This is a genomic window from Acidobacteriota bacterium, assembly GCA_003225175.1.
GTDB lineage: Bacteria > Acidobacteriota > Terriglobia > Terriglobales > Acidobacteriaceae > Gp1-AA112.
This window is the reverse complement of the sequence record QIBA01000039.1, coordinates 57,672-115,342: the sequence shown is the minus strand read 5'-3', so window position 1 is coordinate 115,342 and position 57,671 is coordinate 57,672. Positions and strand designations below refer to the sequence as shown.

Annotated in this window: 51 protein-coding genes, 1 other RNA gene and 1 pseudogene (2 of these 53 cut by a window edge); 34 read left to right on the top strand and 19 right to left on the bottom strand. The window is 55.8% G+C overall.

The window, feature by feature from the left end:
- Positions 1 to 278: the 5' end (the start) of an alpha-glucosidase gene (locus DMG62_09305; protein ID PYY23277.1), read on the bottom strand. It extends 2,611 nt beyond the left edge of the window; only the first 278 of its 2,889 coding nucleotides appear in the window; it begins with the start codon at positions 276 to 278; the stop codon falls past the left edge of the window.
- 137 nt (positions 279 to 415) lie between these two features.
- On the opposite strand from DMG62_09305, the gene DMG62_09300 reads away from it, so the two are divergent.
- Positions 416 to 2,881: a hypothetical protein gene (locus DMG62_09300; GenBank protein PYY23276.1), complete on the top strand. Its 2,466-nt coding sequence runs from the start codon at positions 416 to 418 to the stop codon at positions 2,879 to 2,881.
- 343 nt (positions 2,882 to 3,224) lie between these two features.
- On the top strand, positions 3,225 to 3,908 hold the full coding sequence (locus DMG62_09295; protein ID PYY23275.1) for a hypothetical protein: 684 nt from the start codon (positions 3,225 to 3,227) through the stop codon (positions 3,906 to 3,908).
- Positions 3,909 to 4,217: 309 nt separating this feature from the next.
- On the opposite strand, the gene rnpB is transcribed toward DMG62_09295, so the two are convergent.
- An RNA gene (gene rnpB / locus DMG62_09290) (RNase P RNA component class A) lies at positions 4,218 to 4,607 on the bottom strand.
- 244 nt (positions 4,608 to 4,851) lie between these two features.
- On the opposite strand from rnpB, the gene DMG62_09285 reads away from it, so the two are divergent.
- From DMG62_09285 to DMG62_09255, 7 genes and pseudogenes are all read left to right on the top strand, one after another.
- Positions 4,852 to 5,175: a hypothetical protein gene (locus DMG62_09285; protein ID PYY23274.1), complete on the top strand. Its 324-nt coding sequence runs from the start codon at positions 4,852 to 4,854 to the stop codon at positions 5,173 to 5,175.
- Positions 5,176 to 5,526: 351 nt separating this feature from the next.
- Positions 5,527 to 6,759, top strand: a complete 1,233-nt coding sequence (locus DMG62_09280) for an ABC transporter permease (GenBank protein ID PYY23273.1) — start codon at positions 5,527 to 5,529, stop codon at positions 6,757 to 6,759.
- Positions 6,760 to 6,761: 2 nt separating this feature from the next.
- On the top strand, positions 6,762 to 8,021 hold the full coding sequence (locus tag DMG62_09275; GenBank protein PYY23272.1) for an ABC transporter permease: 1,260 nt from the start codon (positions 6,762 to 6,764) through the stop codon (positions 8,019 to 8,021).
- A 104-nt stretch (positions 8,022 to 8,125) separates the two neighbouring features.
- Positions 8,126 to 10,585, top strand: coding sequence for a glycoside hydrolase (locus DMG62_09270; GenBank protein ID PYY23339.1), 2,460 nt, complete (start codon positions 8,126 to 8,128; stop codon positions 10,583 to 10,585).
- 23 nt (positions 10,586 to 10,608) lie between these two features.
- Complete coding sequence (locus DMG62_09265; protein PYY23271.1) at positions 10,609 to 11,694, top strand: ketoacyl reductase; 1,086 nt, start codon at positions 10,609 to 10,611, stop codon at positions 11,692 to 11,694.
- Between the two features lie 63 nt (positions 11,695 to 11,757).
- Complete coding sequence (locus tag DMG62_09260) at positions 11,758 to 12,711, top strand: short-chain dehydrogenase (GenBank protein PYY23270.1); 954 nt, start codon at positions 11,758 to 11,760, stop codon at positions 12,709 to 12,711.
- Between the two features lie 82 nt (positions 12,712 to 12,793).
- A pseudogene (locus DMG62_09255) lies at positions 12,794 to 13,072 on the top strand (hypothetical protein).
- A 513-nt stretch (positions 13,073 to 13,585) separates the two neighbouring features.
- Here DMG62_09255 and DMG62_09250 read toward each other — a convergent pair.
- Entirely contained in the window at positions 13,586 to 13,828 is a 243-nt protein-coding gene (locus tag DMG62_09250; GenBank protein PYY23269.1) for a hypothetical protein, read from the bottom strand.
- A 14-nt stretch (positions 13,829 to 13,842) separates the two neighbouring features.
- Here DMG62_09250 and DMG62_09245 point away from each other — a divergent pair, with 14 nt between their 5' ends.
- Entirely contained in the window at positions 13,843 to 14,391 is a 549-nt protein-coding gene (locus DMG62_09245) for a hypothetical protein (GenBank protein PYY23268.1), read from the top strand.
- A 65-nt stretch (positions 14,392 to 14,456) separates the two neighbouring features.
- Positions 14,457 to 16,337: a hypothetical protein gene (locus DMG62_09240; GenBank protein ID PYY23267.1), complete on the top strand. Its 1,881-nt coding sequence runs from the start codon at positions 14,457 to 14,459 to the stop codon at positions 16,335 to 16,337.
- 41 nt (positions 16,338 to 16,378) lie between these two features.
- On the opposite strand, the gene DMG62_09235 is transcribed toward DMG62_09240, so the two are convergent.
- From DMG62_09235 to DMG62_09210, 6 genes are all read right to left on the bottom strand, one after another.
- Positions 16,379 to 17,590, bottom strand: coding sequence for a hypothetical protein (locus DMG62_09235; GenBank protein PYY23266.1), 1,212 nt, complete (start codon positions 17,588 to 17,590; stop codon positions 16,379 to 16,381).
- Positions 17,591 to 17,752: 162 nt separating this feature from the next.
- The gene (locus DMG62_09230; protein PYY23265.1) at positions 17,753 to 18,817 is read right to left on the bottom strand and encodes a radical SAM protein; all 1,065 of its coding nucleotides are present in this window, start codon (positions 18,815 to 18,817) and stop codon (positions 17,753 to 17,755) included.
- 134 nt (positions 18,818 to 18,951) lie between these two features.
- Entirely contained in the window at positions 18,952 to 19,719 is a 768-nt protein-coding gene (locus DMG62_09225; GenBank protein PYY23264.1) for a hypothetical protein, read from the bottom strand.
- Between the two features lie 121 nt (positions 19,720 to 19,840).
- Complete coding sequence (locus tag DMG62_09220) at positions 19,841 to 20,680, bottom strand: hypothetical protein (GenBank protein PYY23263.1); 840 nt, start codon at positions 20,678 to 20,680, stop codon at positions 19,841 to 19,843.
- Positions 20,681 to 20,746: 66 nt separating this feature from the next.
- Positions 20,747 to 21,511, bottom strand: a complete 765-nt coding sequence (locus tag DMG62_09215; GenBank protein ID PYY23338.1) for an MBL fold metallo-hydrolase — start codon at positions 21,509 to 21,511, stop codon at positions 20,747 to 20,749.
- A gap of 86 nt (positions 21,512 to 21,597) precedes the next feature.
- The gene (locus DMG62_09210) at positions 21,598 to 23,925 is read right to left on the bottom strand and encodes a dipeptidyl-peptidase IV (protein PYY23262.1); all 2,328 of its coding nucleotides are present in this window, start codon (positions 23,923 to 23,925) and stop codon (positions 21,598 to 21,600) included.
- 135 nt (positions 23,926 to 24,060) lie between these two features.
- Between DMG62_09210 and DMG62_09205 the strand changes: the two genes are divergently transcribed.
- From DMG62_09205 to DMG62_09195, 3 genes are all read left to right on the top strand, one after another.
- Positions 24,061 to 24,405: a hypothetical protein gene (locus tag DMG62_09205; GenBank protein PYY23261.1), complete on the top strand. Its 345-nt coding sequence runs from the start codon at positions 24,061 to 24,063 to the stop codon at positions 24,403 to 24,405.
- A 393-nt stretch (positions 24,406 to 24,798) separates the two neighbouring features.
- Positions 24,799 to 26,697, top strand: a complete 1,899-nt coding sequence (locus DMG62_09200) for a lytic transglycosylase (protein PYY23260.1) — start codon at positions 24,799 to 24,801, stop codon at positions 26,695 to 26,697.
- 142 nt (positions 26,698 to 26,839) lie between these two features.
- Positions 26,840 to 27,277 (top strand): hypothetical protein, encoded by a 438-nt coding sequence (locus DMG62_09195; protein ID PYY23259.1) that lies wholly within the window; start codon positions 26,840 to 26,842, stop codon positions 27,275 to 27,277.
- Positions 27,278 to 27,441: 164 nt separating this feature from the next.
- Here the strand turns inward: DMG62_09195 and DMG62_09190 are convergent, their stop codons facing one another.
- The gene (locus DMG62_09190) at positions 27,442 to 27,648 is read right to left on the bottom strand and encodes a hypothetical protein (GenBank protein ID PYY23258.1); all 207 of its coding nucleotides are present in this window, start codon (positions 27,646 to 27,648) and stop codon (positions 27,442 to 27,444) included.
- A 92-nt stretch (positions 27,649 to 27,740) separates the two neighbouring features.
- Here DMG62_09190 and DMG62_09185 point away from each other — a divergent pair, with 92 nt between their 5' ends.
- Entirely contained in the window at positions 27,741 to 28,685 is a 945-nt protein-coding gene (locus DMG62_09185; protein PYY23257.1) for a hypothetical protein, read from the top strand.
- A 210-nt stretch (positions 28,686 to 28,895) separates the two neighbouring features.
- Here the strand turns inward: DMG62_09185 and DMG62_09180 are convergent, their stop codons facing one another.
- Positions 28,896 to 29,435: a hypothetical protein gene (locus DMG62_09180; GenBank protein ID PYY23256.1), complete on the bottom strand. Its 540-nt coding sequence runs from the start codon at positions 29,433 to 29,435 to the stop codon at positions 28,896 to 28,898.
- A 656-nt stretch (positions 29,436 to 30,091) separates the two neighbouring features.
- Here DMG62_09180 and DMG62_09175 point away from each other — a divergent pair.
- From DMG62_09175 to DMG62_09165, 3 genes are all read left to right on the top strand, one after another.
- The gene (locus DMG62_09175) at positions 30,092 to 30,385 is read left to right on the top strand and encodes a hypothetical protein (protein ID PYY23255.1); all 294 of its coding nucleotides are present in this window, start codon (positions 30,092 to 30,094) and stop codon (positions 30,383 to 30,385) included.
- Between the two features lie 39 nt (positions 30,386 to 30,424).
- Entirely contained in the window at positions 30,425 to 31,207 is a 783-nt protein-coding gene (locus tag DMG62_09170) for a flagellar motor protein MotB (GenBank protein PYY23254.1), read from the top strand.
- A 192-nt stretch (positions 31,208 to 31,399) separates the two neighbouring features.
- Positions 31,400 to 32,125 (top strand): hypothetical protein, encoded by a 726-nt coding sequence (locus DMG62_09165; GenBank protein ID PYY23253.1) that lies wholly within the window; start codon positions 31,400 to 31,402, stop codon positions 32,123 to 32,125.
- Between the two features lie 69 nt (positions 32,126 to 32,194).
- Here the strand turns inward: DMG62_09165 and DMG62_09160 are convergent, their stop codons facing one another.
- Positions 32,195 to 32,806, bottom strand: coding sequence for a DNA protection protein DPS (locus tag DMG62_09160; GenBank protein PYY23252.1), 612 nt, complete (start codon positions 32,804 to 32,806; stop codon positions 32,195 to 32,197).
- A gap of 140 nt (positions 32,807 to 32,946) precedes the next feature.
- Here DMG62_09160 and DMG62_09155 point away from each other — a divergent pair, with 140 nt between their 5' ends.
- Positions 32,947 to 33,834 (top strand): LysR family transcriptional regulator, encoded by an 888-nt coding sequence (locus DMG62_09155; GenBank protein PYY23251.1) that lies wholly within the window; start codon positions 32,947 to 32,949, stop codon positions 33,832 to 33,834.
- On the opposite strand, the gene DMG62_09150 is transcribed toward DMG62_09155, so the two are convergent.
- From DMG62_09150 to DMG62_09130, 5 genes are all read right to left on the bottom strand, one after another.
- Positions 33,658 to 34,059 (bottom strand): hypothetical protein, encoded by a 402-nt coding sequence (locus DMG62_09150; protein ID PYY23250.1) that lies wholly within the window; start codon positions 34,057 to 34,059, stop codon positions 33,658 to 33,660. The genes DMG62_09155 and DMG62_09150 overlap by 177 nt on opposite strands.
- A 145-nt stretch (positions 34,060 to 34,204) precedes the next feature.
- Positions 34,205 to 35,296, bottom strand: a complete 1,092-nt coding sequence (locus DMG62_09145) for a hypothetical protein (protein ID PYY23249.1) — start codon at positions 35,294 to 35,296, stop codon at positions 34,205 to 34,207.
- Positions 35,297 to 35,307: 11 nt separating this feature from the next.
- Positions 35,308 to 36,816 (bottom strand): hypothetical protein, encoded by a 1,509-nt coding sequence (locus DMG62_09140; protein ID PYY23248.1) that lies wholly within the window; start codon positions 36,814 to 36,816, stop codon positions 35,308 to 35,310.
- A gap of 202 nt (positions 36,817 to 37,018) precedes the next feature.
- Positions 37,019 to 37,798, bottom strand: coding sequence for a hypothetical protein (locus DMG62_09135; protein PYY23247.1), 780 nt, complete (start codon positions 37,796 to 37,798; stop codon positions 37,019 to 37,021).
- Positions 37,795 to 38,400 carry an RNA polymerase subunit sigma-24 gene (locus DMG62_09130; protein ID PYY23246.1) on the bottom strand — a complete coding sequence of 202 codons (606 nt, stop codon included), beginning with the start codon at positions 38,398 to 38,400 and terminating at the stop codon, positions 37,795 to 37,797. Before DMG62_09130 ends, DMG62_09135 begins: the two co-directional genes overlap by 4 nt.
- 90 nt (positions 38,401 to 38,490) lie before the next feature.
- Here DMG62_09130 and DMG62_09125 point away from each other — a divergent pair, with 90 nt between their 5' ends.
- On the top strand, positions 38,491 to 38,721 hold the full coding sequence (locus DMG62_09125) for a hypothetical protein (GenBank protein PYY23245.1): 231 nt from the start codon (positions 38,491 to 38,493) through the stop codon (positions 38,719 to 38,721).
- Positions 38,687 to 39,136, top strand: coding sequence for a VapC toxin family PIN domain ribonuclease (locus DMG62_09120; GenBank protein PYY23244.1), 450 nt, complete (start codon positions 38,687 to 38,689; stop codon positions 39,134 to 39,136). Before DMG62_09125 ends, DMG62_09120 begins: the two co-directional genes overlap by 35 nt.
- 4 nt (positions 39,137 to 39,140) lie before the next feature.
- On the opposite strand, the gene DMG62_09115 is transcribed toward DMG62_09120, so the two are convergent.
- A complete protein-coding gene (locus DMG62_09115) occupies positions 39,141 to 41,570 on the bottom strand; it encodes a hypothetical protein (GenBank protein ID PYY23243.1) in 2,430 nt (809 codons plus the stop codon).
- Positions 41,571 to 41,659: 89 nt separating this feature from the next.
- On the opposite strand from DMG62_09115, the gene DMG62_09110 reads away from it, so the two are divergent.
- Entirely contained in the window at positions 41,660 to 41,875 is a 216-nt protein-coding gene (locus DMG62_09110) for an iduronate sulfatase (protein PYY23242.1), read from the top strand.
- On the opposite strand, the gene DMG62_09105 is transcribed toward DMG62_09110, so the two are convergent.
- On the bottom strand, positions 41,866 to 43,071 hold the full coding sequence (locus DMG62_09105) for a glycosyl transferase (protein ID PYY23241.1): 1,206 nt from the start codon (positions 43,069 to 43,071) through the stop codon (positions 41,866 to 41,868). The genes DMG62_09110 and DMG62_09105 overlap by 10 nt on opposite strands.
- Before the next feature lie 51 nt (positions 43,072 to 43,122).
- On the opposite strand from DMG62_09105, the gene DMG62_09100 reads away from it, so the two are divergent.
- The 12 genes from DMG62_09100 to DMG62_09045 all read left to right on the top strand — a co-directional run.
- Positions 43,123 to 44,568, top strand: a complete 1,446-nt coding sequence (locus tag DMG62_09100) for an aldehyde dehydrogenase (protein PYY23240.1) — start codon at positions 43,123 to 43,125, stop codon at positions 44,566 to 44,568.
- A gap of 258 nt (positions 44,569 to 44,826) precedes the next feature.
- On the top strand, positions 44,827 to 45,594 hold the full coding sequence (locus DMG62_09095; GenBank protein ID PYY23239.1) for a hypothetical protein: 768 nt from the start codon (positions 44,827 to 44,829) through the stop codon (positions 45,592 to 45,594).
- Positions 45,595 to 45,631: 37 nt separating this feature from the next.
- Positions 45,632 to 48,793 carry a hydrogenase gene (locus tag DMG62_09090; GenBank protein PYY23238.1) on the top strand — a complete coding sequence of 1,054 codons (3,162 nt, stop codon included), beginning with the start codon at positions 45,632 to 45,634 and terminating at the stop codon, positions 48,791 to 48,793.
- A 2-nt stretch (positions 48,794 to 48,795) separates the two neighbouring features.
- Positions 48,796 to 50,211 carry a hydrogenase gene (locus DMG62_09085; protein PYY23237.1) on the top strand — a complete coding sequence of 472 codons (1,416 nt, stop codon included), beginning with the start codon at positions 48,796 to 48,798 and terminating at the stop codon, positions 50,209 to 50,211.
- A 23-nt stretch (positions 50,212 to 50,234) separates the two neighbouring features.
- On the top strand, positions 50,235 to 50,744 hold the full coding sequence (locus DMG62_09080) for a DUF3341 domain-containing protein (protein ID PYY23337.1): 510 nt from the start codon (positions 50,235 to 50,237) through the stop codon (positions 50,742 to 50,744).
- An 86-nt stretch (positions 50,745 to 50,830) separates the two neighbouring features.
- The gene (locus DMG62_09075; GenBank protein ID PYY23236.1) at positions 50,831 to 51,484 is read left to right on the top strand and encodes a quinol:cytochrome C oxidoreductase; all 654 of its coding nucleotides are present in this window, start codon (positions 50,831 to 50,833) and stop codon (positions 51,482 to 51,484) included.
- Between the two features lie 2 nt (positions 51,485 to 51,486).
- Positions 51,487 to 52,731: a hypothetical protein gene (locus tag DMG62_09070; protein PYY23235.1), complete on the top strand. Its 1,245-nt coding sequence runs from the start codon at positions 51,487 to 51,489 to the stop codon at positions 52,729 to 52,731.
- Entirely contained in the window at positions 52,718 to 53,344 is a 627-nt protein-coding gene (locus DMG62_09065) for a hypothetical protein (GenBank protein PYY23234.1), read from the top strand. Before DMG62_09070 ends, DMG62_09065 begins: the two co-directional genes overlap by 14 nt.
- Positions 53,345 to 53,438: 94 nt before the next feature.
- Positions 53,439 to 54,272, top strand: coding sequence for an SCO family protein (locus DMG62_09060; protein PYY23336.1), 834 nt, complete (start codon positions 53,439 to 53,441; stop codon positions 54,270 to 54,272).
- 3 nt (positions 54,273 to 54,275) lie between these two features.
- Positions 54,276 to 55,448: a cytochrome c oxidase subunit II gene (gene coxB / locus DMG62_09055; GenBank protein PYY23233.1), complete on the top strand. Its 1,173-nt coding sequence runs from the start codon at positions 54,276 to 54,278 to the stop codon at positions 55,446 to 55,448.
- On the top strand, positions 55,448 to 57,091 hold the full coding sequence (gene ctaD / locus DMG62_09050) for a cytochrome c oxidase subunit I (protein PYY23232.1): 1,644 nt from the start codon (positions 55,448 to 55,450) through the stop codon (positions 57,089 to 57,091). The genes coxB and ctaD overlap by 1 nt, the downstream gene beginning before the upstream one ends.
- Positions 57,092 to 57,191: 100 nt before the next feature.
- Positions 57,192 to 57,671, top strand: the 5' portion of a protein-coding gene (locus tag DMG62_09045; GenBank protein ID PYY23335.1) for a cytochrome oxidase subunit III. The gene runs 135 nt beyond the window's last position; the window shows 480 of its 615 coding nt (coding positions 1–480); it begins with the start codon at positions 57,192 to 57,194; its stop codon lies off the right edge, out of view.

Here is a 57,671-nt window from a genome sequence, read left to right as displayed (position 1 = left end):
CACTCCATGCGAATTAACTGCGGTGTTAGGACAGTGAACCGCACACTTCCAATGCGAACGACAGCTTTCGGATCAGCAACCGGATCATAACGGCCAGGATTCGCGGAGCGTGCAGCAATGCTGCGCGGTAGAGACGCAGCATGTTGCTTCCCTGCTGCGGACGGCGCAGCTGTTTGCGCAGGCGCGATAACAAAAGAGCCGAAGATAAGACAGGCGACTGCGCATGCCTTGAAAGTAAGTCGAAGGCTGAGAGCGGGGAAAAACGAAAATTGAGTCATGACTCTTGTAAAGAGCGAATTCTAACCTATCGCGCGAGTGATTTCGCCTGTTCGCTTTGGGCAGAGCCACAGGCTAGGGCAACTGTGCCACAAGTAGGTGGTAGGTTCGACTCACCGGCCTGCTCACGCCACATAGAATGCTTACGTCCAACTGGTGCATGGAAACTCTTTGGCAAGATATTCGCTTCGGAATTCGCGTTCTGCGAAAGAATGCAGGATTCACCGTCGTTGCGGTCCTGACCCTCGCCCTCGGAATCGGCGCTAACACTGCGTTGTTCTCAGTAATCGACGCTGTACTTCTGCGCCCGCTCCCCTATCCGGATTCCGACCGGCTTGTCGCCATCGCATTGCAGGATGTATCCACGAAATCCCGCAACTTCGTCATCTCCTACACCAAGCTGCAAAGAATCCAGTCCCAGTCGCAGCTGCTCGAAGGCACCGCCGGATACTATCCACTGCCTCTCAGCCTCGCGATGCATGGCACGCCGGAGCAGGTTAACGCCGCACACACCACGCGCAATCTCTTCGAAGTGCTAGGAGTTGAACCTGCGATCGGCCGCGGGTTTCTGCCGCAGGAGGACGAAGAAGGCGGAGGCGATGTGGCCGTCGTGACCGACGCCTTCTGGCACCGGCACCTCGGCGCGAGTCGCGATGCTATCGGGCAGCCGATTCCTCTCGATGGACGCAATGTGATCGTGGTCGGAGTCCTCCCGCCAAATTTCCGTTTTCCTTTTTTGCAAACTGAGGAGCCCGGCGTGTGGCTTCCGCGTGTCTTCAAGCATTCTCTGATGGGTCCGGTACGCGTGCGAACCGGAGCCTCATTCGTCTCCACGGTTGCGCGGATGAAGCGTGGTGTTTCGATCAATCAGGTAGAGTCTGAGTTAGCCTCGATTAATGCAGCATATAAACGCGATTTTCCTGGCTTTGCCGACGCTCTGAAATTCGAGCTTGCGGTTGAATCCGCCAAGGAAGCGATCGTTGGAGACGTGCGGAAACCTTTGCTTGTTCTGCTTGCGGCAGTCGGAGTCGTGCTGCTCATCGGCTGCGCAAATGTTGCCAGTCTGCTTCTCGCCCGCGCCACCGCACGCCGGCGAGAAGTTGCGATTCGCACCGCGATCGGAGCTTCCCGCATTCGGCTGATCCGGCAGCTCCTTACTGAAAGTGTCGTGCTCTCGCTGATGGGTGGCGCGCTTGGCATTTTGCTGGCATACGTCGGAGTGCGCTTACTCGATGTACTCCCCGACTCAGTGTTGCCTCACACAAACGCTATCGGCCTGAACCTTCCGGTGCTCGCGTTCACAGCCGTTCTTTGCCTCGTCACCGGCATTGGATTTGGGCTGTTACCGTCGGTCACGAGCTCACGGCAGAACGTGAATGAAACGCTCAATGAAGCACGAGGCAGTTCAACGCAAAGTCGACGCGGTGGTCGTTCGCAGGCGCTGCTCGTGATGGCGGAGGTTGCGGTTGCAGCATTGCTCGTAATCGGCGCCGGAGTGCTGATCAAGAGTTTCGCGAAGTTAACCGGCGTGAATCCCGGCTTCGATGCGGACAACATCACTACGTTCTCTCTGAAGCTTTCTGAGACGCGCTATCCGCAACCGGCGCAGAGGTCGGAATTCTTTCGACGCCTGATCGAAGAAATGAAGACGATTCCCGGCGTTCAGTCGATCGCTGCGGTGCAACATCTTCCGGTCTCGCCCGGCGGACTCTTCATCTACTTCTGTCCAGAAGGCGCCGTATGCCAGGGACTTGGCAAAGATCCATTTATCTCGACGCAAATCATCACTCCCGACTATTTCAAGACCATGCACATTCCGCTGCTTCGCGGCCGCTTCTTCGATGACCATGATGTCGCCGGCAGCAATCCAGTAGTGATCATCAACGAAACCACAGCAAGTCGTCACTTCTCCGGACGCGACCCAATCGGACTGCACATCACCGGCACTCGCGAGAAGATACCGATGGAAATCGTCGGCCTCGTAGCAGACGTAAAGTCATTCGGAGTTGGAGCTTCCGCACCAGTGGAGATGTATCAGCCGCTCGAGCAGAGTCCAAGCTCCACGATGAGAGTCATAGTCCGCGGTCAGGGTGATCCGGCGATGATGCTCAGCGCCGCACGAAAGAAGATCGTCCAACTCGATCCCGATCAGCCGCTCGCCGCTGTAGCCAGCATGAAAGAAGTCATCGCCTCCTCCGGACGCTTGAGCCAGTCGCGCCTCACAGCTCAGTTCACTGGAACTTTCGCCCTGCTCGCTCTATTGCTGACAGCCATCGGAATCTACGGCGTGGTCACCTGTTCGGCCGCGCAACGTACACAGGAGATGGGACTCCGCATGGCATTAGGCGCGAATCGAGGAGATGTGCTGCGACTGGTGATCAGCCAGGGAATGAGAGCAGTGCTGCTCGGCGTCGGTGTGGGATTTGTCGCTGCTCTGGCTCTTACACGTTTGATAAAGACAATGCTCTTCGGTACCAGCGCCACCGATCCCCTAACGTTTGCGGCAGTACTCCTTCTGTTGATCGCAGTCGCGCTTCTGGCCTGCTACGTCCCAGCTCGACGCGCCTCGACTCTCGATCCGCTGATTGCGCTGCGATGCGAGTAACTTTCTTATCCCGCTACAATCATTCACCGTATTAGAGCCTGATTAGAGCCTGATTAGAGCCTGATTCTTCGACCCGATGCCGCACTCAGCTGCTCAGGGAGTGGCATCACTCTCTCGTCTTTCCCATCCAGCAACTGTGTCCTTTGTGGGAGCTGCACGCATCAGAGGCTCTGGATCGCGCGAAGCTGCTCTGATGCATGCTGCAGGTTGAGCAACTCTGAGATTAGTGGAGCAACCTCCCGCATCTTTACCGGCCTCCTTATCTTCAGCAACCAACCGCGGACAATCTGTTGTTCTCAGACGTTCCACGATTCAACTTGCGAATTCAAAAGGAGGAAGTTCTATGAAGAAGCTGCTTTCGCTTCTGTTAACCGTAAGTTTGTCCGGCTTTGCTGCGGCCGCAGAAGACAAATCTGACGTGCAGAAGCGGCTGGACAATGCTGCTACCGTTCTGCAGGAAATTACTGCGGCTCCCGATAAAGGAATTCCCGAAAATGTACTCAACAGCGCGCAGTGCGTTGCGATCGTTCCGCACATGGTGAAAGCTGGATTTGGCATCGGCGGCCAGCATGGCAAGGGCGTGGCCACCTGCAAGAACACGCAAGGCTGGAGTGCGCCCTCGTTCTTCACCATCTCGGGTGGAAGTTTTGGATTACAGCTAGGCGCCGAAGGTGTGGACCTGGTCATGCTGGTCATGAATGAAAAGGGTATGCAGGCGCTGCTTTCCGACAAGTTCCAGGTCGGCGGAGAAGCATCTGCAGCTGCCGGTCCAGTAGGCCGGGACGCTGCAGCCGGAACTGATTGGAAGCTGAAAGCTCCAATCCTGACCTACTCGCGCAGCAAGGGCGCGTTCGCCGGAATCTCGCTCAACGGATCAGCGATCCGTCAAGACAAGGATGCGACGAAGGCTCTTTACGGCCAGGACATGACCAGCCAGCAGCTGCTGGCAGGCCAGGTGCCGCCACCGCCCGAAGCAAGAGGCTTTCTCAACACAGTCGCTCGCGCTCAAACCATAGCCACCAGATAAACGTCAACTTAAAGAGAGGCGATGGGCAAAAGGATGTCCATCGCCTCGTCGCGTTACCTGAGCGAAGGCGCCTCCGGAAGACGAGAGCAGCAGTACTGAAATGGCCCACATTACATAGACGCGCTTGATCGTGCTGAGCATACGAGTGCCCCCGAAGTGTGCAGGAAATCGGATTCCTGCTTGTCCCAGAGTCGTCTTTTGAGATTGGGGCGCGAGTGTGCTATTCGAATGGTTGGTTGTCAAATTTCATGGTTGGGAGCGTGATGCGGCCCGTGCTGCGCAGTCAGCAAATTGAACAGTAGCAGAGTGAAAGTAAGTGGACCTGTAAGCCGAATTCTGTACTCCGCTTGCACGGAGTGACGGTCATTCCTCTGGGCCTGACATTGCTGCCAGGCTCGTGCGACCTACCCGGAGGTTGTAACGCGCCGAGCCGGTGCGTGTCCCCGGCAAGCCGGGGGCTCCCTCCCTATTTGGTCTTGCTCCGTGTGGGGTTTACCATGCCCTGCACATTGCTGCGCAGGCGGTGCGCTCTTACCGCACCTTTTCACCCTTACCCCGGCAGGCCGGGGCGGTATGTTTTCTGTGGCACTGGCCGTCTTCCAGCCTTGACGCTGGAATCCCGGACGTTATCCGGCACACTGCTCTGCGGAGTTCGGACTTTCCTCCCCGGCAAGCCGGGGCGACCATCCGGTCCACTTGCCTCTTTAACCATTATAATCGGAACTGGCGGCGATAGCCGCTGGGTGCAGGAGACTAACAATCCGGCAACTCAGGACATCCACTATTTACCCGGCAGCTATTGGCCGTCAGTCTGCATCGTTTTCGGTCGTTGACCCGTGCCTCCGAGTGGGCGTAGCTTGGGTGGCACTTAGAAGCTTCGTTTCGGAGTGCGTTCTGCACTCGTAAGTCCCTTTCAACCCCCAACCACGAAAGGAGCGCTAGGATGTTCACCAGAGTCGTTCAAGTAACAACCAAAAGCGGCAAAGCCCGGGAAGTTTGCAATACCATTCGGGACAAAGCCCTCCCCATCCTGAAAAACCAGAATGGATTTGTGGATGAGTTCACCCTCGTCTCGACCAACGATCCCAACCGGGTGTTGGCGATCAGCTTCTGGAAGACGCGGGAGGATGCGCAGCAGTATCACAGCCAGCAGTTCCAGAACATTACCAGCCTGATCCGCAACCAGCTGGACACCGAACCCCAAGTGGAAACCTACGACGTGGATACCTCAACTTCCCACAGAATCGTGGCCGGCAAGGCAGCTTAAGATCAGCAAAGAAATAAGGAAAGAGGGCGGCTGCAGGCCGCCCTTTTCGTCATAGGATCAGCATCAGGCAGCCGAGTAAGATCAGCATCAGGTAGCCGACATCCAGGGACGCTGCAACGGGCGTTAGCAAATTCACTGCTAATTCGCTGTTCTTCACTGTTCCCTTTACGAATTTTGCAGGTTTTCGGCGGAATTCGATGAAACTCAAAAAAATTCACTGTTAAATTCCCTGTTAGCAGTGAATTTGACTCTCGTGCCCCGCCTGAATTCACCGCCGTAGAACACTGCGTTCTCTGAAACAATTACCTACTCATTCCCGTACACTTAGACGAGCTACCCGGCCTCGATCCGATGAACATTACTGAAGCCATGCGCATTGCCCTGCAATCTCTTTGGGCAAACAAGCTCCGCTCTGTCCTTACGCTGCTTGGAGTCGTGATTGGCGTGTCTTCGGTAATTGCCGTTATGACTTTCGTGAACGGCATCAACGGCTACGTTGCTGAGAAAGTATTCAATCTTGGCGCTGACGTGTTCATCGTTAATAAGCAGAAGAACGTCATCACCAACATCGAGGACTGGATGGCCGGGCAGAGGCGTAAGAACTTCCAGCTCGATGATTATGAGGCCGTTCGCGACCAATGTACGAACTGCAAAGTTGTCGGGGCCTCGCTCGCCAAACTCACTGGAGTGGTGAAGTTCGCTCAAACGTCAAGCGCCGATACTCAGGTGCGCGGCTGGACTCCGAGCATGGGTCGGATCTATGACCTCGATGTGGTGAATGGTCGCAGCATTACAGACGCCGACGAACGCTCTGCCACGCAGGTGGTCATTATCGGAAACGACATTATGGAAAACCTCGTCGGTGCGACTGATCCTGTCGGCAAAGAGATTCGCGTTGACGGTGATACATACACGATCATCGGAGTAGCCAAGAAAGAAGGGAAGACGCTCGGGCAGAGTCGCGACAATTGGGTAATGATGCCCATCACCACTTATGTTCGCAAATACGGAGCTCACAACAACAGCATTCGGATCTGGGGCAAGGGCTTCGACGTTGGCGTTCCCATGACGAATGCGATGGACCAGGTACGCGTGATCCTGCGAACCCGGCGTCACGATGCTCCAAGTGCGCCAGACAGCTTCGTGATTGACACGAATGAAACATTCATTAGCTTGTGGGCGAGCATTAGTGAGAACTTCTTTATGGTGACGGTTGCCATCGCTTCGATTTCGTTGATCGTGGGCGGCATCGTGATCATGAATATCATGCTGGTCTCGGTGACGGAGCGGACACGCGAGATCGGCATCCGCAAAGCGCTTGGCGCGAAGCGACGGGATGTGCTCAGCCAGTTCCTCATCGAGTCTGGGACCATGGCGTTGGTGGGCGGCGTGATTGGCACTGTGGGCGGGATATTCATTGCCAAGACAGTCACGCTGCTGATTGGCATGCCTTCCTCGATTGCCCTTTGGGCGGTTGCAGCAGCTTTAGTGGTGTCTGCCAGCGTGGGCGTTTTCTTTGGGGTCTATCCGGCGAGAAAGGCAGCAATGCTGGATCCCATTGTGGCGCTGAGGTCGGAGCTCTAAGCATGCTGAAGAAAGACCATCTTGAGACGATCAACATGGCGATGGACACCATTGCCAAGAATAAGCTGCGCTCCGGGCTCACTGTGCTTGGAATTGTCATCGGCGTGATGACAGTGATTGCCATCTCTTCGGTGGTTCGCGGCCTGAATTCCCGAATTCAAGAGCAGGTCGCGGAGATGGGATCGAACGTAGTCTGGGTCTATCGTTTCGATGTCTTTCAGTTTGGGCGTCCTTCCACAGAGCTTCTCACCCGCAAGGAGCTGGCACTCGAAGATGCACTTGCGTTGCGCGATCTCCCACACGTGAACTCTGTTGGGGCCGGTATCCGGATGTTCATGCCGCAGTTCGGTTCCGGTACGTACTCGGTCAAGTACAAGGGCCGTAAGGCAAGCAACGTGATCCTTGAAGGCGACACCGCTTCGATCAAGGACGTCTACGACATCGCTCTCAGAGAAGGCCGTTTCTTCACTGAGGAAGAAGATCAGCGTCGCGCGGATGTGATCGCGGTCGGGTACGACACGGCTGAAGAGCTGTTTGGAGCAGAGTCCCCGCTCGGGAAGGAAATCAATATCGAAGGCGAGTTGTTTTCAGTGATCGCCGTTGCTGATAAGCGGAAGTCTGGCGTTGGCGGAGGCAAGAATCCCGACGACAATATCGTGTATTTCCCACTGCAAACCTTTAAGAAGATTCATCCGGAACTGAAAGATCATTGGGTGAGCGTTAAGGCCGATTCCCACGCTACCGTCGACGCCGTTAAAGACGAAATTCGCGAGGTTCTGCGCCGGCGTCGGCACGTGAAGTTCAATCAGCCGGATAATTTTGCGATCTTCACGCCAGACGCGCTGTCTGATCTCTGGGCACAACTAACCGGCGGCATCTTTGTATTCATGTTTGCTGTATCCAGCGTCGGTTTGATTGTCGGCGGCGTGGGCGTGATGAACATTATGCTGGTCTCTGTTACCGAACGGACGCGTGAGATTGGTGTGCGAAAGGCTATTGGAGCCACAAAACGGAACATCCTCTTCCAGTTCACGCTGGAGGCCATAACCTTGTGTGCCTTGGGCGGTGTGATTGGTATCGTCATCGGCGGGATGATCACCTGGGGCATCCGTGCTGCTTTCCAGGCGCTTCCGGCAACGATGTCGGTATATTGGACCGTCGCGGCGTTCAGCGTCTCATGCTCGATTGGGCTGCTGTTTGGGATCTACCCTGCGTGGAAGGCCGCGAATCTGGACCCAATCGAAGCTCTGCGATATGAATAACCGGCTGCTGCGTGACGAAAAGATTGTTCCTTAGGCCAGCAGCGGCCTGCTCTTCCTGCATCTAATCACGCGGTTCTCTGGCTTTGCCGCCTTCCCACTTCGTCATCATGGAACGCTACATCTGTATTCACGCTCATTTCTATCAGCCGCCCCGCGAGAATCCCTGGCTCGAGACTGTGGAGGTGCAGGACTCCGCTTATCCCTTCCACGATTGGAACCAGCGGATCACCAACGAGTGCTATGCGCCGAATGCGGCCGCACGCATCCTCGACGATCAGGGCTGCATTTCTAAAATCACCAACAACTATGCGCGTGTCAGCTTCAATTTTGGTCCAACGCTCTTGTCTTGGCTCGAGGAGCAAGAGCCAGAGGTCTACCGTTCGATCCTTGACGCTGATCGGATGAGTCAGGAGCGATTCTCAGGGCATGGCTCTGCCATTGCTCAAGCGTATAACCACATGATTCTGCCGTTAGCGAATAACCATGATCGCTACACGCAGATCTACTGGGGAATGCGTGACTTTGAATCTCGTTTTCAGCGAAAGCCGGAAGGTATGTGGCTGCCCGAGACCGCCGTGGATCTGCAGTCGCTCGACCTAATGGCCCAGCTTGGGATCAAATTTACGATTTTGTCGCCGTATCAGGCTTGGCGTTTCCGCCGGATTGGCTCCCGCGCCTACCGTGATGCGAGTGGAGCGAAGATCGATCCCAGTCGTCCGTACATCGTGCGCCTGCGCGACGGGCGCAGCATCACCGTATTTTTCTACGACGCACCCATTTCGCAGGCAGTGGCATTCGAGAAGCTGCTCAACAGCGGCGAGCAATTCGCGCATCGCCTGGCCGGAGGCTTTTCCGACGCCCGCGACTGGCCACAGCTGATGCATATCGCCACCGATGGCGAAAGTTACGGACATCATCACGCACACGGAGACATGGCCCTTGCTTATGCGCTCCAGTACATCGAAGAAAAGGGAATCGCCAAGCTCACGAACTACGGCGAGTACCTGGAGAAACATCCACCTCAGCATGAAGCGCAGATCATCGAGAACAGTTCCTGGAGTTGCTCGCACGGCGTCGCACGCTGGCGCGAGAACTGCGGCTGCAATTCCGGAGCTAGCAATGGGTGGAACCAGGAATGGCGCACGCCATTGCGCAATGCGCTCGATTGGCTCCGCGACACGGCGCTGCCGTTCTACGAGCAGCGAGCTGCAATATTCTTCGCAGACGTGTGGAAAGCGCGCAATGAATACATATCGGTGATTCTGGATCGCTCGTCTGAGAGCGTGGACCGCTTCCTTGCCCAAAATGCCTCCCATCAGGTTTCAGGCGAAGAACGTGTCACGGCACTCGAGCTTCTCGAGATGGAACGACACGCCATGCTCATGTACACGAGCTGCGGCTGGTTCTTTGACGAACTCTCGGGCATCGAGACCGTTCAAGTGATTGCCTATGCCGGGCGTGTCATCCAGCTGATGAAGAAGCTCGCCGGTGAAGAGGGCAACTCTGTTGAGCAGGGCTTGCTTGAGCGCCTCGAGCAGGCAAAGAGCAACCTTCCTGAACATCAGAATGGAGCGGAGATCTACAGGAAGTGGATCATTCCTTCGGCGGTTGGACTTGAGCAGGTGGCGGCACACTATGCCATAAGTTCACTCTTTGAAGCTGGCGCTTCGAAGTACTGCTACACGATTGAGCCGAGCGATTACCGGACTCTCGTCTCCGGCAAGATGCAGCTTGCATTAGGCCAAGCGGGAGTTTGTTCGCGTATTACGCAGGAATGCGATCGATTCACTTTCGCTGTCCTGCACATGGGAGATCACACGCTCAGTGCCGGCGTACGGAAAGGCGCCGAGGGAGATTCCTACGACCAAACGGTGCAGGAATTGAACGAGGTGTTCTCGCGGGCCGATGTTCCAGCGGTTCTTCGAGTGCTCGATCAGCGCTTTGGCGGTGCGATCTACTCGCTCAAGTCGTTGTTCCGAGACGAGCAGCGGCGCATTGTCGATCACATTCTGGAATCCACTATGCAGGAGACGGAAGCGAGCTTGCGAACCATCTACGAGCACCATGCGCCGTTGATGCGTTTTCTGTCAGGCACAAATTTCCCCCGGCCAAAGCCTCTGGCGCTAGCGGCGGAATTTGTTCTCAATGCTGCGCTGCGTCGAGAGTTTCGTAAGGAATTTCTCGACCTGCGCGAAGCTCACAAATTGCTGAACGAAGCCAAAGAAGAGCGCGTTCCGTTGGACTCGGCGGGGCTTGCCTATCTGATGGAGCGTAAATTGAACGCTCTGATGCTGCACTTCTTCCGGCATCCGCAAAATTTAGGTCTTCTGCGCAAAATTCTCTCACTGCGTGAGCTCCTGAAAGACCTGCCGTTTGCAGTAAATCTCTGGAAGGTTGAAAATCTCTATTACCAGATGTCGAGAAGCACCTATCCGGAGTTGGTGAAATCGGGGGCGGTCTCGACTGAGTGGTCCAACGATTTCCTTAAACTAGGGAGCGAACTGCGAATTCGCGTGGAACCGGTAAAGGATGTTCCCGAACCGCAAATGGCTCTCGTCAGCTGACTCCATACACCTCGGAGGTACCCATGGATCTGCTCGACCGCCTGGATTTCCACCTCTCTCCTCGCAGCAAGAAATTCCTGATTGGCGCCGCAGTTGTGACAGTGGGCGGCGTTGTGCTGGGCGCAGCGGCAGCAGGGCTAGCAGCCTCGGCTTTTCTGCGCAGCAGACGCAGCTTCTCGCTCTCAGGCAAAGTAGTCTTCATCACCGGCGGATCCCGTGGGCTTGGTCTGGCCATGGCGGAAGAGTTCGCGCGTCGTGGAGCTAAGGTCGCTATATGTGCCCGCGACTCGGACGAACTGGTAAGAGCGCGGCAATGCATCGAGCGCGAAACCGGCGTAACAGTCATGACTTTTGTCTGCGATGTCTCTGACCGTGCTCAAGTCGAGAGCACTGTTCAGGACGTCCAAAACCATTTTGGCACAATCGACGTACTGGTAAACAATGCCGGCATCATTGCGGTTGGCCCAATCGAGAATCAGACGCTCGAAGATTTTGAAGAGGCGATGAAGGTGAATTTCTGGAGTCAGGTCTACGCTACATTGGCTGTGCTCCCAGAAATGCGTCGACATCCTGAAGCTCGCATTGTGAACATCACCTCGATCGGCGGCAAAGTTAGCGTTCCACACCTCCTCCCGTACAGCTGCTCGAAATTCGCCGCAGTCGCCCTTTCCGAAGGGCTGCGAGCCGAACTGGGAAACACCGGGATCAAAGTTGTGACGGTCGTTCCCGGACTCATGCGAACGGGCTCACACATCAATGCGGAATTCAAAGGCAAGCACAGTCAGGAATTCACCTGGTTCAGCCTGAGTGGAACAAATCCAATGACATCGATCAGCGTGAGTCGCGCAGCGAAACAGATTGCTGATGCGACGGCAAGTGGCAGGTCAGAGCTGATCATCAGCTGGCAGGCTGAGCTGCTGGCGCGCTTCCACGGCATTGCTCCGGAACTCACAACTGAGATCCTTGGACTCGTGAGCCGCACTCTGCCGAGTGCTGGCGAATCAGACGAAAAACGTAAGGGCAAAGACAGCGAGAATGCCGTCACCAAGTCCGCGCTGACCGCACTCGGACAAATGGCAGCGAGACGCTACAACCAGACACCGGCATAGCCCCTCCAAAGCACGTATGTAGAGACGCAGCCCACTGCATCTCTGCTCTCCAGCGAGATCCCTATGCCTACCAAGTCGCCCCGCAAAGTCAGCACGAAAAACGAAAAAAGAAGAGGAAGCCTGATGCAGTTTCCGTCCCGCAGCTCAGGTCAGCAACAGGAGCCAAAGCCTCCTTTTCCAGCGCAGCATCAGCCGCGTCCGGCGATCGAAACCAAAATGAAACCACGTCCTCGATACGAAGCTCCTCTCTATAAGGGTTCGCAGAAGCTCAAGGACAAGGTGGCTCTCATCACTGGCGGCGACTCGGGAATCGGCCGAGCTGTAGCTGTGCTCTACGCACGCGAAGGCGCGGATCTGGCGATCGTGTATCTCCCCGAGGAGCAGCAGGACGCCGAAGAAACCAAGCGAGCTGTCGAGAATGAAGGACGCGAATGCCTGCTGATTTCGGGAGATGTCAGCGATGCCGGATTCTGCCGTCGTGCAGTTTCGCAGACGGTTCGCCGGCTCGGGCAGCTCGACATTCTCGTAAATAACGCCGCTTACCAGCATCGTCAGGAAGGACTCGAGAAGCTCACGGAAGAACAGTGGGAGAAGACGTTCCGCACAAATATCTTCGGCTACTTCTATATGGCTAAGGCAGCGATCCAGCACATGAAGCGGGGCAGTGCGATCGTCAATACCAGTTCCGAAACGGGTCTTGAAGGCAACAAGCAGTTGCTCGACTACTCCGCGACAAAAGGAGCGATCAATGCGTTTTCCAAGTCATTGGCACAAAACCTGGCCGACAAGGGAATACGCGTGAATGCTGTAGCGCCAGGTCCAGTTTGGACTCCACTGAACATCGCCGACAAGCCGGCGGAAGAAGCAGGCAAGCATGGCCAGGACACGCCGCTCGGCCGTCCCGCACAGCCGGAGGAAGTGGCTCCGGCGTATGTATTCTTCGCTGCAGAATCCTGCTCCAGCTACATTACCGGAGAAGTGCTCTCGATCATGGGTGGTGAAACGACTGCGGCGTGAGTTGGCGCAACCCACAAATCTCAGGCGGCACGAAAATGGTGCGCGCATCTATTGGAATGAACGTGAAAGGAGATGAGAGCTCATGCCATCTGCAACAAGCCAAGTGACCACCGATCATGACGAGATTCGCCGCTGGGCCGAACAGCGTGGAGGTCGACCGGCGCACGTAAAACGCACGGGAAATCCGGACGATCCAGGAATATTGCGCATCGATTTCCCTGGCTACAGCGGGGAAGATTCATTAGAGGGGATCTCCTGGGACGAGTGGTTCGACAAGTTCGATAAACACGGTCTCGCACTGCTATATCAGGAAACCACTGCGAACGGCCAGCGCAGCAACTTCAACAAGATCGTAAATCGCGACACTGCTGAGCAGCCACGCGGCAGAGGGCACCGCAACACTACCCGAGCGACGGCTGGAAGATCAGGCAGTCGCGGATCGCGTAGTTCCAACCTTCGATCACGCACCAGCGGCAGCACACGCGCTCGAAATCAAAATAGAGAAGAGGGGCGCTCTTCGCGTCGAACCACTATGTCACGAGCGAGCGAAGGTGTTGGCCGGGTTTCTTCGCGTTCAGCATCAACACGTGCCGGCAAGTCTCGCCGAAAACGAAATTCATCTCGTCCAAGAGGAGCGAGCGAAACTCGGACTCGAACCTCTCGCGGGAGTACATCTCGGAACAGGAGCACTGGCGTGCGCAGTTCGGCTTCACGCAGAAGTCGCTCTCTCTCGAATTCATCCAGATCCCGTCAACGTTCAAGCAGCACCAGGAGCAATTCGCGAGCAGCACAAAAGAAAACGGGCGCTTCGCCAAGATCGAGACGAAGCCGCGGCGGATCGTCGCATGGACGCAAGGCTGCTTAGCGCCAGGACTCAAGGAAATGGAGGTGAACCGGATCCTCCGGACTCACCTCCGGTTCCCATCAAAGATCCTCCTGCCAAGCCGCAAACTGAGCCTCCCGCTCCGGTTCGTGAACCCGGCCCAACTCCTCCGATGAAACGATAGGCAATCGGATTCATTGCCATCATTTGATTTGCCGGAGCTTTCCCGCGTGTGATAACTTCCGCCCAACTGCATGCGTTTATCAATAAGTGTCCAGCTTCTGAAAGCTGCAACCCGGAGGAAATGAATGGGCATTGCTCTGATTGCGATCATCGTTCTCGTGGTCTTCGTTCTGATCGTTCTTTACAACAGCCTGGCTGGACTGCGAGTGCGCGCGGATGGCGCGTGGAGCGACATCGACGTGCAACTGAAGCGGCGGCATGATCTGATTCCCAACCTGGTAGAGACCGTCAAGGGATATGCTTCCCATGAGAAGGGCACGTTTGAGAACATCGCTCGCTATCGGTCTGCAGCTATGTCGGCAACAACGGTGGATGAGAAGGCTCAAGCCGAGGGCCAGTTGACCCAGGCTTTGCGTGGTCTGCTCGCGGTTGCGGAGAACTATCCGCAGCTTCAGGCGTCCGAGCAATTCACTTCACTGCAATCGTCACTGAACCAGACCGAAGACGCCATCCAGAATTCGCGCCGTTACTACAACGCAGTCGTGCGCGATCTAAATACAAAAATCGCGACTTTCCCCGGCAACATCATCGCGGGGATGTTCAGTTTTCATCCACGTCAGTTTTTCCAAACCGAAACAACTGAAGATCGGGCCACACCGGTCGTCAAATTCTGATCGTGCGACCGGCCAGGGGTTTTGGAAATTACGAGCGACGTCATTTCAACACACTGTCATCCCTTGTGCGCGGTTCTCGCGCGCGGGATCGGCTGCTCTTCAGCGCAGTGTCAAAGAAACAGGAGATCCCTCGCTCCGCGATTGACTTCTCGCAGTCAAAATGGCATCGCGGCGGAACGAAGCATAACTGTCCATTTGGGGCGAATTGGCGAAGCGGGCTAATGTGCCTCCTGCTGTCTATAGTTGTTCTGTGCTATGCCATCCCCGCAGATGCACAACAGCGCAGTTGGCGTATCTCCGACTTCAGCGCTGACATCGAAGTTCACAAAGATGGTTCTGCCGATGTAAACGAACGCCTCTCCCTGGTCTTCATCGGACCTTTTCACGGAATTCATCGCTACATTCCGGTGGATTACACCGGGCCAGAGGGCAGCAACTACTCACTTTTTCTGAAAGTGCAAAAAGTCACAGACGAAGAAAGTCAGGCACTGAAGTATTCGAGTAAGACCGAGAATGGTTTCCGCGTTCTGACAATCATGATTCCGGGCGCCACCGACACAAGCAAGCGGATTCACATCATCTATTCCCTCCGCAATGCGGCGAAGTTCTTCGAAGATCACGACGAGTTCTACTGGAACGTGACCGGCAATGGATGGTCTGTGCCCATCGACGCAGCCGCAGCATATGTCCGCTTTCCTGCTGATGCGGAAGGGAAGCTGAGAGCACAGTCATTCGAGGGTGTCTTTCACTCCAGCGAAAAGGCCATGACCGACATTCAAGCTTCGAATGTCATGGTTCAGACTCTGAATCCGCTCCCTGCCCGCGGTGGACTTACCGTCGATGTATTCCTACCCAAAGGAATCCTCGATTCGCCTGGCCCGTTCACCAGGGCGTCGTGGTTTCTTGGCAGTAATCCGATTCTCCTGTTGCCGATCTTTGCGTTTGTCGTGATGTTCTCGCTGTGGTGGAACAAGGGGCGCGATCCGCACGGTGGACTCTCAGTGGCTCCAATGTACGAGCCTCCCAAGGGCATGAGTCCTGCCGAGGTGGGGACACTCGTCGACGACAGCACCGATCCACGCGACATCACCTCTACCCTCGTGGATCTTGCCGTGCGCGGATATATCAAGATTCGTGAAGAGCAAGTCTCGCAGCTCGTTGTCTTCAAGAAAAAGGACTACATTTTTGTTCAGCTCAAGGGTCCGGACCGATGGGGCGATCTCGCGCCGTTTGAGCGCGCCATGATGGAGAACCTGTTTGCGGAGGGCACGAGCGAGACTCATATCGCCGATCTGCGGAATCGGTTTTACGTAGCCATTCGGCCGATCAAGAGTTACGTGATGTCGTCTCTGAAGGACAAAGGTATGTACACGCTCGATCCGGAAAGTGCGCATGGCTACTGGATTCTGGGAGCTGTCATCACGGCCGCTCCGTTCGTGCTCGCAGGCTATTTTTTCCATATTGATTTCACGCAATCAGGGCTATGGATGTTCGGTTCGATCTTTCTCGCTGTCCTCATCATCTTTCTGTTTTCGCGCCTGATGACGGCCAAGAGTTTGAAAGGCGTGCGCACACGGGTCGAGATACTTGGATTCCAGGAGTTCATGAATCGGGTGGACGCTGACCGACTGAAACGCATGCCACCCGACACCTTCGAGAAGTTTCTGCCTTACGCCATGGCCTTGGGAGTCGAACATCGCTGGGCGAAAGCATTTCAAGGCATCGTGCAGAATCCCCCAACTTGGTACGAGGGCGGCTACGGTCCAAACTTCAACACGTGGATGTTCATGCACGATTTGAGCGCGATGACATCAGATACGACTTCGGCGTTCGTCTCTACTCCACGCGCCAGCTACGACAGCTCCGGATTCACTAGTGGTGGGGGTTCCAGTGGAGGAGGATTCTCAGGCGGCGGTTTCGGTGGTGGTGGCGGCGATGCTTTCTGAGGCGGTGTAACAGAGACGCAGCATGCTGCGTCTCTATTGAACTAGATGCTCACGCGAGCTTCGTTCCGCTCACTGGAAGATTCGCGCGACTCCGCCGGCAGCGAGACGCGATTTCCGCCAGCGGTCTTGGAGCGGTACATGGCTTGATCGGCTTCGCGGATGAGCTCTTCGATTGTGGCACCGTGCCCGGGAAAGCTTGCAATCCCGCAACTTCCAGTCACTTTCCTTTGACTTAATAAAGCATCGCTTGCTAGCGCGCTTCGTAAGCGCTCACTCAGCTTTTGTGCCTGATCCAGCGATGTCTCCGGCATCAGCACGATGAACTCGTCGCCTCCATACCGAGCCACAACATTCGAGTGGCGGCACTTCTGTTCGAGAATTCGTCCTACGCGCGCTAATACCAGATCGCCTTCGAGGTGTCCCAGGTTGTCGTTGACCGCTTTGAATTTGTCGAGATCTATGAGCACTACAGAGAACGCGCGTCCTGAGCGTGAGGCCCGGCTCCATTCGGCTTCGATGGATTCGAGGAAGTACCGGCGGGTCTTCAAACCGGTGAGGCAGTCCGTGATCGACTGGTACTCCATTTCCTCGAAAGTCATCGCGTTATGAAGTGCGGTTGCCAGCACGTCGGCCAAGGTGCCGAGCGTGAGGATTTCTTCCTGGGCAAATACTTGGCGTGAGAAAGACTCAACCGTCAGAACTCCCAGAAGAGTTTCGCCATAAGTAATCGGGTGGCAAAGAACCGCGTGCTCCTGCTGCTCAGGCTGGCCGCTTGCAAGTCCTCCGGGGCGCAGCTCATTCCTCTGCGCAGCGATTCCCAAGACTCCTGCCTCGAGGGGCACGCGCTTGCCTAGGCCGAGACGGTACTCATCACGTCCACCCTCGCCGCGAACCTCGATTTCTTTGCGATCGTAATCGACCAGTCCGATACTGATGTGATCAAACTGGAACGTGCGTTCCACCTCGTCCACGACCTGGTTGAGCAATTCGACAGGCTTCTTGCTGGTGATGGCAGCCTTTGAGACATTGTTCAGGAATGCCAGATATTCGGCGCGGTTGTGCTCTTCCTGTAACTGACGGATGTTTTCCAGCGCGGCTTTGAGCTTCGCATCCTGCTCTTGAGCTTTGCGACGAGAATGGTAAACGTATGGGAGAGCCCAAAAAATTCCCAGAAGGGCGGCTCCTGCCAGAAAGGCGACGGTGGCGATGATGGTAGTCAGTTCCATCCGGAACCCGAATAGGCCATTCATCATCAGCCCTGGCCGCCAACTCGCGAGGCCGGGGAAGTGCACAGGAGCTGAAGAGTTTCCTTAATTGATTCTAGGTCATAAGTTAGTAAGGGTCAATAACTTCCAGGGTACCGGAGGCGCAGCTCTCGAGGCTACTGAAGACTTACTACGGGGAGGAGTTATAGGCTATTCGATTTGCACCAGTTCCCGGACATCGACGTCGATCTCTTGCGGTGCGGGCATCGCTGATATGGTCTGGGGAGCACGCCAGTGGTCGATGTAGGAGATCTGGTGAACGCACGAAATAGTGCAGTGCGGGGCACAGCCCTTCTCGGTCAGAAATTCCCGGCGGACATCGGCGATCGTGTATTCGTCCAGCGGCTTGGCAGGATATCCGCGCTGTTGTGAGCAGTAGTGCACCAGCCCATCCTCGCAGACGTACAAGTAGCGCGAGCCGGCGCGGCAACGCCACTTGTTCGGCCTGCCATCGGCAATCGCGTCCTGGAAATGATTAAAGCGCGAGTAGTTTTTCTTCTCGAACGACTTCATCCGGCGATACACTTCGCGCTCTTCCGGCTGCAGCGGCTTTAACTGCCCGCTGCCATCATGGATGATGCCGATGGTCGAAGTGAACCCGAGTTCCAGGGCGCGCGTTCCAACAACAACTGCGTCCTGCGGATTGTGAATGCCGCCGCCAACCACCGAGTTGATGTTCACGTGAAATACAGCGTGCTGTGAGAGAAGCTGCAACTTTTTGTCGAGCACCTTCAGACTCTTCTTCGAGATGTCGTCCGGCTTCACGTTATCGATCGAAATCTGGAGGTGATCGAGTCCGGCCTTATTCAACCCATGGATGCGTTCAGCCGTCAGCAGATAGCCGTTAGTGATCATTCCCGCAATGATTCCGTGCTGCCGGATTCGGGAGATGATCAGATCAAGTTCCGGATGGAGCAACGGCTCGCCGCCGCTGATGGTGATGATTGTCGTTCCCAGTTCCGCGAGACGATCAATGCGGCCGTACATCGTCTCTACGGGAACCGGTTTTGAGACGTCGTCGTATTCGTTGCAGTATGCGCAGGAGAGATTGCAGCGCCGCATGGGCACAATGTGTGCCATTACGGGATGGTCGGTGTTTGCGAGAGCCTTGCCGATCATCCAAAGTTCGCGGACTCGCCGGGTGGCGCCGGCAAAGTCGCGCCGCACTCGCGACGGCGGCATTGGGGGAGTCGGTCTCTCTGGCATCTCGTTCATCTTCTATTTAAGCATAGAGTTACAAGCTTTCGAGAGAGTACCGTTGAGCGGTAAGTTTCGGGCATCGAATGGTAATGATAGCCCGCTGACTTGCGAGCCATCGCTGCTGAGTGTCTTGAGAGAGTGTTCGACGACTAGGAGGTGACTGCCACCCAGCCCGTGGTCACCAGAACCATCACAATGAACCAACCGGCCATAACGGCGATGCCGGTTGAGATCTTCTTGCGTCCGACTACCGCGAAGCCGATACCCATTAACACGAAGAGCCAAATGGTAATGAGGTCGAACCAGCTGCACATTCTATAGAGCCATCCCGGAACATCGGTGATCGACATGTAATAGGCTGGGTTGGTTCCCACCGGATTGCTGAAGTTGAATGCCTCAACGTTGCTGCCCGCGAAGAGTGTGATGACTGCGAGTAGCGATCTCACTATGCCCACCAGCCACGCATACATCACGATGGCGAACGACTGGCCGAAGGTGATCTGGGTGCCGACGCCAAAGTTGAATGTGGCCATGAGTACCGCTGCGATAACCAGATCGACGAGCAGCACTACGACGGGTATCGCATAAGAAATGCCTTTTGTGATCGCGACGGCGAAGCTCATCCGGCGCGCTCGTTCTTCAGGCGAAAGTTGGTCCATGCGCTCGACCGCTTTGGGATTCAGTTTCATCTGATTCTCAGTAACCTGCTCCCATCCAACTTTCTGGCCTACGGTAAATATCAGCGCGTAACCAAAGATACAGCTGAGCAGAAATGGAACCCACCAGCGGGAACTGCGGCGAATGTCGGCGAATGTCTTCGACGGCGCAACGAATACATTCATGATGCGTTCAGGCTCTGACAGTCCGGGTTGCTGGTTCATTTCGGGAACTGCAGGGGAAAAAGAAGCGGTGCTCATGATTCTCCTTCGAAGATGAGGCTGATTGCCAATAGCCAATACGCAAATCGGCGTGCAACTAGTTCAAAGATTATGGCGGATTCTGGCGGGACAGTTATACCCCAAGTTGGTAGAGACAGGATTAGTTTTTTCGGAAGAGAGAGACTCTAAGGCTTCTTTCTGACTCCAGCGTCTGCCGCCGATCATCTTCGACGAACTCCTGCAACCATCGCAGCTGAATCACGATGAGCAGGATGTTTACCACGTCGAGGCAGACTTGAAGAGCGCCGACCGCGGCGGCTTTGAGCCACTGAGAATCGTCGTCGAACGACGATGGAAGATCGCGCAAAAACTGGCGATGATATCCGGCAATGGCCAGCATGAGCCAGGAGCAGACGCAGACAGCCAGGGTCGAGACGATCTGCATGCCAAACACGCCCTTGAGAATAAAGGCCAGGACTGGAGCGAGTAGAGTCCCAATCAAGAAACCGTGCACTGATGTGAGATCGATTCCGCTGTACCGACCGTAGCAGGCGAGCAGTCCAAACAAGATGCACATACACAGATAAACCGGCGCGAGCGGCGCGTCGTAAACTTCGCGATAGCTTAGGCCGAATACGATACCTTGCAGACTGGCATAACCAATCAGCGTTGCCACCGCTACGCTCGGGACCATTTTGTCGACCTTTCGCGAGATTGCGTAGGCCAGCACGAACATTCCCCCGGTCAGTGCCAGTAGCATTTTTCCAAGCATCATGGAGGCAGAGGACTGGTCCCACTGGTCGGAGTAACTGGCGAAGAATGCGGAGATCAAGAGCGATGCGGAAATCCAGCCAAATACGTTCGCGATGAATTTGTGCAGCGCGGTTTCTATCGGCTCCAGGTCTGACGCCGGAAGATCGGGGACACGCTCAGGGCGCGATCCGGGAATTGGACCGGAATAGATCGTTTCGTGGATAGTGTCTGAAGAAGCCACTGCCACGGGAGGGTAGCCCGAGTGCTTTCAGGCAGCAAGATTACTGCTGGGAAACCTCTTGATTTCAGCTGCTTAGGCTGGCTTGGCGATGACCTTGCTCCCCCACTCGCGTTCGAGGTATGCCCAGGGCGTCTCGTGATCGTGAGTGAAAATCGTGAGCCATTTCTCCGGAATCGCCTGCTCGTAAAAGCGTTTGCGGCTCTCGATCGTTTCGAGTGGATATAGATCGTAGGCCATTACCCAAGTGAGGTCGAGGTGCCTGGTGGTCGGAATTAAGTCGGAGATGTAGCAGGCTTTTTGCGCTTCACTTTCCAGAATGATTGCCTGCATATTTCTCGTATGCCCGGGATAGATAACGACTGAGATTCCTGGCATGACGTCGCCCTCCCCATCGAGCAACCGCATCTGCCCATTTCGGATCAGTGGATCGTAGTTATCGCTTATGTAGCTCACGCGATCGCGTTCCAGTTGTCTGCTCCCGTGCTCCCACTCGCCTCTCTGCACGTAGTAGGTGGCGTTCGGGAAGGTGGGCTCCACTTCGCCGCGCTCGTTGCGAAAGGTGTTCCAGCCGCAATGATCGAAATGTAGATGCGAGTTGATGACGACCTCGATCTCTTGCCGCCTTACACCAACAGCCTCCAATTCGCGCAGCAGCTGAGCCTTGGCGTCGTAGATCTTTGCGAGCTTCTCCGGAAGTTTGTTGCCGATACCGGTTTCAATGAGCACCAATCGTCCAAAGGCGCGGACCAAGACCGCATTCGTGCCACAGGCGATTCGATTCAGAGCATCTGCCCGCACCTTTTTTTCCCATAATAGTTTGGGAACCACGCCGAACATTCCACCTGCATCAAGGTAATAGGTGCCGTCGGAAATGATTGTCAGTTCAAAGTCCCCTAATTTGCGTGTGGGGCGATCGGCGGCGCTCAACGACCACTCCCCTGCGAAGCAGAAGGCGAGAACGGCGGGTTGGAGGCGGCTATCTTGTCGGACGACCAGCCTAGCAGCTCGCTATCGAAAACGGCGCGAATGCGTTCGAATAGGACCGTTCGCGGAGCGGGGCCGGCAATGCCGTGAGTCTTGCGGGGAAACAGCAACACTTCGACCTGCTTTCCCGAATTGATAAATGCCTGCGCCAATTGCATGGTGTTCTGCATGTGCACGTTGTCGTCGCTGGTGCCATGCACAATGAGCAACCGGCCGGAGAGATTCGGAGCTGCAAGTTGTACGGAGCCTGCGCGGTATCCATCCGGATTATCTTTAGGCAATCCCATGTAGCGCTCGGTATAAATCGAATCGTAGTTGTGCCAGTCGGTTACCGGAGCCACTGCGACACCCGCTTTGAAACGCTTGGAGTGAGTGAGGGCATAGCTCGTCATGAATCCGCCATAACTCCAGCCCCACCAGCCCAGGCGGTTGCCATCCAGTTGCGGGAAACGATTCAGTGCCTGGTCAAGTGCAGTGAGCTGATCGTTGAGTTCCACTTTGCCGAATTCATGTCGCAGAGCTGTGGCGAACTTCCTTCCCCGGTATCCCATACCGCGATTATCGACGCGCAGCACCGCTACGCCGTCATGAGCCAAAATCTGATCGAAGAAGAACGTGGCTGCTCCCCAACGATCGTGAACCTCCTGTGCTTCAGGGCCGCCGTATGGATTCATCAGGAGCGGGACTTTCTGATCGGCCGATGCTCCCGGCGGCATTATCAGCTCACCATGAAGAACTGTCCCATCATCGGCGGTGAAGTCCACGAACTGCGGTCGCAGGATTTCATAGGATGTGAGCGGACGCGAAGTCCAGAACGCATTGCATGTTCCCGAAAAGGAACACAACTGCATTCGCGGTGGGGTGAGAAGCGCGGAGTATGTATCGACGTAGTACCGGCCTTGCTCAGGGAAGCTGGCTTTGTGCGCCCCGTCTTCGTGGGAGATTCGCTGCTTGCCTGTTCCATCCAATCTTATAGAAAACAGGTTCTGCTGCCGATCATCGCCCTCATTCGAGGTGTAGAAGATGGTGCTACTCTCCTCATCTATGCCGTCCACGCCGGTGACTTCGTAGTTGCCGCTCGTCAGCTGATGCTCAAGCTTGGCCGCCGAGTTCAGCGGATTGCTTTTGTTGAAGCTGTATAGATAAAGATGAGTGTGACCGTCGCGCCAGCTCTCCCACAGAAACTGGTCACCTGATTTGAGAACCCGAAACGTGTCATTCCACATGACCCATGCGTCGTCTTTCTCTGACAGCATGAGCTGCGAATGCCCAGTGGGTGTATCCACAAAATAGATATCGAGCTGGTTCTGATCGCGATTTAGAACTTGCACGTAAAGCACATCTTTGTTCACCCATCCAAAGCGGGGAATGTAGTAGTCGTTCTTGTTCTGCTTGCCCGCGAGGCCGGGGATGTTGATCCAATGCGTCCTGCCGCCGTTGGAGTCGATCACACCTACTCGCACCTCCGGATTTGGATCTCCCGCATTGGGATACTTCTGATGATCGACCGTCGGATGATCGGGAATGTAGTCCGTGATCGGATATTCGGGAACCTGAGCCTCATTCATCTGCAGGTATGCAATACGCTTTCCATCAGGTGACCAGAAGCAGTTGCTGCGCACTCCTAGTTCTTCTTCGTAGACCCAATCCACCTCGCCATTCAGGATGTTGTCGCCATCGTTCTCGTTGCTGAAGGTTAGTTGGTTCTCTTTCGAGTCTCCCGAAATGGAACGCACGTAGAGGTTGTGCTTGCGTACATAAGAAATCCGCTTGCCATCGGGAGAAAACTTGGGATCGCTGCTCGGATCGGCTCCCGAGGTAACCTCTACGCCGGTTCCGGATTCAAGCGTGTAGTACCAAAGCTGGCCTTTGGAGTCGAAGAGCAGGTGCTTGGAATCGGGGGCCCAATGGTACCCAGCGATGGAGTAACGGCTGCGCCGCTCGCGGTCACGATCGTCTTTGTTCTGCTTGCCGACGGTAGTCTCTGGAGGCGAAAGTGACGCCAGCTTTTCGGTTGCAACCAGAACTGCGGGTTTCCCGTTTGCGACATCGATGTAGTAAAGCTGTCCATGCTCTCCGGAATCGTCACGCAAAACATAGGACACGCGAGTTCCATCAGGACTCCATTTCACTGTTTCCGGTTCACGGCCCGTAACTCCGCCCGGAGCGAAGATCTCCGGAATGCTTGGGAGCCTTCGTGCTTCTTGTGCCGCAGAAATAACAGAAATGAAGACGACTGCTATCAATCGAAGTGACGTCAAGGGCATTGACTCCTTGGGCCGAACGAAGTGGAACGCAAAAGTGTAGCAAGCGCAGCTGCCATCGGTGGCAGCTCACCGAATCGCCAGGTACACAAAGGCGATTGAGGTGGTCTATACTTTCTGTCGGAAAAGGAGTTCGCCATGGTCGCTCTTCTTCCGATCCTGTTACTTGGCTTCGCCCAGTTCGCCCAACAATCTAGTCCTCTCGAGCAATCGACTCAGGTCGGCGAATCTGCCGTTTTGAATCATCCCAGCTTTACCCTTTTGTCGCCTTCAAAGGACGTCGCCGTGGTGCCGCGCCGAATCCTGATCGACACTGACGATCAAATTGAAGGTCAGAACCTCTGCTTCACAATGCGGACTTACCTCTTTCAACGGCGTAATGGCTTTGCTCCCGAACCGGTGGGAATGACGACTTGCCAGCCGGCGAGTGCAAGGAGGCAGAAGCGCGTCATGGGCAGGCCGAGGCTGATTCCGGCAAACTGAAGGGATTGTAACTAGTTACCTCGGATTCGGACTGCGATAGCGGGAAGTGCGCCCCTCGGTTCCGATCCAATCACCCCGTTCTGCTTGAAAATAGGGTATTTAGTTTGTGTTTTTACCGTTTCCCGCCTGTTTTTCGCTGCTTTCTACCCATATTCACTCCCCGAGGTACAAGACCTGAAGTTACAAACGTATGAAAGCTGAGCAGCTATACTCTACGGAGCTACTGGCATGCCGAGGTGTCTCGGCCTGACGGTTGGCTTTCCTTTTGTAGCGGGAAATCGAGCGGCTCAGATTTTTATTGTGCTGGAAATCGCGCCAAGGCTTGAGGCCGTCTAACCATTCAGCTCTGAGGTGAGCTGAACCTGGTTTGGAGTGTTTAACGTTGCGCCGCCTATGAAGCCGCCTATGAAGAAGATAACTCGGGAGTGCACCTTGCTGGCCATTAGCGTTGTGTTAACGCTGCTTGCTACAGCGTGCGAGACTTCGGAAAAGACCAAACCACGTACAACGCCAGTAGCCCGGGCGCAGGCTCCAACGCTTGTCGCTCAAGCCAAGAATCCTCAGGCCAGGCCTCCTGCTCCAGCGGCAACCGCGCCAAAGCCAGTACTTGATCCCGTCGACCGAATCATCCAGCAAGCCGAAAAGCAGTACCAGCAGGGCCAGCAGGAATACGCTGCCGGACATCTTGAAGGCGCGAAACAAAGTTTTGATAAGGCTGTAAACGTATTGCTTGAGGGTGAGATCGACGTCCGTTCCGACGAACGCCTCCAGCGTGAGCTCGATAAGATCACGGAAGGGATCAATCAGCTCGAAGTTGCCGCCTTACAGCAGGGTGACGGATTCACAGAGCAAAGGGCTCAGCCAGCTCCAATCGACGAAGCGAACGATTTAACTTTCCCGGTTGACCAGAACATAAAGGCCAAGGCGGAAGCGCAGGTGAAGGAAACCCGCTCTGATCTGCCCCTGGTAATGAACGATTATGTTGCCGGATACATCAATTTCTACTCCACTCGCGGACACGGAACTGTCGAACGCGCGTTAGTGCGATCTGGACGATATCGCGACATGATCCTGCGCGTTCTCAAGGAAGAGGGCGTTCCACAGGACCTGCTTTACCTTGCCGAAGCCGAATCTGGTTTTGAACCGCTTGCGCTGTCACGGGCTGGAGCGCGCGGAATGTGGCAGTTTATGGCCAGCCGGGCTAACGGATACGGTTTACAGCGAAGCTGGTGGATCGACGAGCGCCAGGATCCCGAGAAGGCCACCCGAGCGGCGGCACGTCATTTAAAGGACCTCTACAACCAGTTTGGAGACTGGTATCTGGCCATAGCGGCCTACAACTCCGGTCCCGGCAATGTTCAGCAGGCTGTGCGCAGAACCGGTTACGCCGACTTCTGGGAGCTATACCGCCGCAATGTCCTTCCGAGAGAGACCAAGAATTATGTTCCCATCATTCTGGCCTTTACTGTTATGGCTAAGAACCCCAAGCAGTACGGACTTGATGACGTCCAGCCAGCCCTGCCGCTTGAAACTGATAGCGTCCGTATCGATTATCCAGTCGATCTTAGGCTCATCGCGGAGTGCGTTGACAGCGACATCGGCCGCCTGACTGAGCTGAATCCCAGCCTTCTGCGCTTAACTACGCCCAAGGATTCCGTCTACGACCTCCGTCTTCCCGCCGGAACGAAGGAGAAATTTGCCCATGCGATTGCGGCGATCCCGTTGGATAAACGCGTCTCCTGGCGATATCACCATGTAAACTCCGGCGACACGCTGGACAGCATTGCGCGGCAATACCACACCACTCCGACTGCGATTCGGGGGGTTAATCAACTCCCAAGTGAGCAACTTCGCGCCGAAAGCAAGATTATTATCCCGGTCACCGTGGGCAGAATCGCCGGAACTGGGGCGCTGGCTTACTCCAGGAAGGCGACCCATTACAGAGTCCGCACAGGTGACACCGTAGCTTCGGTTGCGGATGATTTTGGCGTGCCTGCCGACCGTTTGCGGCGCTGGAACGGTCTGAAGGGCAATCACCTGACTCACGGAAGAATGCTCGTAATCTATCGACCCGTAGCTGCCGAACAGTCTGTCGTGATTAACAGTCCTTCGCGTCACTCGAAAGCCCGCCGCAAGTCCACCTCTTCGGCCCACGGCGCGCCCAAATCGACCCACAAAAATGCGACCACGGCGTCCCAATCCGCTTCCCAGAAGAGTACCTCGGCTAAGAGCTCTTCCTCTGACGGTTCGCAGCGCGCTGCTACAACAAGCACTTCGGCTGGTCTGCGCTAGGAAGTTATTAGTAATTCCTATATCTTCAACTGCATTCAAGTTGACACCGAAACAGAATGAGTTGCTATAATCCGCGCCTGCATCATTTTTGTGGGCGAGCATTCATCGCTGTCATGATGGGCTCCAAAATTCAGGAGGAGAAATGAGCTTCGACGATCAGACACTCTATGGCCGTAGTGAAGATGAAATGGACGATTACGGCGATTCCGGCCTGGACGAAGAGTCCATGGAGGAAGGCTATGACGAAGAAGAAGAGGAAGAGGAGGTGGCCGGCGGAGCCGGCGGTGGTGCAATGGCTCCTCGCTCCAGCGGCGGCGGAGGAATGACGGAATCATCCGGAGTGGGTGCTCCTGGCGGCGGTGGTGCAAGCGGCGGCGGTGGAGGTGCCCGACCAGCAGCAAAGAAGAAGAGCCCGGCCAAGAAGGCGGCAAAGAAGAAGAGTGCGAAGAAAAAGGCTCCGGCCAAGAAGAAAGCTGCGAAGAAAAAATCGGCAGCACGTCGCAGTTCCGGCGGGGCAAGGAAGAAATCTGCTTCGCGCGGCGGAAAGAAGAAAGCCAGCAAAGGTCGCAAGAAGAAATAGGCTGCTGAGTTCCGAGCGACCGTGTGCAGAGTCGCAGCTTGCTGTGTCTCTACACTCCTAACAGATCTGTAATATTACCGTGCTGTTGAACAATCTGAGTCAAAAGCAAAAGCCGCGATTTACGTCGCGGCTTCTTCTTTTGCAGAATGTCTTTTCCGATCGCGTTAGCGTTTGCCTTGAACGGCGTTGAGGCAACGTCCGTATAGCTCAATTAATTGCGCGGCGTAATCTTCAGGTTTGGGAGATGTTATTCCTGTGAACCCCGGAGTAGTAATGCGTCCATACTGTGTAGTGGAGGCGATGAATTTCATCATGTCGAGTGCGATATCTTCGTTGCGCCGGGAGCCAAACGTGGCGGGCAATGCTTCCATGAACACTTCTCCTCTAGAAATCTGGCAATTTCGATGCTAACACGCAGTAACTTTCGGAGCTTCGAGGCCGCGCAGCTTCGAAGCTGATTGGCATGAACAAGGCTCTGCTCATCTACAACCCGTTCTCTGGATTCCGGCGGCATCGGCGCGTTCATCAGGTCGAAGCCGCCGCGGATGAGCTGCGCCGCTCCGGAGTTGAAGCGAAGATCCTCCCATCAAGAGGTCCTTCCAAAGCCGGCGCCCAGGCCAAGGAAGCCCTTGAGGCTGGATACGACACCATCTTCGCCTGCGGCGGTGACGGCACCATTCATGACGTCCTCCAAGGCATGGTCGGCCATACCGAAGCCGCGCTTGGAGTCATACCGCTAGGAACCGCGAATGCTCTGGCTGCCGACTTGAAAATCCCGTGCGATCCTATGCGCGCTATCCAGCAGCAGTTGCAATATCGGCCCAGGACGATAGCGGCGGGAATGATCGAGCACTGTAACGACAAGTCGCCGAAGCGTCATCGTTATTTCACGGTGATGGCCGGCGTTGGACCGGATGCGCTACTGGTGTACTCACTATCAGCCGAAGCCAAGTCTCGTTTCGGAGTCGCTGCCTATGTAGCCAATTCACTTTGGGAATACATCACCTACCGCCATGCTCCGTATGAAATGACTGTGACTCGCGTCGACGGCAGCCAGGAGCAAATCAATACAGCGCAGGTAATGGCGGTGCGCATCGAAGACTTCGGCGGTCCGCTCAAAAAGTTTGCTCAAGGCGCCCAGCTGAGCCGTAACCATCTGCGCGTGATCGTCTTCCGCGGCGGCGTTCGTCTCTCTTATCCGGCGTATTTGCTTTCAGCTCTCTTCGGACTGCAAATCCGCATTCCCGGAGTGGAACTCATCGACGCCCGCGAGATCATCTGCCGCGCCATTCCCGGCCGCGAAGACCGGCGCGTGTACTGTGAAGCCGACGGCGAATGCCTGTGGCGGCTGCCGGTGCGCATCTCGATCCAACCAAATGCGTTCAGCCTGCTGATGCCAACGCAGTGACGTGGATCCGGCGCCCTGGGCCCGCCCTTCGTGTCTGCATCGAGGAATTCAGAATTTCGATCAATCCCCGTGTTCAAAGGACTTACAAGCCAGAATCCCCAAGCAATCCCCAGCCTCCTGGGGATTGATCCCCGAAGCTCCGGGGATCTCCGGGGATTAATCCCCGAACACTCCGGGGATTCAGCGGGGATCCTGTTTGCGCTTCGGGGATCAAAGATTATTCTCCTTGAGCGTCTTCTGGGCGAGGCGTAGTCCGTCAAACAGCACGCGGGCAGTCTTCTCTTCGATAGCTTTACTGGCGAGCAGTCCGCAAACTCGCATCACGGCAAGCTGGATGCTCTGCATGTCTTCGAGCACAGGCAGTTCTGCCGCCTTGGCTGCAGCCTCAGACTCGCGATGTTTCCGCGTTTCACCATGGAAGTAGCAGAGTTGCGTGCTCTTGATGGCGGGTGAACCACACTGCTCGCCATTTGTCTTGATGTGCTCGCATCGGGGCGCTTCGTCCGCAAGCTTCAGCTTGCGTCTTTGATTTGCAAGACGAACAAGCTTTGCTTTCGCGCGGTCGATCTCCGCGAGGAAAAGCTCGCAGTCATTTAGTTCGTCGAGAAATTCATCCACCTCCTCGGCTGACATCTCGTCGAGACGCGCCGCAGCCTCGGCATCCACTCCCACCAGCTTTGCCAAGGATTCGTAGTCTTCCTCGGTGTTGAGGTTCTCCGCGTTTTCGGTAACCAACTGATCATCCGACATCGTTGTCTCCTTCCTGTTAGCGGTTCATCGGTTTGCCCACAGTCACGTTCTCACTGCATTCAATGGTGACTGATGACGATGCGGCGGCCTCAGGCGCGAGTGCGACGGTGGACCGATGCGAGATTGGCCCTTTGATTCCATATCACTTTGCTGCTGGCGAGTCCTGTAGAACTCGACTGATGCCATCCTTTGCTCCTGGCCTTGAACCAAAATCGAAGCCATTCCGCATTGGTACTTCGAATCGAGGAGACTGGTCAAGACGTTCTACTCCCACAATCCGTCGTTCCATCTCGGGAATCAGCTCTAGAAAATAAAGCAGTTGGGGAAGTGTCCGTTGCTCGGTGATATGCCCGTTAGGCAGGTGATTGAATCGAAGTGGGTTAGAGTCCCCATTTAGAACGACGGAATTTCATCCGTTGCTCTAAAAAAGTTGTGGAAAACGTAAAAATATGCAAATAGCGATAGCCAATAGGCAAAAAATTAGCTATCTCCATGGATCGGCTATCGCTGAGGGCTGGATGCAGTCTTTAGCCCGTTGCCGATCGCCTATTGTCTAGTACCTACCCTAAAGTCTTCACCTAACGTGCTACTCCTCCTGTTACCTAATTCAGCGACTCTGGATTGATTTCCGCGTGGCTCGGCGGGATACTTTGTTCATGAACTCGCGGCAAATGATAGTCGGACTGTTGCTGGCCGTGGGTATTGCCGTTCTGGTGCTCCTCATCACGCCGGTTGTGCACGTTCCATACATCGTGTTACACGGACCGATGACTGCGCTTCGCGCTCAACGCGCGGCAGCGCTGTTCAACGCGATCCTCAGTGCATGCGCCTCGCTTTTCGTCGGCTCGCTCTTCGCGCTTCGGGGTCTGGGAACGACTCTGGAGCGGGCAAATATCACTTTGGAGTTATCGAGTCCGCCGCCGCATTTAAGTTGCAGCTTGCGCTGCTGATCCAGCATCTCTGAACTGTTGTTCTCTGGCCATTGTTTTATGCCCGTAACCAACTGGATCTGTCTGATCCAAAGGAGAGGTTTTATGAAGTTCCGCGCGTCGTTATCTACATTTGTTTTAACTCTCGCAGCCGCACTGCTTCTGGTCACTGGCTGCGCCAAGAAGCCGGTGGCTGCCAAAGTTGAGGCGCCTCCGCCGCCGCAGCCACAGCCGAGCGTCAGCTTAAGCGTCTATCCGCAAGAGATTAAGAAGGGAGAATCGGCAAAGCTCACGTGGGAAGCTAAGAATGCTACCGATGTCACGATCGAGTCGCTTGGTTCGATCGACCTGAACGGTTCGATGTCCGTGAATCCGGCCGAATCCACGACCTATCACATCGTTGCCAAAGGTCCGGGCGGAAGTTCCGATGCCACCGCTCGGCTGACAGTCAGCGTTCCGCCTGCTCCAGTAACCGCGGTTGTGCAGCCAAGCTTGCGTGAACTCTTCGAGCGCAATGTGAAAGACGCTTTCTTCGCCTATGACTCGTATGACATCGACTCTGAAACGTCGCAGATGCTTTCCTCAAACGCGAACTTCCTGCAGGAACATCCGGAGCTGACGTTCACGGTAATAGGCCATTGCGACGAGCGCGGATCGGAAGAATACAATCTGGCTCTGGGCGCCAGCCGCGCTGAAGCGGTGAAGCAAGCGCTGGTGAAGCATGGTGTTGGCGGCAACCGGATCGCAACCAACAGCGTTGGCAAGGAGCAGCCGTTCTGCACCGATTCCAATGAGGAGTGCTGGCATTTGAATCGACGCGGCCACTTCACAGTCCCGCAGTAAACCATTTCTCCAGTAAAAGGGGCTGCGGCAGCGGCCCCGCCTTCTTTACATAGCTCTGTTCCTTTGCTGCCGGCCCGCAGCTTTCGATTCCTGACCACTCCGCCAACTTGTGCCAAATCTAACCATGTAGCCCCTTATCTCGAGCAGGGACCCGAGCGCCAGCTCGGAATATTTCGTTGGGGAGGTTTACTCATGAGGAATGCGATCCTCGCGCTAGCTCTGACCTTCGGTTTGTGTGGATTAGGACTCGCGCAAAGCACCAGCCAGCAACTACAAATCACAAATGGACCGACTATAGAAGGAGTGGGAGACAACTGGGCGATAGTGGCCTGGACCACGAACGAAGGCTCCAGTTCCGTGCTCCATTATGGAACTGATCAAAACAATCTGAGCCAGACCGCACAGCAGGACTACCAAAAATCAGATTCGTCACAGGGAGCTAATCACCGCGTACGAATCGATAACCTGCAGCCCGGCACGACCTATTACTTCAAGGTGGATTCTGGCCAGGGACAGCAGTCTGGAACCACGGCCAGCAGCAACACCGGCCAATTTACGACGAATCAACCCGGACAGCCGTCCCAAAATGGGCAAGGCGCATCATCGGGCAACCTGCAGATCACCCAGACCCCGAATATACCGCGCATAGGCGATACCTGGGCGGTCGTAACCTGGACGACCAGCACCGGAGGCAGCTCGGTCGTGCACTATGGCACTGACGCCAACAGTCTGAGCCAAGTCGCGCAATCGCCATATGCTCAAGGCACGAATGAAACGCGTCATCGCGTGCGCATCACCGGCCTGCAGCCCAATACGACCTATTACTTCACGGTCGACTCGGGCCAGGGACAAGGCACGGGCACTTCAGCTGCGAGCAGCGTTCGACAGTTCACTACCAAGCCGCAAGGACAGCAGTAGTCCGGCAGATGAGAAAATAAAACGCGCTGCTCTCCTGAGCAGCGCGTTTCTTTTCTTCAAATCGAAGCCTTATGGATTGTAAAATCCACGATTCTTGCTATACGGAGCGTCGCCGGGCGTGCCGCGACGGAAGTGTCCTGATGGAATCGACTTCCCGTCGCGTTCGTGCGCCAGCAGCTCGATAAACCAAGCCTCGTGCTCGACTTCTTCATTGAGGATCCGGGCCGCCATATCGTATGTGCGCGGGTCTTTGCCGAAGGTCATATCGCAGATTTCGCTCCAGCTACGGATTGCGCAACGTTCCGATTCGAGTAACAACGTGAGAATGTTTACTACCGTGGGCGGATTGGGCAGCTTTGCCGCCTCGCATCCTGCCTGGTCGTGGAATGCGGGCAGATCGTTGGGCAATTCGCCGCCGAGTTCGTAAATGCGCGGGACGATCAGTTCCCAGTGGGCGCGATCTTCCAGGCGGGCATCCTCGCAAATTTCTTTGTAGTCTTCGTACCCGGCCAGGTGCATACGCAGAATTGTGTAGTAGTAATAGGTGCTGGCGAACTCTGCGGCTGCATTCGCGATCAGCATCTTGATCAGTTTATCGACATCGACACCGCGTGCGCGTATTACCTCCACGCCGACGCGCGCGGAAACATCGCCGTGTTTGACGACTGCGCCTTTAGCCATAACTTTCCTCCGCACAAGAGACTAAAAGCCGGGCCACGATAGGTCTAATATATCGTTACTATGTTTGTCATAGGCAAAACACATCGGTAGATTTGGTAGAGAAGCAGCATAGTGCTTCTTCACCCGTCAGATTGGAATTCATGGAAGTTCATCAACTTCGTTATTTTTGTGCGGTTGCTGAATCCGGCAACTTCACGCGCGCTGCAGAGGCGACGCGAGTCTCTCAGCCCTCGCTCTCACAGCAGATTCACAAACTCGAAGATGAACTTGGAGCGAAGCTCTTTGACCGCCTGCCGCGATCGGCGCGTCTAACCCAATTCGGTCGGGCCTTTCTTCCAAAAGCTCAGGCCATTCTGCGGCAGATTGGCGAAGCTCGTGTCGAGATTCGAGAGATGGCCAGCGCAGAGAGTGGAGAAGTCGTGCTGGGAGCGATCCCAACCATTGCGCCGTATCTGCTTCCGCCGATGCTGAGCAGCTTCGCGCGTCAGCACCCCAGCGTTTCCGTCAGCGTAGTGGAGGAGATTACACCGACGCTGCTGGAACGTTTGCACAAAGGAACAATCGATCTGGCATTGCTGGCGCTGCCAGTCTTAGGCGACGAGTTGATTTGCAACGAGTTGATGCAGGAGTGGCTATACGCTGTTTTGCCGGAGAAGCATTCATTAGCAAGCCGACGCTCACTTACGCTTGATAATCTGCGAGACGAGTCATTCCTCTTGCTCAAGGAAGGACATTGCTTCCGTGAGAACGCGCTACAGGCGTGCCGTCAATCTCGGATCAATCCCAAAGTGGTCTTCGAGAGCGGGCAGTTCGCGACGATTCTTGCGATGGTTTCGGCTGGGATGGGAGTCTCAGTTGTCCCGCAGATGGCGGTGAGCGTTACGCCTGGCTGCCGATTCGTCAAGATCAGCGACAAGCGCAGCCAGCGACGCATTGGCGTTGTGCGCCTGAAGTATCGATATCCCACGAGGGCGCAAGTCGCACTGCTGGAGCATTTGCGGAGAAGGGCAGTAAGCAAGAGGCAGTAAGCAATAGGCGAAAGGCAAAAGCAAATCGGACCAAGGCGTGATCGAGCCGGTGTGGCTAACCTTCTTATGAGCGTGTATCGTCGGAGATGATTTTTCGATAAGCGTCGATAACATTGCCTTGATTGAACGCAGCTCTCTAGATAACGCCTCGTATCTTTCCGATCTCACAAATCCGAGGTCGCGAGCAATCAGCAATTCGCAATCAAGCTCGGATGCAGATCCCAAGGCAATTTGAAGAAAACGTCGGAAATCGGGATCTCCTCCTCTTCCGCAACCCTCCGCAATGTTTGCTTCAACGGAAACGCAGCAGCGCCGTATCTGGCTCGTCAGCCTTTATCTCTCCTCAGTGGGGAATCCCACTGCCTATCGCCTATTGTCTATTGCCGACAAGAACGCTCGTAATGAAATCCAACGCCCTAGGATCGTTCGATTGTCCCAGCCAGAACACCGCCTGCTTCCTCACCACCGGATTCCTGTTATTTCTCGCCACCTCGATCAGCTTCGGAACGCCCTCATGATCGGGAAGCTGCGATAGCGCGAACACTGCTTTCTTCTTCACGTCTGTATCGGGATCGTTTTCGATGGAATCGTTGATGACTCCCGCGACTTTCCTTCCCGCCTTCTGTGCCAGCCAAAAGAGCGCCTGTCCACGGACACGTGAGCTGGAATCTTGCTTCGCGACGTGGATTAGCTCTTCTTCGGCTTGCGGTTCCTTGCTCTGGCTCAGGGGGAAAGTTAGTTTGTCGCGGAAATGATCATCGGGATCCGATTCGATCAGCTTTTTCAGAGTTGCATATCCATGTGCTCCGCGTGCGACTCCCAGCCAGAAGGCAGCGTGCTCGCGAATCTTCTCCGGATAGTCCGCTGCGGTAAACCGATCGAGAGTCGTATCGGCAGAGGCATCGGCGTGCTCGGCAATGCCGTCGAGTGCGCGTTTACCCAAGTGGCTATCCCCATCTCTCGTCACCAACGTGCCTAAGTACGCGATGCTCTGCTTCGGATCAGCTCCGGTCACGATCGTCACAGGAACGCCGCCGGCGTCGATCGCGCAGTTTTCACTGAACAGGCGAATACTGCCGATCTTCTTATCTTCCACGCGATACAGCACGGTAAGGCTCTTCGTGTCGGCGTCGTCGCAATCATCGCGTGACCCCGAAAAGCTGTTGTGCTCGGATTCGAGGCGACAGGTTCCGCAGCATCCGCGCTCCTGCCAGCCTCCATCGAAGCAGCAGATCGTGCCGTGCCCCGCAACGGCAGGAACCGCGTAGCCGATCCACGCGATCCCGTTCTGGGCGGCGGCATAAGTTGAGATTTGCTGCTGCAGGTGCCCGGAAGCGGAAACCGTTTCCAGCTTGGCATTGCGAATTTGCGAAGGTTGGGTCTGTGAACCTTCCAAGTGCGCAACCTGGGCGGTAACCAAGCAGGAGCTAATTAGAATGGCGAACGCAAATAGCCTTTGCATGATGTCTCTCCTTACTTGTTCAGGATCTCCATCAAATAATCGGTAGCCTCGCGGTTGCCCATCACCGACATCTTCTGTACCAGCTCGCGCTTCAGTTCCGGATTAGTCTCTTTGCGGGCCAGTTCCACCAGCGAATGTGCATCGCCCTTGATGAAGAGGGCGTTGATTACCACACTGCGGACATCGGGGTTCTGATCGTTCTGATAGATCTTCGTCAGCGTGGCGCTGCTGCCGCCGGAAATACCAAGATCCTTGATCGCTTCCATCCTCAGCTTGGGATCGGAATCGCTGAGCGCGACCTTCTCCTGCAACTCGGTATCGCCGGAGACGATCGTCGAGTGCAGGACCTCGCGTTTCATATCGGGATTGGTGGTTTTGTTGTAAAGATCTCGCAACTGCTGCTGGCAACCGCCAACTCCCATGGCCTTAATGGCTGCATGAACCACTTCAGGGTCCTTTTCGTTTGCAGAAAACCCTGAAAGTTGAGTGCAGCCGCCGGAGACACCGAGATCCTTGAGCGCCTCAGCCCGCATCTTCGGATCGGGATCGCTCATCGCGACTTTCTGTTGCAGCTCAGTGTCGCCAGAAACGATCGTAGAATGCAGAAGATCGCGTTTTACTTCGGAATCAGTCACTTTGTTATAGAGATCGCGGACCTCGCTTTTGCAGCCGGCGATGCCCATGGAGTGGATCGCTTCTTTCACCAGCTGCGGATCCTTTTCAGGAGCAGACAAAGTCAGCAATTCGGTGCAGCCGCCGGAGATACCCAGGCTGTGAAGGGCAGTCTTCTTGGCTTCGACGCTGCTGCTTCCCTGGTAAATCTTCATCAGGGTGTCGTGGTTCCCGCTGATGCCGAGATAGTGAATTGCTTTCTTCTGCAGCTCAGGATGAAGTTTGCCGGTTGCGATCTGGAGCATCAGATCGCGAGCGCGCTGACTGTCACTCTGTGAAAGAACAAAGAGCGCTTTGTCCAGAACCTGGCCTTCGCATTGCCCTGAATTCCCGCCGTTATTTAGAAGCTTTTCGATAATCGGTACCGCGCGGTCAGGATCGCTGTTCATGAGGCTGTTGACGGCCAGCAGCTTCAGGTCGCAATCAGACTCTTGATCCGGTTTTACTGTCTTTCCTTGTTTACGAAGGATTTCCTGCTCGAGGGCTCCCGCATCTTTGATCCATTGGCTGCGTGGGTACTCTCGTCTTAGTTGTGCAATGGTTTTGAGTGCTTGCGGGTCCTGCCCAAGCTTGTCTTGTGCATAGGCTTGCCAGTACAACGCTTCGTCCACATGGGCGCGCCCGGCCTTTACAACTTGGGAATAAGAGTCGAGCGCCTTTTGCCACTGTTCCTGGTAGATGGCATCCTTACCGGCTGCAAGCGCGTCGTCGACGCGATCTCCGCTCTTCTGCGGCTGAAAACTGGAGATCGCGCCGGGTGGAAGATCGTCGGTTTGCGCTGCGGCGGCGCCGCCGAGCGTGATAGTGAGAATCAGGATGAAAATTATGAATGATGTTGTTTTTTTCATTTAGTGGTTGCCTTGTAATACAGATGTATGCGCGAAGCTGAACAGAACCAGCGGCGGTAGCCGCTGGGTGCGTCTATGCATGGAACTGCTTGACTGATGCGATGCTGGTTTTGACTCACTGACCCAGCGGCTACCGCCGCCGGTTCTGCTAACGCGGGCCTCACGATGACAGTCTTGAAGATGGGGTGTCGTAATGCCATCCTCATAACCTCGCATCTCCTGCGCTCTTCGGCTTTCCCGATTCCGCTCGGCTGCGCGCCTTAACTTTCGATTCAATGACACGCACCTTGAACAGCACCCCCTGCGACTCGATCCGCTGCTGAAGCTCTTCCAGTTCTTTTCCCGAAACGGAATCAGGATGGTGGGCGATATCGATCAGCACGCGCTCTACCTGATCGAGCACATTGGCGATCTCGGGATCCTTGTCACGCTGGGCGGTCTGCCGGTAGAGCCGGTTCTCGTTGACCAGGGTCTGGGCAAAATCGCGCTCCGCGGAGATATCGACTTTGCCTTCGGCGCGAGTGTTGGCCAGCTCCACCAGAATCATTTCTGTACGATCGAGGTGATCGCCCACCGCGACCATGAGCACCCGGTCCTTGCCTGACGGCGATTGTTTGTTAACAACCTGGGTTGAGCCGGGCTGCTTAGGTCCCGAAATTCGGCCAAGGAGGAACGCACCAACGATGATCGCCGCCAGTGCCCCGGCAATCGCCCAACGGCGAGGTTGAAGAACAGCTGCCCATGCCGAGCGCCTTGGAGCCTCGCTTTGCTCGAGCCGTGGTCGCAACGTGCTCCAAAGCTGAGCTTCGTAATCTGCCGGACGGTCAGGCACCGGATAATCGATCGCGGAGAGTGTTGCTCGAAGCTGCGCGAACTCGGCGGCACACTCTTTGCACTCAGCAAGATGACGATCGAGGGCCGCGGCTCTCGGAGCGTCGCCGTAGAAGTAGAGAACCAGATTCTGCTCGCTGGGGTGGTTCATCGCGAGCCTCCTCGCAAGCCGGGAGTCACGAGTGGTTCTAGTTCGGTACGCATTTTTTTGACTGCACGAAAAATTGTGTTCTTCACTGCTTCCTCGCGAACTTTCAACACAGCGCCGATCTCGGCGATCGAGCGGCCCTCAAAATGGCGGAGGACGAATGCCGTGCGCTCGACATCGGTAAGACGCTTCATGGCGCCGGCCACACGCTGTCGCAGCTCGGAGCTGAGCAGCATGCGCTCCGGTCCAGGCTGCGGACTGGCATAGTCAAGCGTCCGCTCCTCTGGATTGGCATCGTCGTCGCGGGCGTCGCTCTCCACGATGTGAGTCTTGTCCTGCTTCCGCTTGGCGAGCAGATCGAGGGCGCAGTTCGAGGCGATGCGATAGAGCCAAGTAGAGAAGGTGGAGCGGGCCTCGAAGCTATCGAGTCGCTTGTAACAGCGCAGGAAGGTCTCCTGCACTACTTCATCCGCGTCGTGTTCATTGCCGGTCATGCGATATGCCAAGCCGAAGACCTTGCGTCCGTGACGGTCCACCAGCACACGGAACGACTCGTGTTTGCCGGCGAGCACCTCATCAACGGCCGCCCGGTCGGTAAGCTCCATTCGCAGGATTAGACCAGCTTCGGGAGGAAGGGGTTAGGGGAGATTTGAGCTCGTCTAGCTCTGCAGCCATAAATATGGCAGAATACTGGCATGCGTACTACAGTCGACATCCCCGATCCTGTGTACCGCCAGCTAAAAAGCAAGGCAGCGAGCGAGGGTCGCTCCGTAAAGGAACTTATCCTGCGGGGCGTCGAGCACGAATTAGGCGCAACCGCGAAGAAGAGGAAGCATCGTGTAGTGGTTCCTATCATTAAGTCCAAACAACCAGGCAAATTGGAACTCGATAATGCCAAGATCTTCGACCTCATTCCTTTTCCCTGACGTAAATGTTTGGGTTGCGCTGACGTATCAACGACACACACATCATGAAGCGGCGGCTCGGTGGCTGGCGAGCCTCGGAGATGACGATCGCTTGCATTTTTGCCGCGTTACTCAAGTGAGCCTGCTGCGACTTCTCACTACGGAAGCGGTCATGGGCGCAGCGGATGTTTTGAGCCCAGTCGAAGCCTGGAAAGCTTACGATCAATGGCTAGCGGATGATCGGGTGTCTCTGTTGGCGGAACCTCCAAACATAGACTCGCCCTTTAGGGCCCTTACCAAACAGGGCCATTCGGCCCCCAAAGACTGGGCCGATGCTTACCTAGCCGCATTCGCCTCGGTTGCAGAATTACAGCTCGTCAGCTTCGACCAGGGATTTCGCGGGAAAGTGAAAAGTTTGCAACTTCTCTCAATCTGAACTTCTAAGCGCGCTGAAGAGATAGGGCTGGAATCAGCAGACCTGCCAGAGTGTAGGCCAATGCGCCGCAGAAAAATGTAACGTTCAGCCCGAAGTGAAGGGCGATCACCATCGCCAGCACCGATCCCAGAACGCTGGCAGATGCATTCATGGCCCACGCCCACTCGGTGAGTCCAGTTGTCCCAATTGAGGACTGGTCGAGCAATCGCAGTCCCGTCGGAAAGGGCATGCCCATTACGAAGCCCAGCGGGACGATTAGCGCTCCGCTCACCAGAAGCTTCACGGCGAAGTTCAGGCCCACCAGCGATCTCAGGATAATGGGCAGAAGCGACAGATAGACGACTACCGCGATAACAATGATCAGCAGGATGGGCTTGAGAGCGCGTGTTCCCACGTCCAGGCGTCGCGCAGTGAGACTTCCGGCGCCGCTGGCCAGCAGCATAAGAAAGATGACGACTGTGAGCGCATACGTGGGGTGTCCAAGGAAAAGAACGAAGCGCTGGATCAGCGTAATTTCCACGAGGATGTAACCGAGTCCTACGGCGATGAAATAACTCAACCGCAGGATTCTGGGATGGGACGCCTGCGGTTCATAGGCCAGTGGAATCAGAAGAAAAGCAAGAACTGCAAGCAGAGAGATCAGCAGCACCATTCCCAGAATGACAATGCCGAGGTTTACGCGCCAGTCCATGCCTCCACGCGTACCGCGCAAATCTGCGATCGCGTTCGCCGTCTTGAGCGTGAAGAAGAAGAATGGAGAGGAGTCGAAAACTGGAGCTACGTTGTATTGATAGTTGGCAGCGAATCCTCGGGGATCGTTGGAGCGTATGAGCCGGGCAAAGGCATTCTCGGGGTTTTCATTGCCGGGAAGATAGAGGCTCACGAGCTTCGGATGTGAAGTCACGTGCGCTCGAACTGCATTGACTTCCCCTGCGGTGAAGGGAGCTTTCTTCGCGAGCACAATCACGGGACGGCCGTCCTGATCGAGCGGCCCGTCGGAGGCGACGATGAAGTTTTCTCGCGGATCTGTAACGCCGAGTTGATGCAATGCTTCCGTTGCCTGCGAGACAACGCGCAGGGCTTCGCGAGGCTGGCGAAACTCCCAACGTGTAATCGCGATCATTCCGTCCGGACGCAGGTGATCGAAATATTCGCGGAACGCTTCTACCGTGTACAGATTGTTCTCGCTCAGCGCATACGCTCCCGCGGCCGTTGAGGCCCAGGTGTCGACCAGCGTCATTTGCACAACGTCATATTGATCGCGGCTGCTGCGTAAATACGAGCGCCCATCGGCGACATGAATGTGAACGTCTGCGAGTTGGTAGAGATGGTGGGCATAGTCAGCGTACCGATTCCGCATGATCGTGTTCGCGATGAGGGGATTTATCTCGATGCCGGTTACGTTCCTGCTGCCATTCGCGATGGCGCGCAGCACGTCAACTCCTCCGCCTGGGCCGATGATGGCGAAGTCGCCGCGCGGGCGCAGTACGTTAGCGAGTGAAGGAGCCGCGTTCATGAGGTCGGTCTTCCAGTTGAACGGGGAAGACTGCTTCCAGGTTCCCGGATTGGAACCCACAGGCACGTCCTTGGCCCATAGCCCCGGATCAACATTCATGATGGCGGTCGAAGCGTCTGCATCGATGACGATGTATTTGGCGAGCCCAACCTGGTCAACCTCGACGCGCGATAAAGCGTTCCAGCGGGCAAACTGCACCCAGGAGGCGTCGCGGCGCAGTCCCTTGGCATAGATGATGTCGATGATTTTGCCGCTGTGGTTTGCTGCGATGAGCACGGCGTAAGCAACTGCAATGACGATGGAGACTGTTTTCTGTCGATCAGTGCCACTGAACAGCCTCGCAGCAATGGCCATTAGAACGGCTGCACAGAGCACAGCGTTCGGTGCTCCGAGAACGTTAAGTATTGGCACAAGCATCAGGCAGGCAAGCGCGCCTCCGATGAGGTCAAATCCATACAGACGCGATATTTGCGCAGTTTCCCGCGCGAAGACCACCGAGAAGAGCAGGCCGGTAATGAAGAAGGGAACCGCTGACACCAGGTAAATCACAGTAAGCTTCTCGAAATTGCGCAGCTCCAGACTTAACGACACCGCCGAGTGCAGCACCACTTCAAGAACCACAAGCATGATGACTGAATTCGTTGCCAGCAAACTGCTGCCCAGTCGCTCGATGCTCCATTGTGAAAGTGTGGTGCGGAAAAGATGCGCAAAGACTCCGCCTGCGCCGAGTCCGAGCAGTGCCACCGAAATGGCGAGGAATGCAAAGTGATAGAAGAGCACGACTGAAAATAGTCGTGTAAGCGCGAGTTCAAGCAGCAAGCTGGCGCAACTAACGACCGCAATAACCAGCGGAAGGCGAAGACTCGCGGTGGCTGTGGTCGTGGGTTCTGCCGGAGCGACCAGCGCGGAGTCGGACATCAAGTGAACATATCAGATTGAAGAGGTGGGCTTTGCCAGCCGCGGGAACAATCATGAGGTGGGCTGCGTAACATGATAGGAGATGTGTGATGTTCAGTCTGTTCGCATTCTTCTGCGCCGTGGTGCTGTACTTCGCGCCCGCGATCGTCGCTCATCATCGGCGGCATGAGAGCTCGGGCGGCATCTTTCTAGTCAATTTGTTGCTCGGCTGGTCCATCATTGGCTGGATCGCGTGCTTTGCGTGGGCTTGCAGCGGAAACACGCGCCGGCAGGTGGTCATACTGCCACCTGAACGCTATCGCTGATTCTCCGAGTGCACCGCCGACTTGGTGGTCTCCATACTCGGCGCCTCTGAGCTTGGGTACATACGACCTTGTTCAAGGCGGAATTCTCGACCTCTCCAAGTGACCTTATTACCTGCGTAGCTCGCAAACCAGATTGCTACTCCGAAAAAATCTCGAACAGGCAGTAGCCATAGATTCCGAATTACTTTCTGATCATGCAAGATTCCAATGCCGACGCTCAGTGCAACTGCACAACGTGTAACTAGAGCCGTCGCGAGCAGCGTCCAGCACCACCAATTGTTCGGAGTAATCATGGCGAGAAGAATTGCCCAGGGCAGAGCGTAGGTGAATATCAGTCCGCGATAGCCCGAAGGACGGGAGACGCGCATAGTCCGCGCCCAGCGGAGTTGATGCTGCCAGAATTCTGGGAAAGAGTAAGCCGGGATCGAGGTCTCAACCACCTCTTGGGAGAGTTCCACTTTGAATCCGGCGTCGGCGACACGCTTCCCAAGCTCGTAGTCATCAGCCAGGAAGTCAACCACGGCAGGGAAGCTGCCGATCCTTTCGAGAGCTGAGCGGCTCATGGCTAGTGTTGAGCCGAGGCCGAACCTGAGCGCGTGATCGAGAAGCCGCGCTGTCAGCACTCCAGGAGCGAAGTCGGTCGCGATCCCAAGGGCCTCTAACCTGGAGCCGAGTGTCTCAGCAGGAGCGCCTTTGTAAAGACAGGTAACCATTCCTACTTTGGGATCACGGAAACCCGCGATTACTGTTTGCAGATAAGTAGGCGAAACCTTGATGTCGCCATCGTTCACCACGATGTATTCATATTTCGCGCGGCGCAAGAGATGGATCAGATTGCTGACTTTGCGATTTGAGCCAAATACCTCTTCGCAGACTAAGAGAGTGATATCTCGATTCGGGAATTCCGCAGCCAGCTTGCGGACTAGCTGAGCCGCATCGTCATCCGCGTCATTGACGCCGAATAGAATTTCATAGGTTCCATACTCCTGTTGGCAATGGCTCCGAAGCGCGGAGTACGTGTGACTGTCTGCACCTTTCAATGCCTTCAAAATAGAAATCCGTGGAAGTGAAGTTGAGGCGAGTATTGGCGCCTTTTCGCGCTGAAACTCGCGAGCGCTCCACAAAGCGATCAGGTAGAACGCAATCCCACAGAGAGTGAGCAGTGCAAGCGCGGCTTCGAGGGCGAGATGCAGCATTGGCAACTGGCGTGGCTCCGATTATCGCAGGTAACATCAGCCGGATAGGCCATGACGAACTTCGGAGCTGAGCTTCCTGCCCAATCGGGATTTCTGATTGCTGGAGAGTGGATCGATGACGGTGCGCTCGTCAGTATCCGGTCTCCATACGATGCTCGTGAGATTGGTGTAACCCGCCTTGCCAGCCGCAAGTACTTGGAAAATGCGATCGCGTCTGCTGTGCAAGCCTTCGCTCAAGTGCGCGAGCTTCCTTCGTTCAAGCGAAAAGACATTTTGCTTAAAGTCGCGGAAGGGATCCGCTCTCAGGCGGATACTTTCGCGCGACTGATGGTCCTCGAAGCCGGCAAGCCGGTGAGGGCTGCGCGAGCAGAGGTCGATCGCGCGGTGCTGACCTTCACGACTGCGGCTGAAGAGGCTGTCAGAATTTACGGGGAGTACCTGCCACTCGACTTCATTCCTGCTGCGGAGGGACGCTGGGGGATCGTTCGCCGCTTTCCTGTCGGGCCGATCGCTGCGATCACGCCTTTTAATTTTCCCCTCAACCTGGTGGCGCACAAGCTTGCACCAGCGATCGCGGTGGGCTGTCCGGTCGTGCTCAAGCCGGCGCCACAGACTCCGTTCTGCTCGTTTCTGTTGGCTAAGTTGATCCTGGAAGCGGGATGGCCGTCAGCCGCGCTGAGTGTTCTCCCTCTGACTAATGAGGACGCGGGAGTTCTTGTCGCAGACGAGCGGATCAAACTGTTAAGTTTTACAGGCAGTGCGGCTGTTGGTTGGCAGCTCAAGAGAAATGCGGGAAAGAAGCGTGTGCTGCTCGAGCTGGGCGGCAACGCTGCGGTCGTTGTTCATCATGACGCCGACCTCGAGCAGGCGGTTTCGCGGTGCGTATCTGGAGCCTTCACCTACGCTGGACAGAGCTGCATTTCCGTTCAGCGCATCTTGGTGCATGCCGAGATCTTTGACCAGTTCACTGCGCAGATGGTCGATGCCGCCGGTCGACTACGCGTTGGAGATCCGGCGGATCAGAAGACGGAAGTCGGTCCGATGATTCGAGCGTCTGATGTACAGCGTGTGGAGCAATGGATTCAGGAAGCCATCTCTGGTGGAGCGAAATTGCTTTGCGGAGGCAAGGCCAAAGGTTCGATTCTGCAGCCTACACTGCTTTCCGCGACCAAGGCGCAGATGAAAGTCAACTGCGAGGAACTGTTTGGACCGGTTGCGACCATCGAGCGCTACCAGGACTTCGATGCTGCTCTCGCACAAGCGAACCAGACTCGTTATGGGCTGCAAGCGGGACTCTTCACGCGGGACGCTGGATTGATCTTTCGTGCATTCGAGAAGCTCGATGTAGGAGGTGTGATCGTGGGCGATGTGCCGACCTTCCGCGTAGATCCGATGCCATACGGCGGTGTGAAGGATTCGGGACTTGGGCGAGAGGGTATTCGCTACGCGATGGAGGAAATGACCGAGCGCAAGCTGCTCATGATCTCTGGCCTGTAAGAAACGAGAGGCGAACACGAAGTTCACGAAGGAAACAGCGAAGGTCACGGAGTGAAACTTGACGCTTCGTGACGTTCGTAGTCCGCAAAAACTTTTCGCAAACGCTTTGCAGAAAATTCTCGCCTGTTATAATCGTCCGTTTTATTCCTGAGTATTGTAACTAACTGGTCGCAGTTTCAACTGGTGCACTCCTATTGGCTGACGTCAGTCTTGCGCGGCCTCACCGTGCCCCTTACATGAGAGTCAGGACACGTTTCGATGCCACAAGTTTTTAATCGAGGTGCCAACGGGCTTGCACGGATGAGCCTTGTCATCCTGGGGCTCGTCGTCACTAGCTTGGCGCTCACGCTGAACGAACTGCAGCGTTCTCCCTACCTTACCAAGCAGGGTGAGCGGTTGGAGCAGCCGGTTCCGTTCAGCCATCAGCACCACGTTGCAGGTCTCGGACTCGATTGCCGGTACTGTCACACGTCGGTGGAAAATTCGAGCTTTGCTGGAATTCCGCCTACCAAAACCTGTATGAACTGCCACTCCGAAATCTGGACGAATGCCGACATCCTCGAGCCAGTGCGCGCCAGCTATCGCAACAACACTCCGATCTGGTGGACGAAGCTCCACGACTTGCCAGACTACGTGTATTTCAATCACGAGATCCACGTTAATAAAGGAATTGGTTGCGCATCGTGCCATGGACCTGTGGACGAGATGCCGCTCACATATGCGCATGCGAGTCTGCAAATGGAGTGGTGTCTCGACTGTCATCGTAATCCGGCGAAGAACATTCGTCCGACGGGCGATCCGATCTTCAACATCGGATGGAGAGGCCCGAACTCGGACAATCCTGTTTACTGTGAGCAGGGGACAGGCAACTGCTCGCTGAATGGTCCTTACTATCAGGTCACCGGTCAGCAGATGCAGCATCCGCAAAAATTTATTGACCAGATGAGCATGGGCAATTACCTGGTCAAGCAATATCACATCCGCACTCCGAATGAGATTCAGAGCTGCGAAACCTGCCATCGCTGATGCGTGGCGCAACTGAGCTGAAACGCTGAAGAGAGACATGGAGAATCGCCCCGAAGAGTTGGTGCAGATCAAGGCTTCGCCGAAGAAGCCGAAGCTGACCTTGCAGGAAGTGCGCCAGCGGCTGTCTGCCGCGAGTGGGAAAAAGTATTGGCGGAGCCTCGAGGAGCTGGTCGATGAGCCCGGATTTGAGGAATTGCTGGAGAATGAATTCCCGGCTGGGGCCGTTGAATATCAGAACGATGGAGTCTCGCGCCGCAACTTCATGAAGCTGATGGGCGCGTCCATGGCCCTTGCCGGAATGACGGCGTGCACGCGTCAACCCGACGAGCCAATCGTTCCTTACGTAAAGCAGCCTGAGGAGTTGATTCCAGGGATTCCGAAGTTCTTCGCTACCACCATGCCGTTCCCCACGGGAGCGATTCCGCTGCTGGTGAAGAGCAATGAATTTCGTCCGACGAAGATCGAGGGAAATCCGCAGCATCCGGCTTCTCATGGCGCGACAGATGTTTTCGCGCAGGCTTCCATTCTTGATCTGTACGATCCGGATCGTTCGCAGGCCTCGAGCTATCGTGGCGAGCATCGCAACTGGGGCGATTTCCACACAGCTATCGATCAGTACAAGGTGAAGGCGGCAGCTTCGGGGGGCGCAGGGTTGCGCTTCTTATCGGAGACGGTGACATCGCCAACTTTGGCTTCTCAGATACAGGCGGTGCTGAAGAAATTTCCGGCTGCAAAGTGGTATCAGTGGGAGCCGATAAATCGCGATTCCGCGCGTGCGAGTTCGCAAACCCTTTTCGGTCAGTATGCTGAGCCGGTTTATAAGTTCGAAGCGGCGAATGTAGTGCTCTCGCTTGACGCGGACTTCCTCTCCGGCTCGCATTTCCCGGGATTTGTTCGTTATTCCCGCGACTTCATCGCTCGCCGGAAGCTAAATACTGACGCTCCAATGAACCGCCTCTACGTGGTGGAGAGTTTCTCGACCACTACCGGCGCTCTCTCAGACAACCGCTTGCCGATGCGCGCCTCGGATATCGTACCTTTTGCCGCGATCCTCGCTGGAATGCTCGGCGGCGGCTCGGGAGCGGCGACTCAGGGAATTAGCGCAGAAGAACAAAAATTCCTGGAAGCTCTGGCGAAGGATTTGAAGGCGAATCCCGGCGCATCCATTGTCATTGCTGGAGACCAGCAGGCGCCTGAGCTCCACGTACTCGCTGCCCAGATCAACCAGGCGCTGGGAAATGTTGGGAAAACGATTGTCTATTCGGATACCGTCGAACTCGTTCCCAGCGATCAGCCCGGCGGGTTAAGGCAGCTTGTCGGCGACATGAACGCCGGAAAGATTGACTTGCTGGTGATCCTGGAGGGCAATCCGGTATACACCGCGCCTGTGGATCTGGACTTCCAGACTGCGATGAGCAAGGTGGCGACCAACATTCACCTGAGCTGCTATCGCAACGAAACGACGCGCTTCTCCCAGTGGCATATCCACGGCACTCACTATCTCGAGAGCTGGAGCGATGCGCGAGCCTACGACGGAACCTGCTCGATCGTGCAACCACTGATCGCTCCGCTTTATGCCGGACGCACCGCGCATGAGATCGTCGCGCTTTTCTCCGATAATCCGGACACAACACCTTACGATGCGCTAACCGGGTATTGGCGCCAGAATGGGAAAACCTCGGGAGACTTCGACTCCAATTTCCGCAAGTGGCTGCACGACGGACTCATTCCCAATACGGCATCCGCGGCGAAGTCTCTCTCTCCCCGTGGTGGAGCTTCTAGCGTGCAGCCGCTCGACAAAAATGCGATCGAGGTGGTGTTCCGGCCAGATCCCACGATTTACGACGGCCGCTACACCAACAATGCCTGGCTGCAGGAATGTCCGAAACCAGTGTTGCGATTGGAGTGGGATAACGCAGCGATGATGAGCCTCGACACCGCTGCGACTAAGGGCTTCAATCAGGAAGATATCGTCCGCATTACGGTCGATGGGCGCACGATCGAAGCTCCGGTGATGATTGTGTACGGTATGCCCAACAACAGCATCACGCTGCATCTGGGTTATGGCCGCGCGTTCGCCGGGCGCGTCGGCAACGGCTACGGTTTCAATGCCTACGCGATTCGTAGCAGCAAGACGCCGTGGATCGCGAAGGTCGACAAGATCGAGAAGACCGGCGACACCTACAAGCTGGCGATCGTCCAGAATTTCACGCTGATCGATGCTCAGGGAAAAAAGGAATACGAGAGCCGCTCGGTGCAGGGCTCAGAGGCGCTGCGCCGCGATCTGATTCGTGTGGCTTCATACGACGAGTTCAAGAAGAATCCGCACTTCGCACACGACGAGTACTACCTGGAGGATCCGAAGCCTCACGAAACCCTTTATACGCCGTATGACTACAGCAAGGGATATCAATGGGGCATGGCCATCGACATGAATTCGTGCGTGGGCTGTAATGCCTGCGTGATTGCATGTCAAGCGGAGAACAATAGTCCCGTAGTGGGTAAGGAGCAGGTCAAGATCGGTCGCGACATGAAGTGGCTGCGCATCGACGCATACTTCACCGGCGATCTCCATAATCCTCGCGCCTTCTTCCAGCCGATGTTGTGCCAGCACTGCGAGAATGCACCTTGCGAACCTGTATGCCCGGTCGGCGCCACGACGCACACGCCCGAAGGCATCAACATGATGGTTTACAACCGCTGCGTCGGGACACGTTATTGCCTGAACAACTGTCCGTACAAAGTAAGGCGATTCAACTTCCTGTTGTTCTCCGATTACGAGACGGCGAGTCTTAAACCGCTGCGAAATCCTGATGTCACGGTGCGCAGCCGCGGCGTGATGGAAAAGTGCACGTTCTGTATCCAGCGCATCAATGCTGCGCGAATTCAGGCTGAAGTCGAAGAAGTTCACCTGCAGCAGTCGGATCCGAACGCGAAGCGCACGATTCGGGACGGTGAAGTAGTAACGGCATGCCAGCAGGCTTGTCCGACCGAAGCGATCGTCTTCGGTGACATCAACGATGCGAACAGTCGCGTGGCAAAAGCGAAGGGGCAGCCGCGGAATTATGGCGCGCTCACGGACATCAACACGCGGCCGCGCACCACGTACATTGCGAATGTGATCAATCCCAATATGGAGATCGGCGATCGCACTGGAGCGCCGGGCAAGAGTTACATCACCACTGGAGCCGAATCGTAATCATGGCAACTCACGGCTTAACCGATCTGCCGCCATCACAACGGCCTTATCTCACCGATCCGCCGGTGATCGCGCCGGGGCACACGTTTGCTTCCGTGACGGAAAAGATCATGCGGACCGTCCTTACCGGACGCACGCCCCTGGGCTGGATCGGTGGAGTGCTGCTCGCCTTCGGCATCGTCAACATCCTGATGCTCGCCTTCGGCTACTTGTTCTGGAAAGGGACTGGCATCTGGGGCGTGACGCAACCTGTGGGCTGGGGATTTGCGATCGTTAATTTCGTTTGGTGGATCGGTATCGGTCACGCCGGCACGCTGATCTCTGCCATTCTCCTGCTCTTGAAGCAGAGCTGGCGTACCTCGATCAACCGCGCGGCTGAAGCGATGACGCTCTTCGCCGTGATGTGCGCCGGCATGTTCCCGCTTGTTCACACCGGGCGCCCCTGGCTTGCGTGTTATTGGCTTTTTCCGATACCGCTCACGATGGGAGTATGGCCGCAGTTCCGCAGCCCGCTGATCTGGGACGTTTTTGCGGTTTCGACTTATTTCACAGTCTCGCTGTTGTTCTGGTTTACCGGACTCATTCCCGATCTAGCCACTCTCCGCGATCACGCCAAATACCGCATTACAAAAACGATCTACGGTGTGTTGGCGATGGGTTGGCGTGGGTCGGCGCGTCATTGGGCGCGGTATGAAACTGCCTATCTTTTGCTTGCGGGCCTCTCGACGCCGCTGGTTCTTTCCGTGCATACGGTTGTGAGCTGGGATTTCGCCGTTTCGGTCATCCCGGGCTGGCACACCACGATCTTCCCGCCGTACTTCGTCGCGGGCGCGATCTACTCGGGATTCGCGATGGTGCTTACACTGATGATCCCGATTCGGGCGGCATACGGTATGAAGGATTTCATCACCATGCGCCACCTTCAGAATATGGCGAAGGTGATGCTCGCGACCGGATTGATCGTCGCTTATGGCTACTTTATGGAAGCCTTCATGGCTTGGTACAGCGGAAATCGCTTTGAGCTGTACACGTTTAAGAACCGCGCCTTCGGGCCCATGGGTTATTTCTATTGGTTTTTGATTACGTGCAACATCGCGCTTCCGCAATTGCTGTGGCTGCGCGGCTTCAGGAATTCGCCGGTGCTGCTCTGGATCATGTCGATCATCGTGAACACCGGCATGTGGCTGGAGCGCTTCGTCATTGTCGTTACAAGCTTGCATCGCGACTTCCTGCCCTCTTCATGGGGAACGTACAAGGCGACGCGCTGGGATTATGCCACCTACGTCGGTACGCTCGGCTTCTTTACCATGATGTTTCTGTTGTTTATCAGAGTGCTTCCCATGATCTCGATCTTTGAAGTGCGAGCCTTGTTGCCGCAGTCGCGGATCAACTCGCTCGCGCAGGAGAATCTGCAATGATCGAACCGGGAATCTATGGACTGCTGGCGGAATACGATACCGTTCCCGGTCTCATAGAGGCGGCGGAACGCGCGCATGAGCTCGGCTATCGGCGTATGGATACTTACTCGCCGTTCCCAATCGAGCCTGCTGCAGAGGCGATTGGCTTCCACAAGAATCGTGTCGCGCTGGTAGTTCTGCTCGGCGGATTACTTGGAGGACTGGGCGGATATTCGCTTGAATATTGGGTTTCAGTGCTCGCTTATCCGATCAATGTTGGCGGCAAGCCCTTGCACTCCTGGCCGGCATTCATTCCCGTTACGTTCGAATGCACGGTTCTGGGAGCCGCGATTTCTGCATTCATAGGAATGCTGGCAATGAATGGACTGCCGATGCCGTATCACCCGGTGTTCAACGCGCCAAACTTCACCGCAGCCAGCAAGGACAAATTGTTTCTCTGTATCGAAGCCGCCGATCCGCAATTCGACTTGAGCAGGACACGTCGGTTCCTTGAGGAGACTGATCCGCGAGTTGTGACGGAGGTATCGAATTGAACCGCCGTCTCCAAGCTTACGTTAAGTCTTCTCTCCTGCTATTGGCTGCGAGTGCCCTTCTCGCCCTGTCTGGCTGCAGACAAGACATGCATAACCAGCCGAAGTATGTCCCCTACCGAAGCAGCGAGTTTTTCCAGGACGGGCTCTCGGAACGGCAGCAGCTTGTCAATACCGTGGCGCGCGGTGAATTGCACGAAGATGCATACCTATACACCGGCAAGGTTGGCACAAAAGAGGGAGACCGCTTCCCGTTTCCAATTACCCAGGCGGTAATGGAGCGCGGACGCGAGCGCTACGATATTTACTGCTCACCCTGCCACTCCCGCGTAGGCGATGGGAACGGCATGATCGTGAAGCGCGGATACCGGCAAGCCGCCAACTTCCACGACCAGAAGTATGCAAGCCAAACAGTCGGTCACTATTATGACGTGATTTCGCATGGCTCCGGCGCGATGCCGGACTATGCGGCGCAAATCGAGCCTGCTGACCGCTGGGCAATTGCAGCCTACATTCGCGCGCTGCAGTATGCCCAAACTGGGAGAATGACCGATGTGCCTGCCGATCAGCGCGGCCAGCTGAAAGATCAAGCGGAGATCACTACGAAGGAAGGGATTCCCCTGCAGAGGGCGATTGCGTCCGGCGGTAAAGGCGGCCCGCAGAGTGTGCCCGCGGAGGCAAGTCCAACCGCGCCACCTCAGCCTAATCCGTCCCAGCCGCAGGAAGGACCCCAGAAGAAGTGAGCATGGAAACTCACGACAAACAATTCCCTGCGGAGCTGAACGGTCCCGCATGGCTGTTCGATCGCTACCAGAGCCGCGCGCTTATTGTGGGTGGTCTATTCACGATCCTGCTGATCATCGGCGCCTTTGTAACTCCCCATGGCTACGATCATTTTTTGAGCGCCTATCTTGCTGGATTTGTCCTCTGGACGGGCGCGAGTCTGGGATGCATGGCGCTGCTGATGGTGAATCACCTTTCAGCCGGCAAGTGGGGTCTGATCATTCGCCGGATTCTTGAAGCAGGAGCCGCGCAGTTTCCTCTGATGTTCTTGCTTTTCATTCCGATCGCTATCGGAATGAACCATCTCTTTCCGTGGATTCCCGACAGCCCGCGCTGGGTGCAAGCGAACTCGGACGCGCACACGATCATGCAGCACAAGGCCATGCTGCTGAACAAAACGTTCTTCCTGATCCGCGTGCCGATCTACTTCTTCATCTGGTGGGCCTTCTCGGCAACTCTGCGACGCTGGTCGATCGAGCGCGACCGGAACCCTCAGGGCCGCGACTGGCAGCGTATTCTCGAAAACGTAAGCGGCATCGGCATTGTTGTCTATGCGCTCACGATGACCTTCGCGGTTGTCGATTGGATCATGTCGCTCGACGCGACCTGGTTCTCAACCATCTATGGGCTGATTTACCTCGCAGGCCAGGGGCTGACGGCATTCTCGATCTGCATCATCACGGTGCTGTTGCTCTCACAGGAAGAACCGATGCGGACGATGCTGCGCAAGACCGAGATGCACGACATCGGCAAGCTGCTGTTTGCCTTCGTCATGCTGTATGCGTACTTGTCGTTCTCGCAGTGGCTCATCATCTGGTCAGGAAACATGCCCGACGAGGCCAACTGGTACATGAGTCGTCTCGCTGGCAATTGGATTAATCTGGGACGATTCCTGATCCTGTTCGAGTTTGCTGTGCCCTTTGCGTTGCTGCTCTCGCGAAGACTGAAGAAACAGCCGGCCTTCATGGTGCCTCTGTGTGCCTTCATCATCTTTGTCCGCATGGTGGATTTGTACTGGATGGTGGAACCGAACTTCATCTCCGCGGAACGCCAGATCGTGTTCAACTGGATGTATCTGGTGGCGCCGCTGGCCATCGGTGGATTCTGGGTCTTTTTCTTTATGCGCAGCCTGAAATCGCGGCCGGTTCTGGTGGCCTACGATCCGCAGATGGAAGAGCTTTTGGAGCCTGAACATGCAACCGCCTAAACCGATGAAGCCGCAGGGCGGCGCGCTGAAAACCACGGATCCGAATCTCGCGCATGAGACAACGGATATCAGTCTTACCGGTGTCGTCGCGTTCATCCTTGCGTTGGCGTTCTGTGGCCTTGTGATCTTCGTGGTGCTCTGGGGCGTGTTCCATTTTGCAACCAGCTATGCGGCCAAGCAGGACGAGCTCGATAAGCGTGATCCGTGGGTGCAGAGCACGGAAACTCAGGTAGAGCAAGCGGCAAAGAAGCTGCGCACGCCAGAGAACAAGTCCAAGGAACCGGCCTCGATGGAGATGGCCGACTCGGAATCGCGCATTCGCGTGAGCCGCTTTCCGCAGCCGCGCCTGCAGGATGATGATGTACACGATCTGGCAGTGATGCGTGAAGCGGAAGATATTTATCTGAATCAGTATTTCGTTCTGGACAAGAACTCCGGGAAGGTGAACATCCCAATTACGCAAGCGATGCAGGCTGTCGTTCAGAAAGGATTGCCGGCGATGCAGGCTCCTGCTGGCGCGGCCGCACCTGGTACGGCTGAGGGGACAGGGGTTACGAAACCGTCGATTCAGAGCAGTCACGCGAAGCAGGCAAGCGGAACCTCGATGCGGTAACCGAACAGGATTGAAGAAGGGAAGTGCAGTCGTGAGTTGTACAGCAGTCATAAGAGGGATCGGCAAATGGTTGGCGTTCAGCGCAATGGCATCGATGCTGGGGCTGCCTCTATGCGCGCAGCAGGCGGGTGCTGCAGGGCTGCAGCCGTCGAGCGATGGCTCAACGCCGAATCAGCGTCCCCCGATTCTTCAGCAGGTTGGTATCGATCAGCATTTGAACGAACAGCTTCCGCTGAATCTGCATTTTCGCGACGAGGCTGGAAAAGAGGTAACCCTCGGCGATTATTTCAACAAGCGCCCGGTGATTCTGTCGCTTGTGTACTACCGCTGTCCGATGTTGTGCGGTGAGGTCCTTAATGGTCTGACCAGCTCGCTAAACGTCGTCAACTTCGATTTGGGCCGCGACTTCGAGGTCGTATCGGTGAGCATCGATCCGCACGAGACTCCGGATGACGCTGCAAAAATGAAGGAAGTGTATCTGCGGCGGTATAGCCGGCACTCGGCGACTTCACCGCAGGGTTGGCATTTCCTGACCGGCAATCAGGATCAGATCGATCAACTCGCGAAGGCCGTGGGTTTCCGCTATGTGTATGACCCGCGGATCAAACAGTATGCCCACGCCAGCGGAATTCAGGTGGTCACGCCGGAGGGCCGGCTCTCGCAGTACTACTACGGGATCGAGTATTCGCCGAAGGATCTGCGGCTGGGCTTAATCGAAGCTTCCAGGAACCATATTGGGACAGTGGTGGACAAGCTGATTCTCTACTGTTACCACTACGATCCCACCACCGGTCATTACGGCGCGATTGCCATGAGGGTTTTGCGAATCGGCGGAATAGTGACCGTGCTGTTGCTCGGAGGATTCATCATCACTATGGCCAGGCGCGATGTGCGCGCGGGAAGACAAAACACAGGACGGACTGCCTAGATCATGCTTCCCCAGTTCTTTCCGCTGTTTCCGGAATCGGCGTCGACGATGTCCACACGAGTGGACGCACTCTACTTCTTCATTCTCGGCATCACCATATTCTTTACACTGCTGGTGGGGCTGCTGATTCTTGTCTTCGCCACCAAGTACCGGAAACAGAAGCATCCGGTGCCGGTGCAGATCCATGGCTCGATTCCCCTCGAGATTTTCTGGACGCTGGTGCCGCTTGGCATCTCTATGGTGATCTTTGCCTGGGGAGCCGTGCTCTTTTTCCAGGAAATGCATCCGCCCAAATCGGCGATGGATATCTACGGCATCGGCAAACAGTGGATGTGGAAGTTCCAGCATCCCGGCGGTCAGCGTGAGATCAATAATCTTCACGTTCCCGTAGGTAAAGCCGTGCGCATGACACTTATCTCGCAGGACGTGCTGCATTCCTTTTATGTCCCCGCATTTCGCGCGCAGATGGATGTGATTCCCGGCCGATACACGACTGTCTGGTTCGAGGCTACGAAGCCCGGCATCTATCATCTGTTTTGCAATCAATATTGCGGTACCAAGCACTCCGGCATGGTCGGCGAGGTAACGGCAATGACGCCCGACGATTATCAGGAATGGCTACGCAGCGCCGGCGCCTTCGGATCGCTCGCAACGGAAGGACAAAAGGTCTTCGCTTCTATGGGATGTCCCACGTGCCATACCGGGGCCGACAACGCTCGCGGCCCGAATCTCTACAATCTTTACGGAAGGATGGTTCGCACGCAGGAAAATACAACCGTAATGGCGGATGCGGGTTACATTCGCGAATCGATTCTGAATCCGAGCGCGAAGATCGTCTATGGCTTCCAGAACATCATGCCAACATTCCAGGGTCAGCTCAATGAAGATGAGATGATCCAGATTGTCGAATACATAAAATCTCTGACTTATAACGGGCAACTACTACAATTGCAGACAAATACCCAGCAGGAACCGCCGGTGAACCTGAATAAGATTCAGCAAGGCGTCGATGTGACCAAGCCGGGTACGAACCAGAATCCAGTGCCGCGCACCAGCGCAGTTCCGATAACCCAGGAAGCTGCGCCTGCACCGCAGAGTGGAACTCCGGCGCGCCCGAACGCGCCCCGGCAGAATACTCCGGCGAAGCCCAGTGGATCACAAGTGGAGCAACGATAATGAGCACGGCAACGCAGAATTCGCTCGCGCTCGAAATGCCAAGCGATACCTACTTAAATTCCAGCTATGGCGTGAAGTCATGGTTCCTGACCGGAGATCACAAGCGCATCGCGGTGATGTACATTGTGTCCATCAGCCTGATGTTTCTTCTGGGCGGAGTGTTTGCCACGCTCGTACGTCTCGAGTTGCTGACTCCGGCAGGCGACCTGTTCCAATCTGACACCTATAACAAGCTCTTCACCATGCACGGCGTGGTGATGATCTTCGGTTTCCTGGTTCCGTCGATTCCGGTCACGATTGGCAATTTCCTGATCCCGATCATGGTCGGCGCGCGCGATCTGGCGTTTCCCAAAATTAACCTGGCAAGCTGGTACATCTACATCATCGGCATGATCTTCATGCTGGCCGCAATTATCAGCGGCGGTGTCGATACCGGTTGGACGTTCTATACGCCACTCAGCACGCAATACTTGACGACCCACGTGATGTTCACGGCGATTGGCATTCTGATCGCCGGATTTTCTTCCATCTTTACCGGCCTCAACTTCATCGTCACCGTGCATCGCATGCGTGCCCCCGGCATGACCTGGTTCCGGCTGCCGCTCTTCGTGTGGTCGAACTATGCGGCCAGCATCATCATGGTGCTGGGAACTCCGGTGTTGGCCATCACGCTGATTCTCGTGGCACTCGAGCGCGGATTGCACATCGGCATCTTCAATCCGGCGCTGGGCGGCGATCCCGTGCTTTTCCAGCACATGTTCTGGTTCTACTCGCATCCGGCGGTTTACATCATGATCCTGCCGGGATTCGGAGTCATCAGCGAGATCATCCCGTGCTTCGCCCGCAAGCGCATCTTCGGGTACAGTGCCATCGCTTTCTCTAGTATCGCGATCGCCGTGTTCGGATTCCTGGTCTGGGCGCACCACATGTTCATCGCCGGAATCTCGACATACTCGGCGCTGATCTTTTCGTTTGTTACGTTTCTGGTCGCGATTCCCTCGGCCATCAAGGTCTTTAACTGGACCGCGACGCTATATAAGGGATCGATCCAGTTCGATACCCCGATGCTGTATGCGCTGGCCTTCATCGGGCTGTTTACGATCGGCGGACTTACGGGATTGTTCCTCGGCGCGATCGGCGTCGACATGCATGTGACGGCTACTTACTTCGTGGTCGCGCACTTCCACTACGTGATGGTGGGAGGCATGCTTGTGGCGTATCTGGCCGGTATGCACTTCTGGTGGCCCAAAATGACCGGGCGCATGTATCCGGAAGCTCCCGCGAAGCTCTCGGCGCTGATTGTGTTCATCGGCTTCAACTTGACGTTCTTCCCGCAGTTCATTTTGGGATACATGGGCATGCCGCGCCGATACCACAGCTATCCGCCCGAGTTCCAGGTGCTCAACGTACTCTCGACTGCCGGCGCTTCGGTGCTGGCCGTTGGCCTGTTGATGCCGATGTTCTACATGCTGTGGTCGCTCAAGTACGGCGAAATCGCAGGCAATAATCCTTATCGCGCAACCGGCCTGGAGTGGCAGACTACCTCGCCTCCGCCAACGCACAACTTCCATGAGACTCCCATCGTGACTCAGGAAGCGTACGATTACGAAAGCCAGTCTGAGGAGGTCGAAGTTGTCGGATAGCCAGACTACGACGCTCTCGCCGGCGCACCATCATCACGATCCGTCGCTGCTCGTGCAGTTCGATACTCCGTATCAGCAGAAGGACGCTTCCCAGTTTGGGATGTGGGTGTTCCTCATCACCGAAATCATGTTCTTCGGCGGATTGTTCGGTGCGTACCTCATCTATCGCAATCTTTACAATCCCGCGTGGGTGGCAGCCAGCTCTTCAATCGATATATCGCTCGGTGCCATCAATACGGCCGTGCTCATCTGCTCCAGCTTGACGATGGCCATGGGCGTTCACAGCGCGGCTCTTGGTGCGCGCAAGCTGCTCGTATTTTGGCTGGTAGCGACCTTGGCACTGGGCAGCGTCTTCCTTGGAATCAAGGGCGTCGAGTACCACCAGAAATATGTCGAACACCACATTCCCGGCGCAAATTTCGATTTCAACTACGATCGTGCAGAGAAGGGCGAGAAACTGATTCCGGCCGACGTGGCCACGCAGACATCCATCTTCTTCGCGCTTTACTTTGCGATGACCGGAATGCACGCCCTGCACATGATCATCGGAGTGGGGATCCTGATCTTCCTTATCTACAGG

What these genes read in the sequence shown, in the direction of transcription:
- DMG62_09185 (PYY23257.1), top strand. Translation starts at nt 27,741, where the DNA reads ATGAACAAGGCTCTGCTCATCTACAACCCGTTCTCTGGATTCCGGCGG.
- DMG62_09235 (PYY23266.1), bottom strand. Translation starts at nt 17,590, where the DNA reads ATGATGAATGGCCTATTCGGGTTCCGGATGGAACTGACTACCATCATC.
- DMG62_09075 (PYY23236.1), top strand. Translation starts at nt 50,831, where the DNA reads ATGCATAACCAGCCGAAGTATGTCCCCTACCGAAGCAGCGAGTTTTTC.
- DMG62_09230 (PYY23265.1), bottom strand. Translation starts at nt 18,817, where the DNA reads ATGAACGAGATGCCAGAGAGACCGACTCCCCCAATGCCGCCGTCGCGA.
- DMG62_09265 (PYY23271.1), top strand. Translation starts at nt 10,609, where the DNA reads ATGGATCTGCTCGACCGCCTGGATTTCCACCTCTCTCCTCGCAGCAAG.
- DMG62_09145 (PYY23249.1), bottom strand. Translation starts at nt 35,296, where the DNA reads ATGCAAAGGCTATTTGCGTTCGCCATTCTAATTAGCTCCTGCTTGGTT.
- DMG62_09260 (PYY23270.1), top strand. Translation starts at nt 11,758, where the DNA reads ATGCCTACCAAGTCGCCCCGCAAAGTCAGCACGAAAAACGAAAAAAGA.
- DMG62_09070 (PYY23235.1), top strand. Translation starts at nt 51,487, where the DNA reads ATGGAAACTCACGACAAACAATTCCCTGCGGAGCTGAACGGTCCCGCA.
- DMG62_09200 (PYY23260.1), top strand. Translation starts at nt 24,799, where the DNA reads ATGAAGCCGCCTATGAAGAAGATAACTCGGGAGTGCACCTTGCTGGCC.
- DMG62_09275 (PYY23272.1), top strand. Translation starts at nt 6,762, where the DNA reads ATGCTGAAGAAAGACCATCTTGAGACGATCAACATGGCGATGGACACC.
- coxB (PYY23233.1), top strand. Translation starts at nt 54,276, where the DNA reads ATGCTTCCCCAGTTCTTTCCGCTGTTTCCGGAATCGGCGTCGACGATG.
- DMG62_09215 (PYY23338.1), bottom strand. Translation starts at nt 21,511, where the DNA reads ATGTTCGGCGTGGTTCCCAAACTATTATGGGAAAAAAAGGTGCGGGCA.
- DMG62_09155 (PYY23251.1), top strand. Translation starts at nt 32,947, where the DNA reads ATGGAAGTTCATCAACTTCGTTATTTTTGTGCGGTTGCTGAATCCGGC.
- DMG62_09180 (PYY23256.1), bottom strand. Translation starts at nt 29,435, where the DNA reads ATGTCGGATGATCAGTTGGTTACCGAAAACGCGGAGAACCTCAACACC.
- DMG62_09245 (PYY23268.1), top strand. Translation starts at nt 13,843, where the DNA reads ATGGGCATTGCTCTGATTGCGATCATCGTTCTCGTGGTCTTCGTTCTG.
- DMG62_09170 (PYY23254.1), top strand. Translation starts at nt 30,425, where the DNA reads ATGCCCGTAACCAACTGGATCTGTCTGATCCAAAGGAGAGGTTTTATG.
- DMG62_09135 (PYY23247.1), bottom strand. Translation starts at nt 37,798, where the DNA reads ATGAACCACCCCAGCGAGCAGAATCTGGTTCTCTACTTCTACGGCGAC.
- DMG62_09120 (PYY23244.1), top strand. Translation starts at nt 38,687, where the DNA reads ATGCCAAGATCTTCGACCTCATTCCTTTTCCCTGACGTAAATGTTTGG.
- DMG62_09140 (PYY23248.1), bottom strand. Translation starts at nt 36,816, where the DNA reads ATGAAAAAAACAACATCATTCATAATTTTCATCCTGATTCTCACTATC.
- DMG62_09115 (PYY23243.1), bottom strand. Translation starts at nt 41,570, where the DNA reads ATGTCCGACTCCGCGCTGGTCGCTCCGGCAGAACCCACGACCACAGCC.
- ctaD (PYY23232.1), top strand. Translation starts at nt 55,448, where the DNA reads ATGAGCACGGCAACGCAGAATTCGCTCGCGCTCGAAATGCCAAGCGAT.
- DMG62_09065 (PYY23234.1), top strand. Translation starts at nt 52,718, where the DNA reads ATGCAACCGCCTAAACCGATGAAGCCGCAGGGCGGCGCGCTGAAAACC.
- DMG62_09165 (PYY23253.1), top strand. Translation starts at nt 31,400, where the DNA reads ATGAGGAATGCGATCCTCGCGCTAGCTCTGACCTTCGGTTTGTGTGGA.
- DMG62_09110 (PYY23242.1), top strand. Translation starts at nt 41,660, where the DNA reads ATGTTCAGTCTGTTCGCATTCTTCTGCGCCGTGGTGCTGTACTTCGCG.
- DMG62_09090 (PYY23238.1), top strand. Translation starts at nt 45,632, where the DNA reads ATGGAGAATCGCCCCGAAGAGTTGGTGCAGATCAAGGCTTCGCCGAAG.
- DMG62_09085 (PYY23237.1), top strand. Translation starts at nt 48,796, where the DNA reads ATGGCAACTCACGGCTTAACCGATCTGCCGCCATCACAACGGCCTTAT.
- DMG62_09060 (PYY23336.1), top strand. Translation starts at nt 53,439, where the DNA reads ATGCTGGGGCTGCCTCTATGCGCGCAGCAGGCGGGTGCTGCAGGGCTG.
- DMG62_09205 (PYY23261.1), top strand. Translation starts at nt 24,061, where the DNA reads ATGGTCGCTCTTCTTCCGATCCTGTTACTTGGCTTCGCCCAGTTCGCC.
- DMG62_09280 (PYY23273.1), top strand. Translation starts at nt 5,527, where the DNA reads ATGAACATTACTGAAGCCATGCGCATTGCCCTGCAATCTCTTTGGGCA.
- DMG62_09095 (PYY23239.1), top strand. Translation starts at nt 44,827, where the DNA reads ATGCCACAAGTTTTTAATCGAGGTGCCAACGGGCTTGCACGGATGAGC.
- DMG62_09285 (PYY23274.1), top strand. Translation starts at nt 4,852, where the DNA reads ATGTTCACCAGAGTCGTTCAAGTAACAACCAAAAGCGGCAAAGCCCGG.
- DMG62_09210 (PYY23262.1), bottom strand. Translation starts at nt 23,925, where the DNA reads ATGCCCTTGACGTCACTTCGATTGATAGCAGTCGTCTTCATTTCTGTT.
- DMG62_09295 (PYY23275.1), top strand. Translation starts at nt 3,225, where the DNA reads ATGAAGAAGCTGCTTTCGCTTCTGTTAACCGTAAGTTTGTCCGGCTTT.
- DMG62_09105 (PYY23241.1), bottom strand. Translation starts at nt 43,071, where the DNA reads ATGCTGCATCTCGCCCTCGAAGCCGCGCTTGCACTGCTCACTCTCTGT.
- DMG62_09130 (PYY23246.1), bottom strand. Translation starts at nt 38,400, where the DNA reads ATGGAGCTTACCGACCGGGCGGCCGTTGATGAGGTGCTCGCCGGCAAA.
- DMG62_09225 (PYY23264.1), bottom strand. Translation starts at nt 19,719, where the DNA reads ATGAGCACCGCTTCTTTTTCCCCTGCAGTTCCCGAAATGAACCAGCAA.
- DMG62_09160 (PYY23252.1), bottom strand. Translation starts at nt 32,806, where the DNA reads ATGGCTAAAGGCGCAGTCGTCAAACACGGCGATGTTTCCGCGCGCGTC.
- DMG62_09100 (PYY23240.1), top strand. Translation starts at nt 43,123, where the DNA reads ATGACGAACTTCGGAGCTGAGCTTCCTGCCCAATCGGGATTTCTGATT.
- DMG62_09125 (PYY23245.1), top strand. Translation starts at nt 38,491, where the DNA reads ATGCGTACTACAGTCGACATCCCCGATCCTGTGTACCGCCAGCTAAAA.
- DMG62_09195 (PYY23259.1), top strand. Translation starts at nt 26,840, where the DNA reads ATGAGCTTCGACGATCAGACACTCTATGGCCGTAGTGAAGATGAAATG.
- DMG62_09300 (PYY23276.1), top strand. Translation starts at nt 416, where the DNA reads ATGCTTACGTCCAACTGGTGCATGGAAACTCTTTGGCAAGATATTCGC.
- DMG62_09175 (PYY23255.1), top strand. Translation starts at nt 30,092, where the DNA reads ATGAACTCGCGGCAAATGATAGTCGGACTGTTGCTGGCCGTGGGTATT.
- DMG62_09190 (PYY23258.1), bottom strand. Translation starts at nt 27,648, where the DNA reads ATGGAAGCATTGCCCGCCACGTTTGGCTCCCGGCGCAACGAAGATATC.